Origin of the sequence: Actinoplanes regularis (genome assembly GCF_900188005.1) — a bacterium.
Classification (GTDB): Bacteria; Actinomycetota; Actinomycetes; order Mycobacteriales; family Micromonosporaceae; genus Actinoplanes; species Actinoplanes regularis.
Genome location: NZ_FZNR01000033.1, coordinates 1 through 57,671, shown reverse-complemented (window position 1 = coordinate 57,671; position 57,671 = coordinate 1). Strand labels below are relative to the sequence as shown.

Genomic DNA, 57,671 nt, shown 5'->3' with positions numbered 1-57,671 from the left:
GCGCGGCGGCCTGGAGGACACCGCGGGCCTGGCGTTCCCCGACGTCCCGCTGCCCGAGGCGATGGTCCTCCACGTCGCGCAGGGAAAGGCGATCGTGCAGCGCAACGCGGACGCCGCGGAGGTCTTCACGCAGGCCATCCTCATCGGGTTCGGTTCCGGGCTCGCCAACCCGTACCTGCAGGCCGGGCTCGCTCGAGCGTTCGAGGATCTGCGCTGGAGCACCAGTGAGAGGTCGAGATACCAGCCGCTGATCGATCAGGTCCTGCTGGATCGCAGAGGCAGCCGGGAGACGCACGCCAGGGCACGCCGATGATCGCCTGGGTGCTGGTCATTCTGCTGTCCTCGGCGTTGTGCGCGGTCGTGATCTATTACACCTGGCGGTCCCGCGGCGGTAGCTCGCTGCAGGCGTTGACCGCCTGCGGATCCGCGGCGACGGCGGTGTTCGGTATGGGCGTCGCCCTCCTCAACCTGTTCCTTTGACCACTCGCGACGAGGCCCAGCCGCGGGCCAGCGCCGCCAGTGTTGCAAGACAACGGGATCCGTACGCCCGGGATGTCGCCTGGGTCGCACCGTGATTGTCAAGGGGTCTGCTCAGTTTGCCCTCCCGCGCTCCGATTTTTGCCGGTGCCAACGGCGGGAAGGAGGCGGAAAGTGCGGACTGCGTTGGTCGTTCTGTACACGGCAGCCGGCTTGATCGCCGTGCTGTACGCGGTGGTGACGTATCGGCGGCGGCTCCAGACGCCTCTGGCCCTTCCGCTGAGTCTCATCATGGCCGGCGCGGCGGAATGGTCGCTGGCTCAGGCCTGCTGCCTCGCGGCCCCGACGCCCGTACTGGCGCTGATCTTCAATTATGCGATGTTCCCCGGCGTGGCAATGGTTGTCGCGGGTTCCTTCTGGCGCAGCATGCTCCTCTCGGAAGTCCGGAAGCTGCGGCCCGCGCTTCTGCTGATCCAGCCGGTGCTGCTGATGGCCGTCCTCGCCACCGATCCGTGGCACCACACCTTCTACAGCAAGGTCGACACGGCCGTCGACTACGGGATCACCGTGTACCCCAGCGCCGCCTACTGGGTGCACACCCTGTACTGCTACGGCCTCCTGACGGCCGGCGCGGTGCTGGTGGTCCGGGCGCTGCGCCGGGCGGTCCGTGGCCAGCGGCGGGTGTACTGGTGGTTCCTGGCCGGTGGCGTCGCGCCGACGGCGGGCAACCTGGTGACGGTCTTTCTCCACGTGAACATCCAGCGGCTCGATGTGACCCCGTTGCTGTTCCTGGTCACCGGGGTCGTGTGGTGGTGGACCGACCGCTCCGGGGTGAACTCCGAGCCGGTGCCGGTCACCTATGCGCAGGTCATCTCGGCGCTCAGTGACGCCGTGATGGTGCTGGATCCGAACGGCCGGTTCCTCGACGTCAACCCGGCGGCCGCCAAGCTGCTCGCCGTCGTGAACCCGGCGTGCGGGGCCGTCATCGGCAAGCAGTGGCAGGACGTCGTCGACCCGCATTTCTCCGCCATGGTCGTCGACGCGGGGCAGAGCACCATCCACGGTGCCTCGGGGGACGTGTACGACTTCCGGGTCGTCCAGATCGAGGCGGCCGACGGCAGTTGCCCCGGCAGCGTCGTGGTGGTCCGGGACGTCACCGAGTTGGAGCGGCTGCGTGCCGAACTGACCGACCAGGCCGTGCGAGACGGTCTCACCGGGGTGTTCAACCGGCGGTACCTGACCACGGCGCTGGACGCGCGGGTCCGTGCCGCGGCCTCGGCCGGCGAGCCGCTGTCGATCGTGATGATCGATGTGGACCACTTCAAGGCCGTCAACGACCGGTACGGGCACGCGGTCGGCGACCAGGTGCTCGTCGACCTGGCCCGGCAGCTGACCGGGTCGGTCCGGGAGGGTGACCTGGTGGCCCGTTACGGCGGCGAGGAGTTCGTGGTCGTCCTGCCGGGTGTCGACGCACGGGCCGCGGCCGAGCGCGCCGACCGGTGGCGCCGGCAGTGCGCCACCACGGCGGTCGACACGCACCTCGGCACGCTGAACGTCACCTTCAGTGGCGGCGTGGCGCAACTGACCGCGACCGACTGCCCCGAAGACCTGCTGCGCCACGCCGACGAGGCGTTGTACCGGGCCAAACACGCGGGCCGCGATCAGATCCTGACGGCCGAACGCACGCTGCCCGTCCTGGGGTGACCGGGGCTCATGCTCGCTGGTAGGCCGTGAAGTCGACGGTCCTGCGCAGCTCGAACCCGAGTTTTTCGTAGAGCCGGATCGCGCCGGTGTTGGCCGCCCCGGTGTGCAGGAACGGCGTCTCACCCCGGGACCGGATCCCGGCCGCGACCGCCCGGATCAGCCGGGTCGCCAGGCCCCGGCCGCGGTGGGCCGGATCGGTGCAGACCGCGCTGATCTCGGTGAACCCGGGCGGGCGCAGCCGCTCCCCGGCCATCGCGATCAGGTCGCCCCGATGGCGCAGGCCGAGGTAGGTGCCGAGCTCGATGGTCCGCCGCAGGTACGGGCCGGGCTGGGTGCGGCCGATCAGGTCGAGGATCTCCGGCACGTCCTCCGCGGTCAGCACCACCGCCTCCGGGTCCGGCTCGGCTCGCAGCGCGACGTCGATGAGCTGGACGCCGGCGCCGCTGTGGGCCACCTGCCAGCCGGGCCCCGGCCGCTCGCCGAACCCGGCGAGCACCACCGGTTCGACCGGCGCGACCAGGGCGGCCAGGTCGTCCCAGGAGCGCGGGTCGTCCGGGTCGGCGAGCGCGTGGAACGGGGACACGTCGCTGTGGTACCGCGCCGCCCGGCCGTGCACCTGGGCGAACCGGGCGTGCTCACCGTGCAGGGAGTGCCAGGCCGGGCTGTCGAGCGCCCGGTCGGAGCCGAGGGAGGTGGTCACTTGCCCTCGATCGGCAGGCCCGGCGGGTTGATCTCGGACTTCTCCACCGCCTCGCCGGTCAGGCTCCAGCGCTGCAGGATCCTGGTGTAGTCGCCGGTGGCGATCAGCTTGTCGACCGCCGCGCCGAGCGCCTTCACCAGCCCGTTGCCCTTCTGCGTGGTCAGCGCGATCTTGCCCTGGAGGGAGGCTCCGGCGCCCGAGTAGGTGCCGACGATCGCCAGCTTGTCGTTCAGCGACACCTGGTAGGCGGCGCTCGGGTTCGGCCCGAGGTAGAGGTCGATCTGGCCGGAGCCGAGCGCCAGGTAGGTGGCCTGGTTGGTCTGGTAGTACTTGATGTCGACCGGCTTCAGGCCCTGCTTCTCGGCCTCCTTGCTCCATTCGACCAGGATCTTCTCCTGGTTCGTGCCGGAGCTCACCGCGACCTTTTTCCCGGCCACGTCCGCCGGGCCGGTCACCTTCCAGCCGCTTTCCTTCTTCGCCACGAAGGCCAGGTTGTCCAGGCGGTAGGTGGCGAAGTCGTACCTCTGCTTGCGCTCCTCGGTGACGGTGATGTTGGAGAGGCCGACGTTGTACTTACTGCTGTCCAGGCCGATGAAGAGGTTCTCCCACGAGGTGTTCTCGATGACCGGCTCGAGGCCGAGCAGGCCGGCGACCGCGTAGCCGACGTCCGGCTCGTTGCCGATCAGCGTCTTGTTGTCGGTCGCGGTGAAGGCCAGCGGTGGCGAGCCCGAGCCGGCCGCGCCGACGCCGATGGTGAGCTTGCCGGTCGCGCGGATGTCGGCGGGGACCAGGGCGGCGATCGTCTCGTCCTTGGCCGGGACGATCCGGTTCTGCTCGGGGCCGAGGTTGAGCGCCGAGCCCGCCGCCCCGGACGGCCCGGCCGCGGCGGCCGCCGGTTTCTCGTCCGGCGCGGCGCAGCCGGTCAGGCTCAGCGCCGCCGCGGCGAACAGGACAAATGCCAATTTTGTACGCACGGGGTCTCCCTGTTTCGTCAGATCAGGACTTTGGAGAGGAACGCCTGGGTCCGGTCGTGCCGGGGATGGTCGAGCACCTGCGCGGGCGGGCCCTGCTCGACGATCCGGCCCTCGTCCATGAAGATCACGGTGTCGGCGGCCTCCCGGGCGAAGCCGATCTCGTGCGTCACCACGATCATCGTGGTGCCGGCCGTGGCGAGGTCCCGCAGCACGTCGAGCACCTCACCGACCAGTTCCGGGTCGAGGGCGGAGGTGGGTTCGTCGAAGAGGATGAGCCGGGGTTCGAGAGCGAGGGCCCGGGCGATCGCGACCCGCTGCTGCTGACCGCCGGAGAGTTGCCGGGGGTAGGCGTCGGCCTTGTCGGCCAGGCCCACCCGGGCGAGCAGGGCGTGGGCTCGTTCGTACGTCTCGATCCTGGGTTTCCGGAGCGCCGAGATGGGCGCCTCCGCGACGTTCTCGACCGCCGTGAGGTGCGGGAACAGGTTGAAGTTCTGGAAGACGAAGCCGATCCGGGCGCGCTGCCGGAGGATCTGCCGCTCGCTGAGTTCGTGCAGCCGGTTGCCGCTCCGGCGGTAGCCGATCAGCTCGCCGTCGACGCGGACCAGGCCGCGGTCGACCTTTTCCAGGTGGTTGACGCAGCGCAGCAGGGTGGACTTGCCGGAGCCGGACGGGCCGAGGATCACGGTGACCGTGCCGGGGCGCACGGTCAGGTCGATGCCGCGCAGCACCTCGAGGGTGCCGAAGGACTTGTGCACACCGGTCAGCTCGATCATCTGCGGATCGCCGCCCTCAGTCGCTGGAACGGGGTGGGCGGCAGGGTGCGCAGGGCGCCGCGGGCGAAGTACCGCTCCACGTAGTACTGCAGGACGGAGAGGAGCGCGGTGAGGATGACGTACCAGACGGTGGCGACCATCAGCAGCGGGACGACCCGCCCGTTGCGGCCGTAGACCACCTGTACCTGGTAGAACAGCTCGCCGATCGCCAGCACGTACACGATGGACGTGCTCTTCAAGAGGTTGACCAGCAGGTTTGCCGCGTTCGGCAGGATCGCCCGCATCGCCTGCGGCAGCACGATCCGGAAGAACTGCCGGCGCCGGGGCAGACCGAGCGCGGCGGCCGCCTCGTGCTGGCCCTGGTCGACGCTGAGCAACCCGGACCGGATGATCTCGCCGGCGAACGCGGCCTCGTGCAGTGCGAGCCCGAGCAGGGCCGCGCCGAAGGAGCTGATCAGGCTCGTCGTGCTGAACGACCAGCCGGGCCCGAACGGCACGCCGATCTGGAGGCGGTCGTAGAGGTAGCCGAGGTTGGCCCAGAACAGCAGCTGGACCAGGAGCGGCACGGAGCGGAACACCCAGATGTAGGTCCAGCTCACCGCCGCCAGGACCGGGTTGCGGGACAGTCGCATCGCCGCGAGCGGGATGCCGCCGAGGAAGCCGAGCAGTGCGCCGGCCACGGTCAGCTCGATGGTCAGCAGCAACGCCCGCAGCACCGACTCCTCGAGGAAGTAGCCGGCGAACGTGGGCCAGTCCCAGCCGGGGTTGGTGGTCAGGCCGTGCGCGAACTGCGCGAGCAGGACCAGCACCAGGCCGGTTCCGGCCCAGCGCCAGGGATGCCGGGCGGGGACCACGGTGGTCTCCTCGCCGGCTGTTCCGGTGGATCGCGGTGGGGATAGGACGCTCACGTCGCTGACGGTAGGCACCCTCGCCACTTACCCACAAGTCCTATCGGTCGAATATGTTTTACGAGAAAGTTGCGGCCGACAGTATTGCCCCTATGTCCATCGGTGCGATAGGAATAGCGAGCATCGCCACGTACCCCTGCCTGGAGTTTTCCGTGACCACCTTGCTTGCCCCGGTCTCCGCGCCGGAGGGCACCGCCAAGCCCGCGCCGGCGCTCGCGCCGGGCGGCGGCCTGCGCCGCCGCATCGCCCTCCGGCTGCTGGCGCTGATCGCGTTGGGCCTGCTCTGGGAGGTCGCGGCCCGGGTGCTTAACAACCCGGCCTTCATCCCGTCGCCCGGTGCGGTCTGGCGCCAGCTGATCCTGACCTCGACGACCCACGACGGCGTACGCGGCTACAGCGGCCACCTGCTCATCGAGCACCTCGGCGTCAGCCTCCGGCGGATCGTGATCGGCTCGGCCATCGGCGTCGCCGGCGGCCTGCTGATCGGCGTCCTGCTCGGCACGATCGGCTGGCTGCGGGTGATCGCCGAGCCGGTGGTCACGTTCGTCCGTGCGCTGCCCCCGCTGGCCTACTTCAGCCTCTTCATCATCTGGTTCGGCATCGACGAGACCCCGAAGCTCTGGCTGCTCTCGATCGCCGCGCTGCCACCGGTCGCGGTCGCCACCGCCGCCGCGGTGCACGGAGCGCCGTCCGGCCTGGTCGAGGCGGCGCGGGCGCTCGGCGCCGGGCGCTGGCAGACGGTCCGCGACGTGGTGCTGCCCAGCGCGCTGCCGGAGATCTTCACCGGGGTCCGGCTGGCGGTCGGCGTCGCCTACTCGTCGGTGGTGGCTGCCGAGACGATCAACGGGGTGCCCGGGATCGGCGGCATGATCCGCGACGCCCAGCGCTACTCCCAGACCGACGTGGTCGTGCTCGGACTCTTCGCCATCGGCCTCTCCGGCCTGCTCATCGACGCCCTGCTGCGGATCGCCGAGGAGCGGCTGATCCCGTGGCGCGGCATTAGTTAAGGAAAATCCGCCATGAAGAGACTGCTCGTCGCCGTTTCCGCGCTCTCCCTGTTGCTCGTCGCCGCCTGTGGTGACGGCGCCGCCAGCGGGGGAGGCGATGCTTCCAAGAAGGCGATCCGGATCGCCTACCAGGCGTTCCCCAGCGGCGACCTGATCGTCAAGAACCAGGGCCTGCTGGAGAAGGCGTTGCCGGACTACAAGATCACCTGGACCAAGTTCGACTCCGGGGCCAGCGTCAACACCGCCTTCGTCGCCAACAGCGTCGACATCGCCGCGATCGGGTCCAGCCCGGTGGCGCGCGGGCTCTCCGCGCCGCTGAACATCGACTACCAGGTGGCGTTCGTGCTGGACGTGGCCGGGGACAACGAGGCGCTCGTGGCGCGCGACGGCGCAGGGATCACCGACGTCGCCGGGCTGCGCGGGAAGAAGGTCGGTACGCCGTTCGCGTCCACCGCGCACTACAGCCTGCTCGCCGCCCTCGACAAGGCCGGGGTGAAGGAGTCCGAGGTGAACATCGTCGACCTGGAGCCGCAGGACATCCAGGCCGCCTGGACCCGCGGTGACCTGGACGCGGCCTACAGCTGGCTGCCCTCGCTCGACGAGCTCAAGAAGACCGGCAAGGTGCTGATCAGCAGTCGCCAGCTGGCCACCGCCGGCAAGCCCACGCTCGACCTGGGCGTGGTCTCCACCCCGTTCGCCGCGGCCCACCCGGAGGCGGTCGACGCCTGGCGCAAGGCCGAGGCGCAGGCCCTGGAGATCATCGCCGGCGACCCGGCCGCCGCGTCCAAGGCGGTCGGCGCCGAGCTCAACCTCTCCGCGGACGACGCGCTCAAGCAGCTCCAGCAGGGCGTCTTCCTGAAGCCGGCGGAGATCTCCTCCGCCGAGTGGCTGGGCACCGAGAACAACGTCGGCAAGCTCGCCGAGAACCTGGTCAGCGCCGCGGAGTTCCTCAAGTCCCAGCAGAAGATCGACGCCGTCCCGTCGCTCGACGCGGTGCGCAAGGCGATCTATGTCAAGGGACTGCCCGGTGTCCTCAGCTGACGCGGTCGTGCTCGACGCGGTGACGCGCTCCTACGGCGACGTCACCGCCGTCGGGCCGGTCGACCTGACCGTCCCGTCCGGTGAGTTCCTGGTGCTCGTCGGGGCGTCCGGGTGCGGCAAGAGCACGCTGCTGCGCCTGATCGCCGGGTTCGAGCAGCCGACCCGGGGCACGGTGCGCGCGGCCGGGGTGGCCCCGGTGCCCGGCCGGGGCGCCGGCCTGGTCTTCCAGCAGCCACGGCTCTTCCCGTGGAAGACGGTCGGCGGCAACATCGCCCTCGCGTTGCGCTACGCCGGCCAGCCGGCCACCCCGGCCCGGGTGGACGAACTGCTCGCCCAGGTCGGGCTGGACGACGTGGCGCACCGGCGGACCTGGCAGATCTCCGGCGGTCAGCAGCAGCGGGTGGCGATCGCCCGCGCGCTCGCCGTCGACAACCCGCTCCTGCTGCTCGACGAGCCGTTCGCCGCGCTGGACGCCCTGACCCGGGAGCGGTTGCAGGCCGACCTCCGCCGGGTCAGCGCCGCGTCCGGCCGGACCTGCGTCTTCGTCACGCACAGCGTCGACGAGGCGGTGTACCTCGGGAGCCGGGTCGTGGTCCTGACGCCGCGTCCCGGCCGGATCGCCCTGGACCTGCCGATCGGCCTGCCCCGCACCGGTGTCTCCGACGACGAGCTGCGCGGCTCCCCGGAGTTCGCGGCCCTGCGCGCCGAGGTGGGTCAGGCCATCCGGGAGCGGGTCACTTCCTGATCCGGATCAGGTGGGGCAGGAGCGTCTCGACGGTGCGGGCGAACGCGTCGTGGTCGACGGGCTCGTCCCAGGCGGTCTGCAGGACCAGGCCCTGGTAGATGGCGACGAGGACCCGGGCCGCGGTGTCGTCACCGTTCAGGACGGTGGCGGCCGCGGCGCGCGGGCCGTCGATGCCGGCCTTGACCAGGGCGAGGATCTCGGGGGAGCGCAGCGCCTCGGCCCAGACCTGGACGCCGAGGCGGGCGTCGTCCCGGGCGGTGGGGTCGCCGACCGAGCGGAGCAGGCCGAGGAAGGCCGCCGCCGGATCCTCGGCGAGTCTCGTCCGGCGTTGCTCGTGCCAGTCGGCGACGATCGCGGCGATCATCTCGTCCTTGCCGGTGAAGTACCGGTAGACCAGGCCGGCGCTGACGCCCGACTCGCGGACGACGTCCTGCATGGACGTACGGTGAAAGCCGTCGCGGGCGAAGCACCGCGCCGCCGCCTCGAGGATCTGGCGCCGCCGCGCCTCCAGGTAGGCCTCGCTGACCTTGGGCATCTCAGAGGATCTCCGCCTGGGCGATGCGGTAGAAGCTCGCGGCGGGCTCGTGCCGGCCGAGGGGCTCCAGGTAGCGGTCGGCGGCCTCGCGCGCGGACTGGTCCAGGGCCAGCCGCAGGCCCCGCGCCGCGACATATCCGGGCAGCTCGGCGGGGGCGAAGCCGAACGTCCACGGCTCGCCGCCGTGGCGGACCGCGGCGTGCCACTCGGTCACGCCGGAGAAGTCGCCGGTGCCGTCGAGGGCGGCCCGGTCGACGTACGTGAAGATCAGCGTGCTGCCGCTCGCCGTGCTTGCCGCGATCAGCCGCATCGTCGCGTCGACCGCGGCGGCGGTCAGGTAGTTCGTCACGCCCTCCCAGATCACCACGGTCGGCTCCAGCGCGGCGAACCCCGCGGTCCGCAGCGCCGCCGCGAGATCACCGGTGACCAGATCGACCGGCACGAACCGGACGTGGCCCCGGCGGGACGGGTGGACGGTGGCGCGGACCAGGCGCCGCTTGGTGGCCTGGGTGGCCGGGTGGTCGACCTCGAAGACCCGGGCGGCGGCGATGCCGGGCAAGCGGTACGCCCGGCTGTCATACCCGGCGCCGAGCAGGATCACCTGGCGGGCGCCCCGGGCCAGCGCCTCGAGGGCCAGATCGTCGATCAGCCGGGTGCGGGCGACGGCGGACGCGCGCGGCCCGCCCGGCCAGCGCCGGTCGATGTACTCCTCGATCCGCCGGCCGGCGGCCGGCAGCGCGGCCAGGGCCGCGACCAGGCGGTGCGTCCCGGTCAGGAACCCTTTCGCATAGGGATCGGTGAAGACCCGGTGTCGCCGCCGGGCCGTCTCCAGCGCCCGGAACAGCGCCACGTGCTCGGCCGAGCGGCTGGTCTGATTCCGCATGCCCGAACAATAATGAATGAGCGTCCATTTTTCCAGCGGGGTCATCACGTCGGGCCCCGGGGTCGAATGACATGGATTCATACATTGCTAAATATCGATGTCCGGTGGTGTGGTTGGGCAACCTAACCGAATACCGGAGGTCGTTCATGAGACGACGTGCCATGGCGGCGTTCGCCGCCGTCATCCTCGCTTTGATCGCCTCGGAGCCGGCGGCCGCCGCCGTCGACGAGGCCGAGTCGGCCGCCTACGAGGTCTACGACGTGCGGACCGCCGCCCAGCGCAACGCGATCGCCCGTACCGGGGCGGCCATCGACAGCGTCGAGCACGCCGTCGTGCAGATCACCGCGACCCCGGCCGAGGTGCGCCGGCTGCAACGACAGGGTTTCACCGTCGAGCCGGTGAACCGGGTGCTGGACTTCCCGTCCGCCGACTCGGCCTACCACAACTACGCCGAGATGATCGCCGACGTGAACGCCATCGTCGCCAAGTACCCGGCGATCGCCGCCAAGCGGGTGATCGGCAAGAGCTACGAGGGCCGCGACATCGTGGCCGTGAAGGTCTCCGACAACGTGGCCACCGACGAGGCCGAGCCGGAGGTGCTCTACGACGCCAACCATCACGCCCGCGAGCACATCACGGTGGAGCAGGCGCTCTATGTGATGCACCAGTTCACCGACGGATACGCCACCGACAGCCGGATCAAGACCATCGTGGACAGCCGGGAGATCTGGATCGTCCCGTCGGTGAACCCGGACGGATCCGAGTACGACATCGCGACCGGCAGTTACCGCTCGTGGCGCAAGAACCGTCAGCCGAACTCCGGGTCCAGCGCGGTCGGCACCGACCTGAACCGCAACTACTCGTACAACTGGGGCTGCTGCGGCGGCTCGTCGGGCACCAAGTCGTCGGAGACGTACCGGGGGGCGTCAGCCTTCTCCGCCCCGGAGGCCCGGGTGGTCCGGGACTTCGTGGCCAGCCGGGTGGTCGGCGGGACACAGCAGATCAAGGCGGCGATGGACTTCCATTCGTACTCGGAGCTGGTGTTGTGGCCCTACGGCTACACCACCGCGAACACCGCGACCGGGATGACCGCCGACGACTACAACGCCCTGTCGACCCTGGGCCGGCAGATGGCCGCGACCAACAGCTACACCCCCGAGCAGTCCAGCGATCTCTACATCGCCGACGGTGTTCTGCTGGACTGGCTGTGGGGTACGTACAAGATCTTCGCGTACACCTTCGAGATGTACCCGAAGAGCTCCTCGGGCGGCGGCTTCTACCCGCCGGGCAGCGTGATCACCGCGCAGACCGCCCGGAACCGGGAGGCCGCGCTGCAGCTCGCCGAGATCGCCGACTGCCCCTACCGGGTGATCGGCAAGCAGAGCACCTACTGCTGAACGACCCGGTCGTGCAGGGCCTGCTCCAGCGCCACGTCGATCAGCTCGGCCGGGCCGGGCTTGGCGAAGTAGTAGCCCTGCGCGTACCGGTAGCCGAGGGCCTCGAGCCGGACGACCTGCTCCTTGGTCTCGACGCCCTCGGCCACCGCCCGCAGGCCCAGCGTCCGCGCGATCGTGCTCAGCGACGTCGCGATCGCCTCCTGCTCGGCGGTGCCGTTCAGCTCGTCGATGAAGGACTTGTCGACCTTGAGCGTGGTGACCGGGCAGGTACGCAGCAGCGTCAGCGACGACTGGCCGGTGCCGAAGTCGTCCAGGGCCACCCCGACCCCGAGCTCGCGCAGCTCCCGGACGGTGTTCAGGGCCACGCCGCCACCGAAGACGGCCGTCTCGGTGATCTCCAGAGTGATCTTGTCGGGGTCGAGACGGTAGCGGGCCATGGTCGAGGCCACCTGGTCCGGCAGGTCCGGGTCGAGCAGCTGCCGCGCCGACACGTTGATGTTGACCCGGGGAGCGGCCGTGCCGTAGGCCTGCCGCCACCTCGCCGCGTCCGCGCAGGCCGTCTCGATCACCCAGAGGCCGAGGTCCAGGATCATCCCGGTCTGCTCGGCGACCGGGATGAAGTCCGCCGGTGACACCGGCGGCCCGCCCTCCGGGTGCCAGCGCACCAGCGCCTCCACACCGGTGATCCGGCCACCGGGCAACTTCACGATCGGCTGGTAGACCAGCCGGAACTCGCCCCGGTCCAGGCCCCGGCGCAGCGCCGCGGCCAGGTCGGCGTCGTGCTGCGCGGTGCTGTCCAGCTGCGGGGTGTGCTCCTGCACCCGGTTGGCGCCGGAGCGCTTCGCGGTCTTGAGGGCCAGTTCGGCCCGGCGCAACAGGTCCGGGACCACCTCGTCGCGGCCGGCGGCCACCCCGACGGTGACCGTGACCAGCAGGTCGTGCCCGTCCACCCGCAGCGGCAGCCGGAACGCGCGGACCAGCCGCTCGCCCAGCGCCTCGTCCTCGCCGGGAAGCAGCAGGCCGAACTCGTCGCCGAGCAGCCGGGCGACGAACGCGTCCGCCCCGAACGTCTCGGTGATCCGGGCCGCGGCGGCGCGCAGCAACGCGTCGCCGCGCTCGTCACCGAGCCGGTCGTTGAGGGTGCCGAAGCCGTCCAGGTCGCAGACCGCGACCGTGGCCGGCGCGGTGCGCCGCTGCAGGGTGGCGGCGAACCTCCGCCGGTTCGGCAGCCCGGTCAGGTCGTCGTGGTTGACCTGTGCCTCCAGCCGCTCCATCAGGTCGGAGTTGTCCGAGACGGCGATCCGTAGCCGGACCACCGCCAGGATGATCAGCAGGAGTGAGCCGCCGGCCAGACGCGGGGGCAGGTAGCCGAGATCCAGGGTGACGTAGATCAGCATGCCGACGGTGATCGCGACCGCCACGTACGGCACCACGCTGATCCGCCGCCACCGCTGCAGCCATCGTGAGCGCGTCGGCCGGGCCGGACTACCGTCGGACCGGATCTGCGCGCGGGCGGCGAGGGCGAACATCAGCCCGAGCGGCACCATCAGGATCGCGGTGATGCTCAGGTGCGTCCACGCCCCGACCATCGGGTAGAGCAGCCAGGCGGCCGGGGGGAGCAGGCCGATCGGGGACAGAAACCACAGCGTCGGCCCGGGCACCGGTCCGGCGCCGGTCATACCGACCCGGATCACCGTGGCGACCGCGGCGACCACGGTGAACACCACCAGCCACATCAGCCCGGTGGCCAGGCCCGGCACCGGCGGCCCCGGCGACGGAAGCGCGGGCGCCACCGACCCGGGCGTCGGGGTGGACCACAGGAAGTGGGCGGTGAGCAGCGAGGCAGCCACGCCCACCACGGCGATGTCCAGGTAGATCGCGCGGTTCGCGCGCCAGGTGCGCGGCGGGTGCGGCAGGCGCAGCATCGCGAAGGCAGTGAGGGCCACCGCGCCGACATAGCAGACCGCGTTGAACGGGGTCATCGTCGTCGGGTGCCCGGCGAGCACGGTCCGGACGGCGTGGCTGACGGCGCCCAGGGCGAGCAGACCGGTCGCGCCGGCGAGCCGCTGCCAGAACAGCTGGGCGACACCCCGGGTTGATTCGGCGGCGACCAGGCACGCGTACACCGCGGTTGCGGCCGCGGCGACCCCGCTCGGCCAGAGCAGCCAGGCGGGCCCGTCACCGACGAGGACGCCGGCGACCCCGAGCAGCGCGCTCAACGCGGCCCAGACGCAGGCCAGCAACAGGATGCGCTGAGCCCTGCGGGCCGGTCCGTCCACTGCTCGCATGACTCACCGCCGATTCCGGTTCAGGTGAAGTCCCAGATCGGCGGCGAAACGGATGAACTGAGTCGTAGCAGAAAAGTGCGGGCGTGACGCGCGCCCATCGGCTGCGCGTCACGCCCGCACTCCCGCCCACCCGCACCGTCCGAGGGTGGCCGGGACGGTGTCAGCTGGAGAGGGACCACCAGACGGTGGTGTCCGGCGGCAGCACGACCTCGTCGGGGCTGCCCTCGATCGGCCCGCTGGCGAGCAGCAGCTCACCGGGCCGGCCGAGCGACACCGGCTGGTCGCTCATGTTGACCGTGCAGCGGAACACCGGCGCGCCGGCGACCTCGCGCTCGAAGGCCAGCACCCCGGCCGGGGCGGTCACCCAGCGCAGGTTGTCGACGGGCTGCATGGCCGGGGCGGCGCGGCGCACGGCCAGCGCCCGGCGGTACAGCTCCAGCGTCGAGTCCGGCGTCCCGGTCTGCGCGGCCACGCTCAGCCCGGCCCACGAGGCCGGCTGCGGGAGCCAGCTGGCGCTGCCCTCCGGGCCGAAGCCGTACGGGGCCTCGTCGCCGCTCCACGGGATCGGCACCCGGCATCCGTCGCGGTAGCCGTCCTGGCCCTCGGCACGGTGGAACGCCGGGTCCTGGCGCACCTCCGCCGGCAGGTCCAGGACCTCCGGCAGGCCCAGCTCCTCACCCTGGTAGAGGTAGGCCGAGCCGGGCAGCGCCAGCATCAGCGTGCTGGCAGCCCGGGCCCGCCGCAGGGCGGCGGCGTCGTCGACCGCGACCGCCTTGCGGCCGGCGACCTCACCGTCGGCGCTCTGCATCAGCCGGGTGGTGTGCCGGACCACGTCGTGGTTGGAGAGCGTCCAGGTGGTCGGCGCCCCGACCGCGCTCATCGCGGCGAGGGAGTCGTCGATCATCTGGCGCTGCTCGTGCGCGTTCCACGCGGTGCCCAGGTAGCTGAAGTTGAACGCCTGGTGCAGCTCGTCGGGGCGGACGTAGTGCGAGACCCGGGACAGGCTGGGCGCCCAGGCCTCGGCGACCGCGATCCGCTCGCCGGGGTACTCGTCGAGGATCTGCCGCCAGGAGCGGTAGATCTCGTGCACGCCGTCCCGATCGAAGCACGGGCTCTCGCCGACGCCCAGCAGGTGCCACTCGGCCTCCGAGCCGACGTCCGGCAGGCCGTCCGCCTTCACCAGGCCGTGGGCCACGTCGATCCGGAAACCGTCGACCCCCAGGTCGAGCCAGAACCGCAGGACCGTCTTGAACTCGTCCCGGACCGCCGGGTGCTCCCAGTTGAAGTCGGGCTGCTCCGGGGCGAACAGGTGCAGGTACCACTCGCCGTCCTCGACCCGGGTCCAGGCCGGACCGCCGAAGATCGACGGCCAGTCGTTCGGCGGCAGCTCGCCGTTCTCGCCCTTGCCGGGGCGGAAGTGGTAGCGCTCGCGGAACATCGAACCGGGGCCCTCGGCGAGCGCCTTCTGGAACCACTCGTGCTGGTCGGAGGAGTGGTTCGGCACCAGGTCGACGATGACGCGCAGACCGAGCGCGTGCGCGCCGGCGATCAGCTCGGAGGCGTCGGCGACGGTCCCGAAGATCGGGTCGACCGTCCGGTAGTCCGAGACGTCGTAGCCCGCGTCGGCCTGCGGCGACGCGTAGAACGGGGAGAGCCAGACCGCGTCCACGCCCAGATCCTTGAGGTACGGCAGGCGGCTGGTGATGCCAGGCAGGTCGCCGATGCCGTCGCCGTTCAGGTCGGCGAAGCTGCGCGGGTAGATCTGATAGATGACCGCGTTGCGCCACCAGGATGCCGGCGGCGCCTCAACGGTGGGCGGTGCGATCAGTTGGTCGGTCATGGCGAGGAACGGTAGCAGGCAACTAACACGTGTTACATAGTTTGTCGGTTGCTTTCTTGCTGCAAGTTCTTGCAGTACGGCGTTATGCCGGTTTTGCGGTGGATTCCCGGATGATCAGCGACGTGCCGAGGGTCTGGTGCGGATGCTGATCCTCGCCCCGGATCGCCGAGATCAGGAAGTCCGCGGCCATCCGGCCCTTGGTCACGATCGGCTGGCGCACGGTGGTCAGCCCCGGCCGCAGCCAGGCGGACTCGGCGAGGTCGTCGAAGCCGGTCACCGAGACGTCCCCGGGCACGCCGGCGCCGAGCTCCCGCAGGGCGTCGACCGCGCCGTAGGCGAGCACGTCGGAGAGGGCCAGGATCGCCGTCGGTGTCGCCGGGCCGGACATCAGCTCCTTGGTCGCCCGGTAGCCCTCGGCACGGGTCGCCGGAACCTCGGCCAGCGGTACGTCGTCCATGGTCAGCCCGGCATCGGCGAAAGCGTCCCGGATGCCGGCCAGGCGGCGCGCGAGCGGGCCCTGGTAACCGCGGGCGGCGGGTCCGGGCCCCGGGCCGATGGAGAGCACCGCGAGCCGACGGTGCCCGAGTTCCAGCAGGTGACGGGCCGCCTCGTGGGCCCCGCCCCGGTCGTCGACCTCGACGTGCGGCGCGCCCTTGTGCCGGTCCGAGTCGATCAGCACGAACGGGATCCCGCGGCGGTCCAGTTAGGCGACCTCGCCCCGGTCGATCTCCAGGCCGCAGACGATGAACCCGTCCACCGCCGCGTACGGGATCGCCTTGAGCACGGAATCCTGCAGCGGCGGGGTCAGCAGCAGCGTGTAACCCTCCTGGTCGCAGATCTGGCCGACGCCCATCAGGAACCGGGCGTGGTACGGGTTCTCCAGGATCTGCGCCAGCCGCTGCGGCAGCAGGACCCCGATCGAGTTGGTGGTCCCGGCCTGCAGCATCCGCCCGAGCGTGTTCGGCGTGTAGCCGAGCTCCTCCGCGACCGCCAGGATCCGCTCCCGGGTCGCGGTCGAGATCCGCTGCGGATTGTTGAAGGCGAACGACACCGCCGACCGCGACACCCCGGCCGCCGCCGCCACATCACTGGAGGTGGTTTTGCCCGGCTTTAGGACGCGGGTCGAAGTGATCTTTGCGCTGTCCGTGAAAGATTTGCCGGTTCTTGCGCTGGCCCTATTTGACGGCATGCACGCTCCCCCGGGTCGGCGCCTACCATAACTCGTTCCACCTCCTGACATGACAACACCCGGACGGCCCGACGACGGCGGGCAAGGACGTGCCCGGCGGGGCGGGGTCGGCCTGCCGGAGCTCGGCTGGTCGACGCCTGCGACGATGCGGCGCGTGATCGACACCCGCGCGGCGCTCGCCGAGTTCATCCGGCAGATCGACGAACTCGACGACTGCGACGACCTGGAGAAGACACGCGTCGCGCTGACCGGCTGCGGCGACAGCACCCTGGTGGCCGAGCTGACCGCCGCGCTGCACCGCTTCCTCGACGAGAAGAACTTCTACGGCCGCGACCTGATCGCCGGGGTGCTGGCCGGCATCGATGGCCTCGAGGCGCTGCCGGTGCTGCTACGCGCGTCCGCCCGCGACCTCGGCGACGACCAGGACTCGCTGAGCGCGGAGATCGTCGACCTGCTGCACGGCAACCGCGCCGCGGCCCGGCCGGCCGTGCTGGCGCTGGCCGTGGATCCGGATTCCACGCTGCGCCGGACCGGCCTGTGGGCGCTCGGCTTCGTCAGCGAGCCGCAGGACACCGACCTGCTGCTCGCCGCGGCGGCCGATAGCGACCCGCGGATCCGGGCCATGGCGTACGGCGCCCTGCCCACCGCCGATGACCGCGCGTTCCAGGCGCTGCTTGCCGGGCTGCGCGACATCGACCCGGACGTGCGCGTGACCGCGGTGTCCCAGCTCGGCTACACGCGCCGCTACGACGCGGTCCCACACCTGATCGCGCTGGCCGATGACCTCACGGACCGGGTGCGCCGCTGGGTGGTGTTCGCACTCGGCCGGATCGGCAGCCCGGACGCCGCGCCCGTACTGCTGCGCCTGCGTGCCGACCCGCTCGTACGCGAGGACGCCACCGCGGCACTCGGCGCGGTCGGCGGACCGGCCGCGCTCGCCGTACTGCGCACGCTTGCGACAGATCCGGATCCGAGGGTACGCATCGACGCCGCCACCGCACTGCCCCAGGCCGGCGTCGGCGACCCCGAGGTACGCCTCCTGCTCGTCGCGCTGGCGGCCGACCCGGTCCCTGAGGTACGCGCCGCGCTGGTCAGCGGCCTTGCGGCGGTTGACGTGCCGGGCTCCTCCGACGAGCTGGTGCTGGCGCTCGCCGAGGATCCCGAATTCGACGTCCGTAGCCGGATCGTTGTCAACGTCCGCCTGCTCGCCCCGGCCCTGGCCCCTTCGATCCTGCGCCGCTACCTCGACGACCCGGACCTACGACCCATCGCCGAACGCCAACTGAAGCGCCTGGAAAGCTAGCGCGACGCGGCCTCTCGTATTGACGACAGCAAGAGGCCACGACCCGCGCGGTTGTACTCGACCGGCAAAGCCACACCGGGCGGGTCGGAGCCCGCCCAGCCCCGATCGTGCCGAGGTGAGTGCGCTCGAGCGCGTCGCCGGAAGGGGCGCCTGGTTCGGAATCAGGCCGCGGTGACCGGGACGCGGACGACCGCGTCGAAGAGGTAGCCGAGGGTGTTGTGGCGGGCTACGTCCGGCTGGGTGTTGCCGTGTACGTCGGTGGCCCGGGCCAGCAGTTCGTAGGTGCCGGTCGAGGGGCGCCAGTCCAGCTCCCAGCGCTGCCAGGCGCCCTCGTGGGAGCGGCCGCTGAAGCGGGCGTGCCGCCACGTCGCGCCGCCGTCGGTGCTCACCTCGACCCTGCGGATCGGGCCGCCGCCTGACCAGGAGCGCCCGGTCAGTCGCACCCGCCGGCCGGCGGCGAAGACCGTTCCGGGATCCAGCTCGAACGCGCTCTTGATCACCTGCTTGTCGAAGGGGAGCCCCTCGGGCGGGAACTCCGAGCCGAAGAGCCGGTAGAACTGGGTGTTCCACGGGGAGAAGAGCGGCTCGGTGGAGACCTCGATCTTCCCGACCCACTTGATCGAGGCGATGCCGACCCAGCGGGGTACGACCAGGCGGACCGGGAAGCCGTGGTCCGGCGGCAGCGGCTCACCGTTCATCTCGTAGGCCAGCAGCACGTCGTCGAGCGCCTTGGCCAGCGGCATCGGACGCCGGACCGGGCCCAGGTCGACACCGCCGGTGACGTAGTTCGGATCGAGCCCGGAGGCCTGCACGTCGACCGCGTCACGGCGCACCCCGACCCGGCGGAGCACCGTGGACAGCCGCACCCCGCGCCAGCGGGCGACGCCGACGGCGCCCAGGCCCCAGGCCGTACCGGAAACCGTCTGGCCCTGCTGGGACGTGTAGTAGCCGCGGCCGTTGCCGGCGCACTCGACGGTGACCGCGTGGGTCTCCGCCGGAAGGCGGCGAAGGTCGGCGAGAGTGAGGTGCGCGGCCTCGCCGCGCAGCCCGGCGCCGGAGATCTCCAGGTTCCAGCTGTCGGCGTCCAGGCGCGGCGTGCTGGTGTGATTGCGGACGAAGAACCGGTCCACCGGTACGAAATAGCCCTGGTCCTTCAGCGCCGACCACCGGGTCTCGGCGTTGGTGCCGAGCACCCGGAAGAGCTCGGGCGGCAGCGGCTTGACGATCGGTGAGTCGGCCGCGTGTGCCGGACTCGGCGCCAGGCCGGCGGCCCCGACGGCGGCGGCCAGGGTGAACAGGTGCCGCCGGGAGAAACCGCGGGCCTGGCCGGCTACCCACTGACGCAGCCGGGTCTCGTCATATGCAGCCTCATCGATCATGCGGCGCATCCTACCGAGCCCATGGGATATATGGGTAGTCTCTCGGGCATGGACTTCCACTGGTTTCTTCCCACCAACGGCGACAGCCGGGACATCGTGGGCGGCGGTCACGGCACGCCGGCCGGCTCGGCGGGCGCGGTCCGTCCACTGACCATCGGCTACCTCGGCCAGATCGCGCGCAGCGCCGAGCAGTTGGGGTTCGTCGGCGCGCTCACCCCGACCGGGGCCTGGTGCGAGGACGCGTGGCTCACCACCGCGATGCTGACCGAGGTCACCGAGCGGCTGAAGTTCCTGGTCGCGTTCCGCCCCGGGCTGATCTCGCCGACCCTGGCGGCGCAGATGTCCTCGACGTTCCAGCGGCTCTCCGGCGGGCGGCTGCTGCTCAACGTGGTGACCGGCGGGGAGTCCAGCGAGCAGCGGCAGTTCGGCGACTTCCTGGACAAGGACGCGCGTTACGCGCGGACCGCCGAGTTCCTCAAGATCGTGCGGGCGCTGCTGCGTGGCGAGACCGTCACCCACCAGGGCGAACATCTGCGGGTGGAGAACGCGCGCCTGTCCCGGGTTCCCGACGTGCAGCCGACCATCTACTTCGGCGGCTCGTCGAAGGCGGCCGGCCCGGTCGCCGCCGAGCACGCCGACGTCTACCTGACCTGGGGCGAGCCGCCCGCCCAGGTGGCCGAGAAGCTGGCCTGGATCCGCACGCTCAGGCCGGACATGAGGTTCGGCATCCGTCTGCACGTGATCACCCGGGACACCTCCGAGGCCGCCTGGGACGAGGCGGCCCGCCTGCTGCGGAACGTCTCCGAACAGGATATCGCCGGAGTGCAGGCCGGGCTGCGCACCAGCGAGTCCGAGGGCCAGCGCCGGATGCTCGACCTGCACGGCGGCACCCGGGACGGCCTGGTCGTCTCGCCGAACCTGTGGGCCGGGGTCGGCCTGGTCCGTGGCGGCGCCGGGACCGCCCTGGTCGGCAGCCACATCGAGGTCGCCGACCGGATCGAGGAGTACGCGTCGCTCGGCATCTCCGAGTTCATCCTCTCCGGCTATCCGCACCTGGAGGAGGCGTACTGGTTCGGCGAGGGCGTCCTGCCCGAACTGCGCCGCCGCGGCCTCTGGCAGCACCCGGCGGGGGAGCGGAACACCACGCCGGCCGCGATCCCGTTCGCCGGCGTCCCCGCCCCCGCCAGCCCGTCCTGACCCCGATCCTGTCGATCTGCCAGCTGGCCCTGGCCGGGGCCGAGGCCGGGCTGCGGGTCGAGTCGAGCGTGGTGGCGCACCTCGAGGGGCCGGGCCCGGGCCTTGCCGAGGGGTTCCACGAGCTCAACCGCAAACGCTCCGAGCCCCTGGATCTCGCCGTGGTGCTGGGCGAGATCCAGGAGCACGTCGCGGGGCTCGTCGCGCTGGACGATCGGCTGCCCGCGGTGGGTTTCCCGGTGCGGGCCCGACCGGTCAGGCCTTGTCGGCGGGCTCCGACAGCTTGGTGCGGTCGACCGCCTCCCAGTCCGGCCGGCTCTGCGGCTGCGCCGGGATCCCGGCGCCGTCCGGCGCCGAGGCCTGCGGACGGCCGGGCCACCAGAACCGGTCACCGAGGACCGTGGCCAAAGCCGGCACCAGCACGGTACGGACGAGCAGCGTGTCCAGCAGCACCCCGATCATCACGATCACGCCGATCTGGGTCAGCGTGATCACCGGCAGCACGCCGAGCACCGCGAAGACCGCCGCCAGCAGGATCCCGGCGCTCGTGATCACCGCGCCGGTGACCGCGACCGCGTGCACCATGCCGTCCCGGGTCCCGCGAACGGCCGCCTCCTCCCGGGCCCTGGTGACCAGGAAGATGTTGTAGTCCACCCCGAGCGCGACCAGGAACAGGAACGAGAAGAGCGGCACCTGGTTGTCCAGCGCGTGGTCGAAGAGGAACGACCCGGCGCCGAGTGCCGCCGCGTAACTCACGATCACCGTGATGATCAGCAGCACCGGCGCGACCAGCGCGCGCAGCAGGACGACCAGCACGAGCAGCACCACCAGCAGGATCACCGGGGCGATCACCAGCAGGTCGTGCCGGGTCGCGTCGCGGGTGTCCAGACTGGTCGCCACGCTGCCACCGACCAGCGCCTGCCCGTCGAGCCCGTCGCGCAGCGCGCGGATCGTGTCGAAGGCCGCGGTGGTGTCCGGCGCCGCGTCCAGGATCACCTGGATGCTCGCCTGGGTGGCGTTCTGCTCGGCGATCCGGGCCTGAGCCACCCCGGGCGTGCCGGAGATCGTGGAGAGCACGGCCCGCGCCCGGTCCGGGCTGGTCAGCACGACGGTCGGGCTGGCCGCACCGGCCGGGAAGTACTTCGAGAGGGTCTCCAGCCCGGCGACCGACTCGGACCGGACCCGGAACTGCTCGGTCTGCGAGAGCCCGAGCCGGGTGCCGAGGCCGCCGGCGGAGAGCACCCCGAGGATGATCACCGAGACCAGGGTGACCGCGACCGGCTTGCGGGCCACCGCCCGGCCGACCCGCGCCCAGATCCCCTTGACCGCCTCGGCGCCGGCCTGGCCGGCCCGCGGCACGAACGGCCAGAACAGGCCACGGCCGCAGACGACGAGCGCGGCCGGGAGCACCAGCAGCGCGAAGAGGGCGGCGACCGCGATGCCGGCGGCGGCCGTGGCCCCGAGCGACACGTTGCTCTCCAGGCTGGCCAGCAGCAGGGTGAGCAGGCTGAGGATGACCGTGCCGGCGCTGGCCGCGATGGCCGGCCCGGCCCCGCGCAACGCTCGCCGCATCGCGACGAACCGGTCCTCGTGCCGGTGCAGCTCCTCCCGGTAGCGGGAGATCAGCAGCAGCGCGTAGTCGGTGCCCGCGCCGAAGACCAGCACGGTGACGATGCCCGTGGTGGAGCCGCTCACCGGCAGGCTGGTGTGCTGCGAGATCAGCGCGACCAGGCCGGTGGTGACCCGGTCCGCGAGCCCCACCACGAACAGCGGGACCAGCCAGAGCACCGGGCTGCGGTAGGTGATCAGGAGCAGCAGCGCGACCACCACGACGGTGACCATCAGCAGCCGGGTGTTCGCCCCGGTGAAGCTGTCGGCCAGGTCGGCGGTGAACCCGGCGCCGCCGGTGACCTGCGCGGTCACGCCGGCCGGCAGGTCCGCCCGGACCGCGGCGCGCAGGTCGGCGACGGCCTTGATGGTCTCCTCGGGCGCGACGCCGGCCGGCATCGGCACCGAGACGATCGCGGCCTTGCGGTCCTCGCTGACGATCGGCCGGCCCAGCGGCGTGACCGTGGCCAGGTCGGCGTCGGTGAGCGACGCGCCGCCCTTGGCGACCACGACCAGGGCCGCGTTGGTCCGGCCGGAGGGCAGCTGCTTCTGCAGCTGTGCGACCCGGGTGGACTCGGCGGACGACGGCAGCGAGGCGTTCGGGTCGTTGGTGACCGTGGTCGCCCCGGAGAGGCCGATCACCAGACCGCCGGACACCAGGGCCAGGAGCAGTGTTGCCCATGCCCGCTTCATGAAGCCTCCAGGATAAAGAATCTCGACAATCGAGATTCTCTACTCTGCCGCGAAGATCTGCAACACTGACCCCCGTGGAGGAAACGGAAGCCCCTGTAGAGGAGACGGTGGAGCGCCAGCGACTGCGCTCCCGCCTCGTCGACCTGCTCAACTCGTACGCCAGTGAGGCCAACCACATCGGGCACGCTTTCGCCGGCCGCAACCATCTGCACGGCCCCGACCTGCACGCCCTGCTCGCGGTGATGCACGCCGAGCGCGCCGGAGCGCCGCTGAGCCCGGGCCGGCTGGGCGAGGCGATGGGGCTCTCCTCCGGCGCCACCACCGCGATGATCGACCGGCTGGAGCGCGACGGGCACCTGCGCCGGGTTCGGGAGAGCACCGACCGGCGGGTCGTGCACCTGCGCTACGCCGAGTCCGGGATGTCGCTCGCCCAGGCGTTCTTCACCCCGCTCGCGCCGCGCACCGACGCGGTGATGGAGCAGTTCGGGGTGGCGGAGCTCCAGGTCGTCGAGCGTTTCGTGCAGGGCATGGTCGGTGCGCTGACCAGCTACCGCGACGAGCTGCGTGACCGGGGTCAGCGCAACTCACCGTGACGGCCTGCGCACACGGGGTAACGCAACTGGGTCGCAACGTGCGAACCGCCAAGAACGGCGCGATGGTCGCCGATCAGCAGCGACGTGCGAACCGAGCCTTTGCTGTCCCAAGCCGACGACCTGCTCGCCCGTGGGCGTGCGGAGAACGCCGCCCACCTGCTCGCACCGATCGTCGGCCGGCAGCCCGAGAACGTCGAGGCCTGGCACCGGATGGCCCGGGCCCACCTGGCCCTCGGCGACGCGGAGGCCGGTCTGCGCGCCGCGAAGGCCGCCTGGCACTTCGACCCGCAGGGCCCGGAGACGCTCTACTGGCTCAGCCGGGCCGCCACCGAGCTGGGCCGGCACCGGGAGGCGATCGACGCCGCCGTGGCCGCCTGCCAGGAGGACCCGGGTAACCCCCGGCTGCACAACCGGCTCGCCGAGGCGCAACTCGCGGCCGGTCGGGTCGGGGAGGCCCTCGACGGTCTGAAGATCGCCGTCGAGCTGGGCGAGCACTACGCGGACCTGCACGTCACGTACGGCCGGGCGCTCTTCGCGGCGGGCCGGCCGCTCAGCGCCCGCGAGTCGGTCAGCCGGGCGCTCTGCCTCGACCCGGGGCACGGCGGCGCACACCGGACGCTGGCTCTGTTCGAGATCGCGATGGAGTCCGTGGTGGACGCGCCGTCGCTCGCCCAGGCCGCCGACGACTTCGCCAAGTCGATGCGGGTCGGCCCGAACGGCCGGGTCGACGAGCGGGCGGTTCTCGCCCGGGACGCCCTCGGCTACGCCGCCCGGGTCACCCTGACCTGGTGCCTGATCGCCCTGCTGGTCCTCGGCGTCCTCAGCGCCACCTCGATCGTCTCGGTCCCGGCCGGGCTGCACCTGGCGCTGCTCTGCCTCGGCGCCCTCGCCGCCTTCGGTGCGGTCACCTTCCGCCGCTCAGCGGCCTACCGCCTCTGACCTGCCGGCAATTTCAACGGCCGGCGAGCTGGCGGCGGCTGCGGGCAAGGGCCGCTCGGTCCGGCAATTTCAACGGCCGGCGAGCTGGCGGAGGATGCGGGCAAGGGCCGCTCGGTCGGACTCGTCGAGGGTGGCGAAGAGGCGTTCGCCGGCGGCGGAGCGGGCGGCCCGGATCTCCGCGCCCGTGGTGCGCCCCTGTTCGGTGAGGGCGACCAGGGTGGCGCGCCGGTCGGCCGGGTCCGGGCGGCGCTCGGCGAGGCCGCGTCGCTCCAGGTCGTCGACGACCTCGGTGGCCGAGCGTGCGGCGATCCGCAGGCGCTCGGCGAGGGCGCTGAGCCGCATCTCGCCGTCGGTCATCAGCGCGCTGAGCGCGCGGAACTGCGACGGGGCGATGCCCCAGGGCTCCATCTCCCGCTTGGCGTGCTCGCGCATCCGGCGGCTGACCGCCCAGAACGCCTCGTGCAGCGACTCCGTCTCCACCGGGAACTCCGGCTCTTCCTTCACGGGAACAAGATAACAGCGATTACCGTTGCTCCCTCATGTTGAGGTAACCTCAGCTTATTGGAGGCCGGGAGGCTTCCCCCGTACGAGGAAAGGTTCTGCTCTTGGCTCAAGGTCAAGGACGGGGCGCGGGACGAACCGTGACCCCAGCGGAGCGGGCGCAGGCCCGATCCGTCTCGATGCGCCGCATCGGCGCGCTCTTCATCGGTCACCGCCGGTCTCTCGCACTGGTCGTGGCGATCATCGTGGTGGCGTCCGTGCTCGGCATGGCGTCGCCGTTCCTGCTCCGCGAGATCATCGACGTCGCCCTGCCGCAGGGCGACCTGCGCCTGCTGGTCCGGCTCGTGCTCGGCATGATCGTGGTCGCCGCGATCACGTCCGTGCTCGGCGTGGTGCAGACGTGGATCTCCACCACCGTCGGCCAGCGGGTCATGCACCGGCTGCGGGTCGACGTCTTCAGCCACCTGCAGCGGCAGTCGGTCGGCTTCTTCACCCGCACCCGCACCGGAGAGGTGCAGTCGCGGATCACCAACGACATCGGCGGCATGCAGTCCGTGGTCACCTCGACCGCGACCAGCATCGCCGCCAACCTGACCACCGTGGTCGCCACCATCGTCGCGATGATCGCGCTGACCTGGCAACTCACCCTGATCTCGCTGCTCGTGCTGCCACCGGCGATCTACCTGACCCGCCGGGTGGCCCGGATGCGCCAGAAGATCACCACGGAGCGCCAGCGCGAGCTGGCCGAGCTCAACGTGATCATCGAAGAGGGGCTGTCGATCAACGGCATCCAGCTCAGCAAGACGATGGGCGCCGGCGCCGCGCAGATCGCCCGCTTCGCCGGCTCGTCGAACCGGCTGATCGACCTGGAGCTGCGCTCCGAACTGGCCGGACGCTGGCGGATGGCCGCGATGAACGTCATCTTCGCGGTGATCCCGGCGACGATCTACCTGGCCGCGGGGCTGCCGTTCGCGGCCGGCGCGATGAGCATCGGGACCCTGGTGGCGTTCACCGCGCTGCAGGGCAACCTGTTCCGGCCGCTGATGAGCCTGCTCGACGTGAGCGTGACGATGACCAGTTCGCTGGCGCTGTTCGCGCGGATCTTCGAATACCTCGACCTGCCGGTCGAGATCGCCGACCCGGCCAGGCCGGTCCGTCTGCCCGAGGTCCGCGGCCACTTGCGGTTCGACAACGTCTCTTTCGCGTACGACGACAGGTCGTCCGCGCTCGCCGACGTGAACCTGGACGTGCCCGCCGGCGGCTCGCTCGCGCTGGTCGGCGAGACCGGCTCGGGCAAGAGCACGATCGCCGCCCTGATCGCCCGCCTCCACGACCCGACCGCGGGCCACGTGACGATCGACGGCGTCGACCTGCGCGACCTGGCCCTGACCGACCTGTCGACCATCGTGGGCGTGGTCAGCCAGGAGACCTACCTGCTGCACACCACGATCAGGGAGAACCTGCGGTACGCCAAGCCGGACGCCACCGACGACGAACTGGTCGCCGCGGCGCGGGCCGCCCAGATCCACGACCTGATCGCCGACCTGCCCGACGGCTACGACACCATGGTCGGCTCGCGCGGCCACCGTTTCTCCGGCGGGGAGAAGCAGCGGATCGCGATCGCCCGCACCCTGCTGCGCGACCCGCGCATCCTGGTCCTCGACGAGGCCACGAGCGCCCTCGACAACGAGACCGAGCGCGCCGTCCAGCAGGCCTTCGACGAGCTGTCCCGGGGCCGCACCACGGTCACCATCGCCCACCGCCTCTCCACGGTCCGCGACGCCGACCAGATCGTGGTGATCGACCACGGCCGCATCCTGGAGTCCGGTGATCACGAGACCCTGCTCGAAGCCGGCGGCCGCTACGCCACCCTCGCGCTGGCGGGCCGATCGGTCTCATGACCGGCGGGTTCGCAGGCGGTCGATCGTGTGCGCGCCGAACAGCGAGTCCCACGGCTCCTCGGCGTACTCCTCGAGCTCCACGTCGGTGAAGACGACCTCCGGATCCCGCGCGTGGACGGCCGCCCACAGCGCCCGCACCGGGTCCTCGGGCAGGACCAGGCCCAGCTCGGCGACGACGGCGGCCTGCTCCTCGGCCAGATCCGGGTACTCCTCCCGGACGCCGGCGGCGAAACGGTCGTGAGCGCGGCGCATCTCGTGGAGGTCGCCGCCACCGGAGAAGCCGAGCAGGTCGTGCCAGTTCGGCGCGGCGACCAGGAGCGCCAAGGCGGTCTCCAGGTCGGGGCCGATGACGCCGGCGCTGCCTTCCGAATCCGCGTACCAGATCTGACCTCCGGGTTTCGTCCGGAAGAACCGGCCGCCGGCGCCGCAGTGAGCGATTAGCTCCAGATCGGCGCCGGACGACAGGCGTGCGGTCGGCCCGGCGGCCGAGTCCACGTCCAGCGCGTCGAAGTCGGCGAGGAAACGCAGGATGGTGGCGGACTCGGCCGAGGCGAGCAACCGTTCGAGCAGGTCGGACACGCGGTGACGTTAGTCGGCGCGGGCCACGACCGCCCAGACCCGGTGCGGGACGGTGAGTTCGGCCGACGGGATCAGGGCGGTCAGCTCGGCCGAGAAGCGCTCGACGGTGGGGGCCGGGAGGCTGGCCGCGACGCCCGCGCTGGCACGGATGCGGCCCACCCAGTCCTCGCGGCTGTAGGGGACGTCGACGTCGAACGAGAACGTCTCCACGTCCCGGAAACCGGCCACGCGCAGGTCGGTCAGCCAGCGCGGATACATCCCGGTGCCGCCGGCCAGCCGCCACGACGGGTTGTGGGCCAGGATCAGCCGTTCGGTCGTCTCGACCACGGTGCCGGGCAGCGGGAGCCAATCGAAGTGGGCGATCACGATCCGGCCGCCCGGGCGCAGCAGGCGGCGGACCTCGGCGGCGGCCTCGTCCGCGCGGAACCAGTGCCAGCACTGGCCCGCGCTGACCACGTCGAAGGCGGCGTCCGGCAGGCCGGTCCGTTCGGCGGTCCCCTGGAGGTAGGTGATGCCCGGGCTCGAGCGCCGGGCCTGTTCCAGCAGCTCCTCGGAGGGATCGAGGCCGGTCACGATCGCGCCGCGTGCGGCGAACAGGCGGGCCAGGCTTCCGGTTCCGGTGCCGAGATCCAGGACGGTTCGGCCGGTGACGTCGCCGAGACGGTCCATCAGGGCGGGTGGGAAGCCGGCCCGGTGCCGGGCGTAGTCCTGCGCCGTCCGTCCGAAGTCCACGGTGCTCAAGCCGCCACCTCCGCTGCGCTCCGGCGTCCGACTGATTTGCTCGCAAGATCGCTCGTGCTGCTACGGCTTCTGACCGTTCTGCCTGCAAGCTTGCTCATGCCGTGACCTCCGCTGCGCTCCGGCGCTTGACCGATTTGTTCGCAAGATCGCTCATGCGTTGCGCTCCACGGCCGTTGCCCAGCCCGGAAGGTCGGCGGCCTCCCGCGCGCCCGGCCCCACATAGTCCGCGGACGGCCGAATGATCTTGCCGAGGCGCTTCTGCTCCAGGATGTGGGCGCTCCACCCGGCCGTACGGGCGCAGGTGAACAGCGAGGCGAACAGCTCGGCCGGAACGCCCGCGAAGTCCAGGACCACCGCGGCCCAGAATTCGACGTTCGTCTCCAGGACCCGGTCCGGCTTGCGTTCCCGCAGCTCGGCCAGGGCCGCCAGCTCCAGCTCGCGGGCCACCTCGAAGCGCGGCGCACCCAACTCGAACGCCGCGTCGCGCAGGATCCGGGCGCGCGGGTCCTCGGCCCGGTAGACCGCGTGACCGAAACCCATCAGCCGCTGGCCGCCGTCGAGAACACGGCGCACGTACGCCCGCGCGTCGCCGGACCGCTCCACCGCCTCGATCATGCCGAGCACCCGGGCCGGCGCGCCGCCGTGCAGCGGGCCGGAGAGCGCCGAGATCGCCGCCGACATGCAGGCCGGGACGTCGGCGCCGGTGCTGGCGACTACCCGGGCGGTGAACGTGGACGCGTTCATGCCGTGCTCGGCGGCGCAGACCCAGTACCGGTCGAGGGCCGTGACGTGTCGCGGATCCGGTTCGCCCTGCCAGCGGATCATGAAGCGCTCGGTGGCGTTGCGGCCGGCGTCGACCAGACGCTGCGGCACGGCGGCCCGCCGCGGCCCGCGGGCGGCCTGGGCGACGAAGGAAAGGATCATCACCGAGGTGCGGGCGAGGTCGTCGCGCGCCTGGACGTCGTCGATGTCGATCAGCTGCCGCAGACCCCAGTGCGGTGCCAGCATCGACACGGCGGCCTGCGCGTCGACCCGGACGTCCCCGGAGTGCACCGGGATCGGGAACGGCTCGGCGGGTGGCAGCGCGCGGTCGAAGGCGCCGTCGGCGAGCAGGGCCCAGACGTCGGCGAAGGAGACGTGGCCGGCCAGGGAGCGGATGTCGACACCGCGGTAGCGGAGCGAGCCGCCGTCGCGGTCGGGTTCGGCGATCTCGGTGTCGAACGCGACGACACCGGCGAGTCCTGGATTGACAGTCAACATGTCTTCACGATTCGACTTGATCGACGGCCGGTCAATGTTGATTCAGTCAATATGAGAGGATGCGCACATGCGGCTCCTCACCACCGAGCAGGTCGCCGAGCGGCTCGGCGTCAAACCCGCGACGGTCTACGCGTACGTGAGCCGGGGCCTGCTGCCCAGCCGCCGGAACGCGGCCGGGAAGGGCAGCCTGTTCGACAAGGCCGACGTGGACGCCCTGATCGCCGGCCGGAAACGGGCCACCCCGAACATCCAGACCGGCATCACCCTGATCCGTGACGGCGGGCTGTTCTATCGCGGTCACGATGCCGTCGAGCTGGCCCGGACCCGGACGTACGAGGAGGTTGCCGGGCTGCTCTGGACCAGTGAGCCGCAGGCGTCGCCGTTCCGGGTCGACGCCGGACTGCGGGAGCTCGCCGAGCGGGTCGGTGCGCTGCTTCCGGCGTCAGCGCGGCTCGCCGACCGGCTACGGGTCACGGTCGCGACGATCGCCGCCGCGGATCCGTTGCGCTTCGACACCAGCCCGGTGGCGGTCGTGACGACCGGGCGCACGCTGATCGGCACGATGGTGGCGGCGCTTCCGGTGCGAGGGCAGCCCCCGGCATCTTCCGGGGGCGTCTCGAGGTCGTTCGGGAGCGCTTCAGTGCCTTCCGGCGCTGAGCCGGTCCCTTCCGAGGCCGACCTGGCGCCTTCCGGGGGCGAGGTGGCGCCTCCCGGGGTTGGGGCGGCGGCCTCTGGGGTTGGGGCGGCGGTTTTCGGGGCTGCGCCTGTGTCTTCCGGGGGCGAGGTGGCGCCTTCCGAGGCTGGGCCGGTGTCGCTCGCCGAGCTGCTGTGGCCGCGTCTTACCCAACGGCCGATGTCTGAAAAGGATCGGCGGATGCTGGAGGTTGCTCTGATTCTGCTGGCCGACCATGACATCGCCGCGTCGACGCTGGCCGCGCGGGTCGCAGCCTCGACCCGCGCGCATCCCTACGCGGTGATCAGCGCCGGGCTCGCCGCTCTTGACGGGCCGCTGCACGGGGCCGCGAGTGAACACGTTTACCCGCTGCTTGCCCGGGCGGTCGACGGTGCGGATCCGGTCGCGATCGTCTCCGAGCACCTCCGCTCCGGCGGCGGGATTCCTGGCTTCGGTCATCCGCTCTACCCGTCCGGCGATCCGCGGGCGACGGTCCTGCTCGACCTGCTCGGCGATCATCCGGTACGCGAGGCGGCGGCCGGGCTGGCGGACGCCGTACGTACCAGATCGGGAATTCTGCCCAATATCGACCTCGCGCTCGCGGCCCTCACCCTGGGGCACGACATGCCGGCGGATGCCGGCGAGGCGATCTTCGCCGTCGCCCGCACCGCGGGCTGGCTCGCGCACGCCCTCGAGGAGTACGCGAACCGTCCGGCCCGCTTCCGCCCGACCGGCCAGTACTCGGGTCTTCCGCCGGCGCCGCTTTGACCCGCCTGACCGGTCGGTGCTTCGGTCTTCTGTCGGTGTTGCTTTGACCGGCTTGCTTCCGCTCGACCGGCCAGTACTCGGGTCTTCCGCCGGCGCCGCTTTGACCCGCCTGACCGGTCGGTGCTTCGGTCTTCTGTCGGTGTTGCTTTGACCGGCTTGCTTCCGCTCGACCGGCCAGCGCTCCGGTCTTCCGCCGACGCCGCCTTGACCGGCCCACTTCGCCCGACCGGCCACGCTTTGATGCGATCTTGGCTAGTTGTAGTTGGTATTTGGGCGTGGGTCGCCAAGATCTATACGGATGGGGGGTGAACTGGCGGAGGTGTGGGGGCGAGGTGTTAGGCGGGGGACTGGTAGCGGTCGAAGAAGACGACCTCGTCCAGGGGGCGGCGCTTGGGCTGCGACCAGCGGCCCTTGGCCGGGTAGCCGAGCGGGATGAGCGCCATGGTCAGGGCGTCGTCCGGCAGGCCGAGGAGCTGCCGGACGTCCTGCTCGTGCCCGATGTGCAGGGTGGTCAAAGTCGAACCCAGGCCGTACGCCCGGGCCGCCAGCATCAGCTGCTGGACCGCCCCGTAGATCGATGACCCGAGGCGCGGGTTGGTGGATTTCGCGGCGCCGAGCATGACCGGGACGATCCAGACCGGAGCCTCCTCGAGGTGTGCGGCCAGGTGGTCGGCGGCGAGGAAGCTGCGCTTGCTCATCGGGCCGCCGTCCGGGGCGTTCAGGATCTCGTCGCGGCGGGAGCCGTAGTGGCGGTTCCAGCCCTCGCGGTACCAGTCGGCGATCGGCTTCTTGAGCTCCGGGTCGCGGACCACGATCCAGGCCCAGCCCTGGTAGTTGCCGCCGGACGGGCCGCGGACCGCGGCGTCCAGGATCGCGCGGATGATGTCGTCGGCGATCGGCTCGGTGGAGAGGTAGCGGCGGGCCGGGGTGGAGTGCAGGGCCTCCAGCAGGTTCAGGTCCTGCGGCTCGGGACTGATCATGAGAAGAGCCTAACGCTCGGGGACGGGAACCCAGCGAGTCGTCCGGGCGGTGTGGGCGTCGCCGCCGGGGCGGTCAGCGGGTTGTTTCAGGCGCTGCGGGCAGGGCGGTCAGCGGGTTGTCCGGGTGGCGGGATGTGGTGCTGCCGGGGCTGGTCAGCGGGTTCTTCGAGTCGCGAGGGCAGGGCGGTCAGCGGGTTGTCCGGGTGGCGGGATGTGGTGCTGCCGGGGCTGGTCAGCGGGTCCTTCGAGTCGCGAGGCCAGGGCGGTCAGCGGGTTGTCCAGGCGGTGAGGGCGGTGCCGTCGGGGCTAGTCAGCAGGTCGTCCGGGTGGTGAGGGAGGGGCTGGTCAGTGGGGTTCTTCGAGGGGTGAGGGTGAGGCCGTCAGCGGGTTGTCCAGGCGGCGAGGACGGTGCCGGCGGGGTCGGTCAGCAGGATTTGTGCGCCGCTGGTGACGGCGTGGGCGAACGGGACCTGCCAGCTCCGGGTCACGCCGGTGTGCAGTGTGAACGCGACGGGCGGGTTCGCGCGGCCGGTGAGCGGGGCGATGTCAGGCCCGGTGGCGGGGTGGAGGCGGAGCAGCGCCGGGCCGAACTCGTAGGTGCCGCCTAACACCTGGACGGTCACTTTGACCGCGTATCGATCGGTGGCGATCAGTGACTCGGTGATCGTGACCCGGGCGGACAGCTCGGCGGTGCGGAAGTCCACACCGGAGCCGATCGGGCGCGCGCCGCTGTCCGGAAGCGTCGGTGAGTTGCGACCGGGCCCCTTCGGAAGGCCGCCGGCGGCCAGGGGCGCGGTGGCGGCCAGGGAGGCGGCGGCCGGGAAAGTGGTGGTGGGGGAAGAACTGGCAGGGAAAGTGGTGGCGGGGGAGGAGGCGGCCGGGGAAGTGATGGCTGGGGAGGAGGTGGCCGGGAGAGCGGTGGCGAGGGAGAAGGCGGCCGGGAAAGAGGTGGCAGGGAAAGAGGTGGCTGGGGAAAAGATGGGTGGGGCGGCATCGGTGGCAGGCGCTTTCGGTGGTCCCGACCCGCAACCGGCCATGGATCCCCCGATCAGCGCGACGATCAGCAAAGCTGCTCTGCGCATACCCTCCATCAAAGCGCGACGATCCGGTTCCGCAACTCCAGATCCCCGGACCCTCGGCCGGAAGAACGTCACTGACCAGCGATTATCGTCGATCGATGTCGACATTCCGACTTTCTGGAACGTCCGTTCGAGGGATGTACGGAATCCGGGCGGCGCCCCCTCTCGCCACCCGGATCCCGACTCTCAGGCCGCGACCTCGGCGAGCATCGGCCGGACCAGTCCGGCGAACTCGTCAGGCCGCTCGATCTGCGGCATATGACCGGTCTCCCGGAACATGTGAGACCTGGCGTGCGGGAACGCGGCCCGGGCCGCGGCCAGGTGGGTGCTCGGCAGGATCCGGTCCCGGTCTCCCCACGTGATCATGGTCGGCTTGTTCAGGCCCGCCAGCGTGGCCAGCAGCGTTGACCGCCATCCCGGCGCCACCCCGCCGAATCCGCCCAGTTCCCTGGCGATCTCCAGGTAGACCGGCGCGAAATCCGGCTGGCGGGCGATCCGGACGGCCATCTCGACCCGTTCCGGCGTGACCAGCGCGCGGTCCCGGAAGAGGGTTCGCTCCACCCGCGGCGCGGTCCGCTTGTCGATGTTGCGGAGCATGGTGCGGCCGAGCCCGGGCACCGCGAGGATGCGCAGGGCCCAGGTCACCTCCTTGCCGAAGCCCGCGCTGTTGACCAGGGTCAGCGTCGCCACCCGGTCGGGCGCCGCGGCCAGCATGGTCATCGAGACCGCGCCGCCGAGCGAGTTGCCCATCAAATGCACCGGCCGGGTCTCGCCGAGCGCGTCCAGCGTCGCCCACACCCCGTCCGCGAGGACCGGGAGCGTGGTCGGTGTGGGCATCCGCTGGGACAGCCCGAAACCGGGCATGTCGATGCTGATCACCCGGTACCCGTCCTGGAACCGGGAGTGCTGCGGCTCCCAGTCCTCCAGGCTGCGGCCGATGCCGTGCAGCAGCACGACCGGCGGGGCGGCCGGATCGCCGGTCTCGTGGAAACGGATGCGCGAACCCCGTACGTCCAAGTGATTCACTGCCCCGCACCCACCTTCTGCCGCCCGGCGGCCCGGACCGAGGCGGCCGTCAGCGACCGGATGATGTTCGCGGAGCCGACCGGCATCAGCCGTTGCAGCAGGTCCGGGCCTTTCGCGTTGGCCGCGATGAGCAGGCGCGCCTTGCGTTTCGTGACGGCCTTGAGGATCTGCTCGGCGGCCCTGTCCGCGGGGAAGCTGAGCAGCGCGTCGAAGAGCTTGCGGTTCGGCTCGACCTCCGACTCCGGCACGCCGGAGCCGATCAGCGCACTCTCCGCGATCCGGGTACGGATGCCGCCCGGGTGGACCGTGGTGACCCCGACCCCGTTCTCGGCCAGTTCGCCGCGGAGCGACTCGCTCAGCCCGCGCAGCGCGAACTTGCTCGCGCAGTACGCGCTCTGCCCGGGCGGCGCGATCAGCCCGAACAGGCTGGACACGTTGACCAGGTGGCTGCCCGGGCTCGCGACCAGGGCCGGCAGCAGGGCGTGCGTCAGGAGCATCGGAGCGCGGAAGTTCACGTTCATGACCTGCTCGAACTGCTCCACACTGACCTGATCGAAGCGTCCACCCAGCGCGATCCCCGCGTTGTTGATCAGGAGCCCGATCGTGGATGGCAGTCGCGTCGCGACGTCCTCGACGGCCGCGCGGTCGGCGAGGTCGGCCACGATCGTCTGGACGGTGAGTCCGGGGTGGTCGGTGCGGATCCGGGCGGCGACCGGGTTCAGCCGGTACTCGTCGACGTCGACCAGGACCAGGTCGCTGCCGCGCTGCGCCAGGCCGTAGGCGAGCTGTTCGCCGATTCCGCTGGCCGCGCCGGTGAGAACGGCGGTGCGGCCGGCGAACCGGTAGGGATCGAGACGGGTCATCGGACCACCTCTGTGTCGGGGACGGGAGCGGTACGCCGGGCGAAGGTCATGTCCCGGGTGACGTCGGCACGTGGGGTGGAGACCACGTCCCGCAGGTAGTTCTGCCGTACCAGCCACGGGTCGCGGTCGCCCTGCCGTGGAAACGCGTCCAGGGCACGCTGGACGTATCCGGCGGAGAGGTCGAGCAGCGGGCGGCCGGCGCTGGACGGCTGGGTGGGGGTCGCGACGGCGAGACCGTTGCGCTCCAGGTGGTCGAGCAGCTTGAGCACGTAGCGGTGGGAGAGGTCGGCCCGCAGGGTCCAGGAGGCGTTCACATACCCGATGCAGTACGCGAGGTTCGGCACCCCGGAGAGCATCAGCCCGCGGTACGTCGCCTGCTGTCCGATCTCGATCGGTGTGCCGTCCAGACTGATCCGGATGCCGCCGACCGGCAGCAGCGACAGCCCGGTTGCCGACACCACGATGTCCGCCTCCAGCACCCGGCCGGACTCGAGCCGGATGCCCTCCGGGACGAACGCGTCGACGCGGTCGGTCACCACGGACGCCCGGCCGGAGGCGATGCTGTGGAACAGGTCGCCGTCCGGGATCACGCAGAGCCGCTGGTCCCACGGCTCGTAGCGCGGCTTGAAGTGCTCCTCGACGTAGCCCGGGTTCTTCAGGAACCGGTCGGCCGTGCCCTGCAGGAACCTGCGGACCTGCTTCGGCCGCTTCCGGGCGAGCTGGTAGAAAAGCTGGCTGAGCAGGATGTTCTTGGCGCGGGCGACCCGGTTCGCGGCGTTCGGCGGCAGGACCCGGCGGGCCAGGTCAGCGATCACGTCGCGGCTCGGGAGCGGGGCGATGTACGTCGGGGACCGCTGCAGCATCGTCACGTGCTCCGCCTCGGCCGCCATCGCCGGGACCAGGGTGACCGCGGTCGCCCCGCTGCCGATGACGACGACCCGCCGGCCGGTGTGGTCCAGGTCGGCCGGCCAGAACTGCGGGTGCACCAGCTTGCCGCGGAACTCGTCGAGGCCCGGGAAATCCGGCTGGTAGCCCTCGGTGTAGCTGTAGTAGCCGGCACAGGCGTACAGGAATCGGGCGGTGCAGACCTCGCCGTTCTCGGCCCGCAGCGTCCAGCGGGCCTCGGCCGACGACCAGTCCGCGCTGACCACCCGCGTCCCGAAACGGATGTGCCGGGTGATCCCGGCCTCGTCGGCGGTGTCCTGGATGTAGCGGCGGATCTTGTCGCCGGAGGCCATGGACTCCGGCTCCCGCCACGGCCGGAACGGGTAGCTGAGCGTGAACATGTCCGAATCGGATCGGACCCCGGGGTAGCGGAACAGGTCCCAGGTGCCGCCGATCGCGTCCCGTGCCTCGAGGATCGCGTAGGTGTCGCCGGGCCGCTGCTTCTGCAGCCGCCAGGCGGCCCCGATCCCGGACAGTCCAGCCCCGATGATCACCACGTCAAAGTCGCTCATGCGGACACCGCCGGGAACCACGGGGGAGTGCCGGCACCGGTGATCCGGACCCGGCCCCACAGATCGGGCTCGCTCAGCCGCACCCGGGTCTCCGGTGCCCCCGGCATCGTGACGGTCGCCTCGCGCAGCCCACGGCTGACGCGTTCGCGCAGGTCACCGACCGGGTCGATGCGCCCGGCCCAGCGGAACCGCCCCTCGATCGGCTCGAAGCGCGCGGACATCCGCACCTCGACCGCGACCGGGCCGTCGTCCAGCCGCAGCGTCGCCGGCCCCCGGTACTCTTCCTCGTCGGTCACTGCATCGACCATCCTTCCTGAAGAGCCGCCAGCCCGCCGGGCGTGTCGGCCGCTCGGCTGATGCCGGCGACACCGGCCCAGAGGAACGTCGTCAGGTACTCGCAGAGCGCCTCCCGGCTGATCGGCTGCTGCTGCCGCAGCCACCAGTCGCCGACCGACTGGACGTAGCCGACCACCCCGTAGGCCCAGGGCAGTGCGGCGCCGGAGTCCAGCCCGTGGGCGCGCAGCCGGTCGCCGAAGATCCGCGCCAGACCGCTGGCCACCGTGTCCACCACGTCGGCGACGACGTCCCGGTGCCGGGCGATGTCCGGCTGGTGCACCACGAACCGGTACAGATTCAGGTCGCCCTCTATGTGTGCCAGATAGACGTCGATAGCTGTCGCGATCGCGGCCCGCTCCTCGCGAACCTCCGCGACCGCCGGGATCATCGCGTCGAGGACCAGCATCCCGGCCTGCTGCCCGACCGCGAGCCAGAGCTCCGACTTGTCGGCGAAGTAGCGGTAGAGCACCGGCTTGCTGACGCCGGCGTGCGCCGCGATCGCCTCCATGCCGATCTCCGGCCCGTGCTGCCGGATCGCCTCGATCGCCGCGGCGGTGAGCTCCGCGCGTCGCTGCTCGCGGTGGCCGTCCCAGCGACCGCGGCGGCCATCGGTATTGACGGGGCGAGTGACCGAGTTCATAGTACTAGAAGTAACTGTTACCGCCGGTAACGTCAAGCTTTACCAAGTGCCAACTAGGGCTTTCGTAGGCATTTGTCTGATATCTGCGGTTTTGGAGGACGCCATGACGACAGTGACCCCATCCGACCGGGAGCGCACCGCCACCCGGCTGCTCCGCTCCTCCGCCGAGCACTCCTACGACCCGGAGATCGAGATCGACTGGGACGCCCCGTTCGTCGAGGGCAAGTACTTCGTCCCCATCCACCGCTCCAGCCTCTACGGCACCCCCCTCTGGGACCGGCTCACCGAGGAGCAGCGGATCGAGCTCACCAAACACGAGGTCGCCAGCATCGCCGGCCTCGGCGTCTGGTTCGAGACGATCCTGATGCAGATGCTCGTCCGCGGATACCTCAACCAGGACCCCACCACCGCGCACGCCCAGTACGCACTGACCGAGGTCGCCGACGAGTGCCGCCACTCGGTGATGTTCGGCAAGATGATCGCCTGGCTCGGCACCCCGGTCTACCGCCCGACCGGCATCGACCAGTTCCTCGGCCGGTGGATCGGGCACACCGCGACCGGCCCGCGGATGTTCGCCGCCATCCTGATCGCCGAGGAGATCCTGGACACGCTGCAGCGCGAGGCGATGGCCGACGAGAACGTGCAGCCTCTGGTCCGGACGGTCTCCCGCATCCACGTGGTCGAGGAAGCGCGGCACGTGCGCTTCGCCCGCGAGGAACTGGCCCGCCAGATCCGGCTCGCCGGTAGGTCCCGGCTCGCCTTCGACCGCCTGGTCATCGCCCGCGCGGCCTACCTGACCGGGACCCGGCTCATCGACCCGCGCGTCTACGAGTCGGTCGGCATCAGCCCGCAGGAGGGGATCCGGGCCGCCCGTGCCAACCCCCACCACCAGGAGACGATGCGCTGGGCCGGCGAACGGATCGTCGCCTTCCTCGCCGACCTGGACCTGATCGGCCGCGGCCGCGCCGCCAAATCCCTCTGGGAGGCGAGCGGCCTCCTGCAACGCTGACGACCGTCCCCGGCCGCGCTGATCATCGAGGCGCGCTGTGCGCCGCCGTCCCCTAAATTCAAGATCATGACGACGACGTACGGCCGGAGCGCGCTCGTTCACGCCTACCTGGCCGCGGCGCGCAATCGCTTCGGCGGCTACTACCCCGAGACGGTCGCCTACAACGACGCGCTGCAGGCCCACCACCAGGCGATGCTCGACGGACTCGAGCGGCTCTTCGACCTGCGGCTGAGTCGCCAGGGAATGTCCGACCTGACCGGCAGGGTGTTGTTCATGCTCTTCCAGTCGACTGCGAGCTCCCTGCACCGGCAGGCCACGCCGTTCAGCGACTTCCTGGAGGCCGGGCTGCTCGTCAGGAAACTGGAGCAGGCCGGTGACGCGGGCGCCCGGGTGATGGCGGCCGCCGAACGGATCGAAGCGCGAGTCCGGGAGAACCGAGAGGACCACCTGGAGATGCTCGACACGCTCCTCGGCATCATCCTCGGCGACCGCGCCGACCGGACATTCACCGCCGCCGACCTGCGCGCTCTCGGCGTCGACCCCGAGCCGCCGAGCACCGACGACTACGAGCTCTACGACGCCTGACCTCCCTGGTACCAGGTTCTCGTTCTCGGCTTCGCCCTGGGCGGCTCGGACGGCCGGGTCGACTCGTGCGGCCGATAGCGGGGGTGTTCCTCGACCGGCACCACTTTGTCGAGATCGATCGGCCACTGACCTATGGTCGCTACATCTCGGGTCAGGTCGATTTGCCCGACGAAGCGAGCTGAAGCTGAAAATCAGGCAGCCCATTCCGAGCATCGGCCCGCCGCCATATTCGTCACCGGATTTGCCGGGCGCATCGATCCCGCCGTTCGTTTCACCGCCGAGCAGCGAGTTTCCGCCGTTGCCCACGGTCTGCTGTGTTGAGGTTCGGGCGCCCTTCTCGGATCTACTTCGGACACCCGTTTGCGCGACCATGGAAAAGTTGCGGGCATCTATGGGTTCCGGATCTTTGGATCCGGTCGACGGGAGGGCCCTGTATGCGTCTGAGAAAGCTGCCCACTGCCCTGATCGCCGTGGGGATGGCTGCCGCACTCGCCGTGGTGGCACCCGATGCGGCGTCCGCGGCGCTTCGTTCCGGAGCACCTTCCGGCCAGCTGGCGAAGAAGTCCTCCAGTATCACTCTGATCACCGGTGACCGGCTGATCGTCTCAGCGGACGGCCAGGTCGGCATCGAACGCGCACCCGGACGGACGGGAACGCGGTTCGTCAGCCGCAAGGCCGGCGGGCACCATTACGTGATACCGGTGGATGCGCTGCCGCTGGTCAGGAGCGGTCGGCTCGACCAGCGGTTGTTCGACCTGACCGCCCTGCGCGAGTACGGCTACACCGGCGAGGCCGAGTTGCCGTTGCTCCTCGCGTACCCCCGGTCCGGAAACCGCAAGGGACCGGCGGCCGCCAAGGCGGCGACAGACGCGACGGCCCATGCCGCCCGCGATCTGAGCGGGGTGGGCATGCTCGCGGTGCGCGCGGAGCGCACCGAGCGAGCCGAGCTCTGGAAATCGCTGACCACGGGTACGGCGGAAGCGCGCGCTCTTCGCCCGGGCGTCGAGCGGATCCACCTGGACGGCAAGCGCAAACTCGACCTGGACGTCAGCGTGCCGCAGATCGGTGCGCCGGCTGCCTGGCAGACGGGTCTGGACGGTACCGGCGTGACGGTGGCGATCCTCGACTCCGGCATCGACGCCACCCACCCGGACTTCGCCGGGAAGATCGTGGCGAACGAGAACTTCACCGCCGACCCGAACACCGACGACGTCGTCGGCCACGGTACGCACGTCGCGTCGATCATCGCCGGAAGCGGCGCGAAATCCGGTGGCAAGTACAAGGGCGTGGCGCCCGGTGCGAAGCTGGCGATCGGCAAGGTGTGCGAGACCGAGTTCTGTGATGAGTCGGCGATCCTGGCCGGCATGCAGTGGGCGGCGAAGACCGCTCCCGTAATCAACATCAGCTTGGGCGGTGGTGACTCGCCGAGCATCGACCCGCTGGAGCAGGCCGTCAACGACCTCACCGCGGCACACGGGTCCCTCTTCGTGATCGCGGCCGGCAACTCCGGCGGCACCGCGACGGTCGGCTCGCCGGGCAGCGCCGACTCGGCGCTCACCGTCGGTGCGGTGGATGACAAGGACCAACTGGCCGACTTCTCCAGTCGCGGCCCTCGGGTCGGCGACGACGCGATCAAGCCGGACATCACCGCGCCGGGCGTGGACATCGTTGCCGCGGGGGCGACGAACGGCCAGATCGGCACTCCGGCCGCGGACGGCTATGTGAGCCTCTCCGGAACCTCGATGGCCACCCCGCACGTTGCCGGCGCGGCGGCGATCGTCACTCAGCGGCACCCCGGATGGTCCGCGAAGCAGCGCAAGACCCTGTTGATGGGCGCGGCGAAGCCGGCTGAGGGTGTGAACGTCTTCGGTCAGGGCGCGGGTCGTGTCGATGTGGCCCGCGTCGTGCGCCAGGAAGTGTCCGTGGACGAGGGCAGCCTCAGCTTCGGCCGCCAGATGTGGCCGCACGACGACGACGTACCGGTCACCAGAACCGCCACCTACCGCAACGGCGGCACCGGACCGATCACCCTGTCGTTGTCGCTGATCGGCGACTCCGGCACGTTCTCGCTCGCGGCGACCAGCGTCACCGTGCCGGCCGGCGGCACTGCCACGACCACGGTCACGGCGGACACCGGCGGAGACGGCACCGACGGCTTCAAGACCGGGCGGCTGGTCGCGACCGGCCCTGGCGACGTCCGGGTGGAGACCCCGATCGCGGTGAACCGTGAGGTGGAGAGCTACGACGTCACGCTGGCGCACCTGGGCCGGGACGGAAAGGCGGCCGAGCATTTCACGTCCCTGAGCCGACTGGGCATCCCCGATACCTACGACGTCTTCGGCTCCGAGACGACCGACAGGGTGCGGCTGCCCAAGGGGGAGTACGGCCTGTTCACCTGGATCTTCGGTGAGGCCGACACGACGATGCTGGTCCAGTCGAAGCTCGTGGTCGACGGCCCGACGACCGTGCGGTTGGACGCTGGCCATGGCAAGCCGGTGAAAATCACCGTGCCCCGCAAGGACGCGACGCCGGCCCTGGTCGCGGTCAACGCCGACTGGGTCGGCGACGACTCCGGGGTCAGCGCCGGTGCGCTGTCCGAAAGTGGTGACGACCTGTTCGTGGGGCAGGTCGGCCCGCGCGCCAGGCAGGCGGACTTCTTCGGATCGGTCAGCGCGGCCTTCGCGAAGTTCGATGAGGCCGGGCAGACATTCCAGGACACCCCCTTCATCTACGAGCTCGCCTACCTGAAGACGGGCACGTTCTACACCGGTTTCACCAAGAACGTCCGGGCCGGGGAGCTGGCCACCGTGAAGTCCAGATTCGCTCGGGATGCCGAGGGCGTCTCCGGCGTCAAGCTGAACTGGCCCGATCTGGGACACGGTATCGGCGGTTGGGTCGTGGGCATCCCGTTCCGGCTGCCGTCGGAGCGCACCGAGTGGCTGAGCGCCGAGGGCGGGACTACCTGGTCGGGCGAGTTCGACCAGCAGGTGCAACGTGACCCGGAGAGCTTCCCCGAACTGCTCAGCATCGCTTTCTCGCCCAACAAGCGGTACCAGGCGGGCACCACCTACCGGGAAGCCTGGAACCGTGCGGTGTTCGCCCCTTCCGTTGCCGATGACATCGATGCGGCGGTGCGCAACGAGAACGTGATCGTGGCCGGCGTCCCGCTGTTCGGCGACGGCCTCGGGCAGTGGGGCCAGGCACGCACCGAGACCGCGCGGACCGCGCTCTACGCCGGGGGCACGCTGATCGGCGAGGAACCGTCCAGCTACGCCGAGTTCGAGGTGCCGCCGGGGAACGCGAAGTACCGGCTGGAGCAGTCCGCCACCCGTGGCGCACCGTTCCGCCTGTCGACATCGGTCAGTTCCTCCTGGACGTTCCGTTCGGCATCGGCCGGCGAAACTCCGGTCCGACTGCCGTTGTCCACGGTGCGATTCAGCCCGCGCCTGGACGAGAGGAACACGGCACCGGCCGGCAAGGCGTTCGTCATCCCGGTCACCGTGGATCGGCTGGCCGATTCAGCGGCCAAGCCGAACCGCACGCTGACCGTCGAGTTCTCCACCGACGACGGGCGAACGTGGCAGTCGGCGAAGGTGTATGGAACGGGCGACCGGCGACTGGTGCAGGTGACCAATCCCGCCGGCACCGGGTATGTGTCGCTGCGCGCCAACGCCACTGACACCGCGGGCAATACCGCCGCGGTGACGGTACTGCGGGCGTATGCGGTCGGGTAAAGACTGAACAAGGCGGGGCGGTCGGCCGATGGTCGACCGCCCCGGTCCTTGCGGCGCGGTCTCGCGCGAGACCGGCACGGCAGGTCGGCGAGAGCCTGGCCAATCGCGCTGCTGCTGCGGGGTGTGACCGAAGTCGCCCGAGGAGTGGGATGGGCGCCCGGCAACGGCGGCAACAGGCCGTGACCAGGGGATGATCAATCACTCACAAGCCCGCTCAGCGGGGAAGTGAGTCGGCGTTATCACCCCGGAAACATTTACCTACCGTTCCCGAAACCAGGTCTTAGGACCCTAGCAGCGGATACGGCGGCACAGGATGGAGACCGGATGACCGAGGGCGCACTGGCCGGCTTCACCGTGGCGATCACCGCGGAGCGACGCCGCGATGAGATGACCGCGCTGCTGGAGCGGCGTGGCGCGCGGGTGGTGAGCGCGTCCGCGATCACCATCGTGCCGTTGATCGACGACGCGGCGCTGCGCTCGGCCACCGAGGCCTGCATCGGTCTGGAGCCGCATCTGGTGGTGGCGACCACCGGGTTCGGGTTCCGTGGCTGGCTGGAGGCGGCCGAGGGCTGGGGTCTGGGCGACACGCTGCGGGCCTCGCTGCGCGGGGCGAAGATCATCGCTCGGGGACCGAAGCCGTGCGGGGCGATCCGGGCGGCCGGGCTGACCGAGGACTGGGCGGCCAAGACCGAGGCCTCCGAGGAGGTGCTCGAACGGCTGCTGTCCGACGGTGTGTCGGGGCAGCGGATCGTGGTGCAGGAGCACGGCGAGCCGCAGACCGAGTTCGTCGACGCGTTGCGTTCGGCCGGTGCCGCGGTGGTCGAGGTTCCGGTGTACCGCTGGACGCTGCCGCCCGACATCACCCCGGTGCGCCGGCTCGCCGAGCAGGTCAGCGCCGGTCTGATCGACGCGGTGACGTTCACCAGCGCGCCCGCGGTCAAGGCGTTCCTGCACATCGCCGGCGACGCCGGGGTGGAGGTCGAGGGCGCGTTCCGCGGCGGCACGCTGGCCGCCTGTGTCGGGCCGGTGACCGCGGCACCCCTGCTCGAGCGGGACATCCCGGTGGTGATGCCGGAACGCTTCCGGCTCGGTGCGCTGATCAAGACGGTCACCGACGAGCTGCCCCGGCGGGCGGTCCGGCTCCAGGTGGCCGGTTCGACTTTGGAGGTACGCGGGCACGCCGTGCTGATCGACGGAGTGGCGCACGCGCTCGCGCCGGCCGCGATGGCGATCCTGTCGTCGCTGGCCCGCCGCCCGGGCGCGGTGGTCTCGAAGGACCAGCTCGCGGAGGCGCTGCCGCGGGGCAACGACGGGCATGCCGTCGACGTCGCGGTGGCCCGGCTGCGCGCCGCCCTCGGCTCCGGCAAGCACATCGAGACGGTCATCAAGCGCGGCTTCCGCCTCCGGGTCGACGACGCCGCCTGACCGGACGCGCCGCGGGACGCCTTCCCGCACCTCACGGTGGAGCCTGACGTAGGCGCCGGGCCACTGCCGCACCGGACGCGCCGCGGGACGCTCTCCCGCACCTCACGGCGGAGCCCGATGTAGGCGCCGGGCCGCCGTTCCTTCCCGGCGACGAGGCCGGGGCTCCTCCGACGTACCCGATGAGCTGCCGGGCCGTACGGGAAAAGTCGACCGCAACCCTGAGCGGAGATCGCCGTGCACAGATACCCGACCCTGATCGCCGTGGCCCACGGGACCCGGTCCGCCAACGGGCGCCGCCAGTTGCAGGAGCTCGCCGCCGCCGTCGCCCGCCGCCGGCCCGGCCTGGACGTACGGCTCTGCTACGTCGACGTCCAGGAGCCGAAGGTCGCCGCGATCGTCCCGTCCACGCCGCACGCCGTCGTCGTTCCGCTGCTGCTCTCCGCCGGCTACCACGTGCGGGTCGACATCGCCGAGGCCGTCGCGGGCACGAACGTCCCGGTGACCGCGCCGCTCGGGCCCGACCCGGTGCTCCTGGAGAGCCTGACCCGCAACCTGCCGGCCGCCGACGCGGTGGTGCTGGCCGCCGCGGGCTCGTCGGACCCGGGCTGGCGGGCCGACGTGGAGAGTTTCGCGGCGGCGCTGCCAGGCCGCGCTCGTGTCGGTTACGTCTCCGGCACCGGCCCGCGCGTCCCGGACGTGGTCGCGCGACTGCGCGCCGACGGCGCGAAGCGGGTCGCGATCGCCGCGTACCTGCTGGCCGACGGCCTGTTCTACCGGTCGCTGGGCAACGCCGGCGCGGACTCGGTGACCCCGCCGCTGTGCCGTGATGTTGCGGTCGCCGACCTGGTTCTGGGTCGTTTCGATTCCGCTCTTCTCACAACCGCCGGTAGCCGGTTGTAGTCACAACGAGTGCGGTCCGCTTGTAGGGATTTCCGAACAACAGCGTCACCGCAAGTGGTCTCCCGGGTTAACGCCGGGCCGACAGAGTCCTTCTCGTGGCGGTGCAGACCAGCCAGAAGGGACCGACCGGAATGACTCAGAAACTTGTCGTCATCGGCAACGGCATGGCGGGAGCCCGCACGGTCGAGGAGATCCTCGCCCGCAACGGGGACTTCTCCGTGACGATGTTCGGTGACGAGCCGTATGGCAACTACAACCGGATCATGTTGTCCAACCTGCTCGCCGGGGTGGAGACGGAGGAGGGCATCTTCCTCAACGATCTCGCCTGGTACCAGGAGAACGGCATCACGCTGAACGCCGGGGTCAAGGTCGAGCGGATCGACTCCGAGGCCAGGACCGTGCACGACAGCAACGGCGTGGCCACCCCGTACGACAAGTTGATCATCGCGACCGGCAGCTACTCGTGGACGCCGCCGATGAAGAACGTGCACAACCCGAAGCGCGGCTACCACCAGGGTGTCTTCGCGTTCCGGACGCTCGACGACACGCGCGGCATGATCCGCTATGCCCGGGACCACGAGCGGGCGGTGGTGATCGGCGGCGGCCTGCTCGGCCTGGAGGCGGCCCGCGGCCTGCAGAACCACGTCAGCCACGTGACCCTGCTGCACGCCATGGGCCACCTGATGGAGCGCCAGCTCGACGAGAAGGCCGGCCAGATGCTGCAGGCCAGCGTCGAGGGCAAGCTCGGCATCGAGGTGATCACCAACGCGATGACCACCGAGATTCTCGGCAAGGACCGGGTCACCGGGGTCAAGCTGGCCGACGGCCGGGTCATCGAGTGCGACGTGGTGGTGATCGCCGCCGGCATCCGGCCGAACACCGAGATGGTGGCGAACAGCGGACTGCCGGTCGAGCGCGGGATCGTGGTCGACGACCAGATGCGGGTGGAGGGTCAGCGGGACATCTACTCGGTCGGTGAGTGCGCCCAGCACCGCGGCAGCCTGTACGGCCTGGTCGCGCCGCTGTGGGACCAGGCGAAGGTGCTCGCGGACCACATCACCGGCACGACCGGGGTCGCCTACACCGGCTCGAAGCTGTCGACGAAGCTCAAGGTGGCCGGCATCGACGTCGCCTCGATGGGCCTGATCGCCCCGGAGCGCGACGAGGACGAGGTGATCGTCTACAACGAGCCGAAGAAGGGCATCTACAAGCAGCTGATCATCCGGGACGACGTGCTGGTCGGCGCCACCCTGGTCGGCGACAACAGCAAGGCTGCCTCCCTGATCCAGGCCTTCGACCGGGGCACCGCCCTGCCCGAGGAGCGCGCCGAGCTGATCTTCGACATCGGCGGCCCGGCGGGTGAGGTGGCGCCGGCCGAGATGGCCGACGACGCGCAGGTCTGCAACTGCAACGGCGTCAGCAAGGGCGCCATCTGCGGGGCGGTCTCGGCCGGCTGCAAGACGGTCAGCGGCGTGATGGACAAGACCCGCGCCGGCAAGGGCTGCGGCACCTGCAAGCCTCTGGTGCAGCGGATCGTCGAGTGGGCGAACGGCGGCGCGGCCGAGGAGGACCCGGCCGCCTCCTGGTACGTCCCCGGCGTCCCGATGCCCAAGCCCGAGCTGATGGCCGCGATCCGCAAGTACGAGCTCAAGAGCGTCTCGTCGGTCTTCGACAAGCTGGTCCCCGGCGGCCAGCACGACGCGAAGAGCAAGATGGGCCTCGCCTCGCTGCTCAAGATGATGTGGGCCGACCAGTACGTCGACGAGCGCGACGCCCGCTTCATCAACGACCGGGTGCACGGCAACATCCAGAAGGACGGCACCTTCTCGGTGGTTCCGCAGATGAAGGGCGGTGTCACCACCCCGTCCGAGCTCAAGCGGATCGCCGAGGTGGCCGAGAAGTACCAGGTCCCGATGGTCAAGCTGACCGGCGGTCAGCGTATCGACCTGCTCGGCATCCCCAAGGAGAAGCTGCCCGCGATCTGGGCCGACCTGGACATGCCGTCCGGCTACGCGTACGCCAAGAGCTTCCGCACCGTGAAGACCTGTGTCGGCTCGGACTTCTGCCGGTTCGGCGTCGGTGACTCCACCGCGCTGGGCATCGCGATCGAGGAGCGGTTCCAGGGCCTGGAGGGCCCCGGCAAGATGAAGCTCGCGGTCACCGGCTGCCCGCGCAACTGCGCCGAGGCGTACGTCAAGGACCTGGGTGTCGTCGCCATCGACGGCGGTAGGTGGGAGATCTACGTCGGCGGCGCGGCCGGCGCCCACATCCGCAAGGGCGACCTGCTCACCACGGTCGGCTCCGCCGAGGAGGTGATCCGGCTGACCGGCCGGTTCCTCCAGTACTACCGCGAGAACGCGAACTGGCTGGAGCGGACCTACTCGTTCGTCCCGCGGATCGGCATCGACCGGATCCGGGAGATCGTCGTCGACGACTCGGACGGCATCGCCGCGGCCCTCGACGCCGCCGTCGAAGAGGCCGTGCAGTCCTACAAGGACCCCTGGAAGGAGCGGGCCGTTCCGGCCACGCCCGGCCAGTTCCGTACCTCCCTTCCCCTGACCGTCCTCCCTCAGGTTCCGGTGCGCTCATGAAGACTCTCGCCCTGACGGCTCTCGGCCCGATCACCGACATCCCGCCCGGCGAGGGACGCACCTACGCCGTGGACGGCGAAATGATCGCGGTCTTCCACCTGCGCGACGGCTCGCTGCGCGCGGTGTCGGCGGTCTGCCCGCACAAGGGCGGCCCGCTGGCGGACGGGCAGATCGACAACAAGGTCGTCGTCTGCCCCTTGCACCTGTACGCATGGGACCTCGCCACCGGGTGCTCCCAGTCCGGCCAGCCCTCGATCAACGTCTACCCCGTGCGGGAAGACGAGGGTCGTATCCTCCTGGGAGAGTGATCATGACTGCTGCTGTTGTCACCGAACGCCCGGCCGCGGCCTCCGTAAGGGGCCACTGGATCGACGACTGGAGGCCCGAGGACCCGACGTTCTGGGCGAACGGCGGAGCCAGGATCGCCAGGCGCAATCTGATCTTCTCGATCTTCTCCGAGCACATCGGCTTCTCGGTGTGGTCGCTGTGGTCGGTGATGGTGCTCTTCCTCGGCCCGCAGTACGGCTTCGACCCGGCGCAGAAGTTCCTGCTCACGGCCGTGCCGACGCTGGTCGGGGCGGGGCTGCGGATCCCGTACACGTTCGCGGTGGCCCGCTTCGGCGGCCGCAACTGGACCATCGTGAGCGCGTCGCTGCTGCTCATCCCGTCGATCCTGGCGGCCTTCATGATCAAGCCGGGTGTCGAGTACTCGACGCTGCTGATCCTGGCCGCGACCGCCGGCGTCGGCGGCGGTAACTTCGCCTCCTCGATGGCGAACATCAACGCCTTCTTCCCGAACCGCTACAAGGGCTGGGCGCTCGGCATCAACGCCGGCGGCGGCAACATCGGCGTCGCCGCGGTGCAACTGGTCGGTCTCTTCGTGCTCGCCGTCTTCGGCGCCGGTCACCCCGGGATCGTGGCCGGGATCTACATCCCGCTGATCGTGCTCGCCACGCTCGGGTCGGCGATCTGGATGGACAACCTGACCCAGGCCCGCAACGAGAAGCGGGGCATGCGTGACGCCGTCCGCGAGTCGCACACCTGGGTCATGTCGCTGCTCTACATCGGCACGTTCGGCTCGTTCATCGGCTTCGGGTTCGCGTTCGGGCAGGTGCTGCAGGTGCAGTTCGCCACGCAGTTCAACACCCCGATCAAGGCGGCGTACCTGACCTTCCTCGGGCCGCTGCTGGGCTCGCTGATCCGGCCGGTGGGTGGGGCGCTGGCCGACCGGCTGGGCGGCGCGAAGGTCACCTTCGTCAACTTCATCGCGATGGCGGTGGGCGCGTCGATCGTGCTGGTCGCGGCGCAGCAGCGGTCCCTGCCGCTGTACATCGCCGGGTTCATCAGCCTGTTCGTGCTGAGCGGGCTGGGCAACGGGTCGACGTACAAGATGATTCCGGCGATCTTCAAGGCGAAGTACGCGACCGACGAGCACCAGGCGCGGCGGATCGCCGGTGCGGTGATCGGCATCGCAGGCGCGATCGGGGCGGTCGGCGGGGTGCTGGTCAACCTGGCCTTCCGGCAGTCCTTCCTGACCTACAAGGACGCGGACGCGGCGTACCTCGCGTTCATCGCGTTCTACGCCCTCTGCGTGCTGGTCACCTGGTTCGTCTATCTGCGGCCCGGCGCCCGCCGGACGATCGCGGTCTGACCCCCGGGCCGTCGTCGTTTTCCTGCTCGACGTTCGACGATTTCGGAATGAATTACGAAAATGATCGTCCGATCGAGTTCCGTCGCATCTCGAAATGCACTCCGGGGTCACCTGATCGTGTTTGTGTGTCGCCAAGCCGAAAGATCCACGACACATATGATCATCTTGTCCGAAATTACCTTCACAGATGAGAAGAAGATCCCATGAGCAAGGTGATGCGCGAGTTCGCGATGACCGGTCTGGCGGTCGCCGCGGGTCTGGTCATCGGCGCCGGCCCGGCTGCCGCGTCGTCCGGTTCCCCCGCGGCCCCGCGGGCGACGACTCAGGCTCCGGCTGCCGCGCAGGCGAACGGCAAGGCCACGACGGCGGACTTCAGTGAGCGGATCGTCGGCTTCTATCGCAGCGCGCGGGCGTGCCGCAAGATCGGCAAGGGCGGGGAGTTCCGCCACCGGTGGGACGACTTCGACTGCTACCCGATCCGCCACGGCCTCCGGCGCGGCAACTGGGTGCTGAAGGCGTACTACGACCTCGACGGCGGCGAGGACTACAGCGGCAATTCGTACGGCGGCCCGCAGGCCGGCCCGTACGGCGGCGCTCCGCAGGCCGGCCCGTACGGCGGCGCTCCGCAGAACGACCCGTACGGCGGCGCTCCGCAGAACGACCCGTACGGCCCGCAGTCCAGCCCGTACGCAAATCCCTACGGTGGCGGGTCGGGCAACCTGGGTCAAGGCCCCTGGGCGATCAACTGAGCAAGGCATTCCCTGGCCGAGGGCCGCATCCGTAAGGGTGCGGCCCTCGGTCGTTTCCAGCTATTCCGGTTACCCCTTTCTTTGCCGTACGAACGCGTTATGTCGTGGCCTGAATCGGGGGATTACGCGTCGTTCCGGCAACAATGCCGACTGAATGGGTATGCGCTTATCGGACATTCGGCCGAGGGTCCTGACGGTCGGAGAGGCGACAGCGTGCGGGTGGGGGTCCACGAGTTCCATTCCCATCTGGCAAGATCCGCCGCATGCTCGAACCGGGATGCTCATGACGCTGATCCTCCGGCGTGCGGCGGCGGCACGGGGACTGCTCGCCGCGGCGGCCGCGGTCCTGATCGCCGCCGCGCTCCTGTTGACGGGACTGACCGCGTACGCCAGCGCCTCGGCAGGCGAAGGCGTACGCGCCGCGGTCACGGCCGCCGACCCGGACGAACGCTCCGTGCTGGTGCGGGGCGCCCTCGGCAACGATCCGCAGGCCCGCGACAGGGCGATCCGGGACGCGTACGCCCCGGCGAAGGTGGAGGCCGCCCGGTTCGGCTTCGGCTGGGCCGTCAAGGGCGCCGGCGGCAACGCCGTCCCGGACTCCGACGGTGTCGTCTACGCCTCCCTCATCCAGCTCGACGACCTGCGCGACCACGCCGAACTGGTGTCCGGCGCGTGGCCGGCCTCCGCCAAGGAGGTCACGCTCGCCCAGCCGGCCGCCGCCGCCCTCGGGCTGACCAGCGGCAAGACGATGCGGCTGGAGGACCGGCGAACCGGGCACGTGGTGGCCCGGAAGGTCAGCGGAGTGTGGCGGCCCCGGGCCGAGAACGACCCGTACTGGCTGCTCGTCCCGGACGTCACCGCCGGGCATCTGGCGCAGACCGCGACATACGGCCCGATCGTCAGCGAGGACCCGGCCTTCTTCGCCGGGGCGTCGGGCGGCTGGCTGGTCGAGGCGGACCTCGCGAACCCGACCCTCGGCTCGATCCGGCGTACCGCCGAGATCGCGGCCGCGACCCGCGAGGACCTGAAACGCTCCTCCGGCCTCGGGTCCTCGGCGACGGTGACCACCGGCCTGCCGGACCTGGCCGACCGCCTCAACCGCGCCGACCTGGTCCGCCGCTCCACCCTGGTCACCCCGATCCTGCTGATCGTCGTTCTCGGCGGCTACGCGCTGTCGCTGGTCGCCGTGCTGCTCGCCGAGTCCCGCAAGAGCGAGACCGCGCTGCTGCGCGCCCGCGGCGCGTCCCGCCGGCAGCTCGCCGGAATCGCCGCGATCGAAGCGTTCGCCCTGGTCCTGCCGGCCGCGCTGATCGGCGCGCCGGCGGCCGTCAGCCTGCTTCGCCTGAAGTACGCCGCGGTGACGCTCGATGCCGGCGTCTGGCTGGTCTCGGCACTCGTCGCGGTCGGCGGAGTGCTCGCCCTCACCGCCCCCGCGCTGCGCCGCGGCGGCACCTACGTCGCCGAGACCACCGGCCGCAAACGCCTGCCGATGCTCCGCCGCGCCGGCCTGGACCTGGTCGTGGTCGCCCTGGCCGCGCTCTCCTGGCTGCAACTGCGGCAGTACTCGGCCCCCACCGGCGCGGGCGGCCTCGGCATCGACCCGCTGCTCGCCGCCGCACCCACCCTCGGCGTGCTGACCGGCGCGGTCCTCGCCATCCGGCTGCTGCCACCGGTCGCCAGGCTGGTCGCCGCCCGGCTGAACCGGGGCCGCGCGCGGGCCGCGCTGCTCGGCACCTGGCAGGCCGGCCGCCGCGCGCACGCCGGCCCGATGGTGATGCTCGCCCTCGCGGTCGCCGCCGCCACCGTCTCCTGGTGCCTGGCCGCCACCGCCCAGCAGTCCCGCGTCGACCAGGCGGTTCAGCAGGTCGGCGCCGACCTGCGGCTGGTCGAGGCCGGCGGCTCGGCCCCGGCCGCACGGGCCGGACAACTCGCCGCCCTGCCCGGGGTCCGCGCCGTGCTCCCGGCCTGGCGTGACTACGTGCCGTTGACCGCGGGCGCCGACCCGGCCGAACTGGTCGTCCTGGACACGGCGGCCGCCGCCGGAGTGGTCCAGGCCCGCGACGACGCCACCGGCGGGCCGCCCACTGAGCTGCTCGGGAAGCTCGCCGCCGCGGTCGGCTCCGGCCCGGCCACCGGGACCCTGCAACACGGCTGGATCAGCAGCACCGGGCCGGTACGCACCACCGCGGTCTTCGCCGACGGCCGCCGCGTCGACCTGGGCGAAACCGACGCCGGAGAGCCCCGGGCGGTCGCCGCCGGCGGTCCCGGTCTGCTCGGCTTCCTGGTCGAGTCGGCGAGCCCGGCGCCCGTCCGCTGGCGGATCACCGGCCAGACCGGCGAATGGCGGGCGGACGGGCAGACCGGAATCTCGGTCAACGCCGCGGCCGACGGCTACTTCGAGGTCACCGGCAGACTCGCGGTGACCGGCAAGGAGCCCCCGCCCCCGGTCCCGGTGGTGCTCACCGGAGCGGCCCGGGCCGCGCTCGGCGACATCACCTCGCTCACGGTCGGCGGCCATTCGATCCAGGTCAAGGTGGTCGCCACGGTCGACCGGGTGCCCGGCACCACCGGCGCCGCCGCGATCCTGGCCGACCGGACCGCGCTCGACAGCCGGCTCTTCTGGGACCTCGCCGTCCTCCACGAGACCAGCGAGTGGTGGATCAGTGGCAACCCCTCCGGCCTGGCCGACCTCACCGGTCTGCGTGTCCTCGACCGCCGGGAGCTCGCCTCCGGTGGCGACCCGTTCGGAGCGGCCGCCCGGTTCGCGCTCTTCGGCGCGGCGCTGGGCGCGATGCTGCTCGCCGTGGCCGGCATCGCCGCCGACGCCCGGGCCACCGCCCGGCACCGCTCGGTCGAGCTCGCCGTGCTGCACACCCTGGGCGCCGGACCACGGCTGCTGGCCCGGTCCCTGATGGTCGAACAGGCGCTGCTGGCCGGGCTCGGCGCCCTCGCCGGACTCGGGGTCGGACTGCTGGTCGCGGCCGCGATGGCGCCGCTGCTGGTGCTGACCCCGGCGGCCGGCCGCCCGGTGCCGGAGGCGCTGCTGGAGATCCTCTGGGGACGAACCGTGGGCAGCGCCGCGCTGCTGGTCGTGGTCGCCCTCGGGGTCAGCGCGATCACCGCGGTCTCCGCCACCCGCCGCCTGCCGGCGGCCCGCCTGCGACTGGGGGAAGACCAATGAGCGTGGTGCGGCGGGTTCGTGCTTTTGCGGGCCAGCTTGCTCTGCTCGCGCTGCTTGCGGGGCTGACCGCGTTTCTGGTCTCCGGCCCGGCCCGGCTGGCGAACGGCCGCACCGACGACGGCCTGCGCGGCGACATCGGCAAGCTCGCGTCCAGCAACCGCGACCTCACCTTCTCCGGGCGGCCTGTCGACGGCGAGGTCAGTGCCGCGGCCCAGGCCGACCGGTTGGCGACGCTCCGGGCGGACCTGCCCGCGCCGTTGCCCGGACTGGTCGGCGCCGCCTGGTACCTGGCCGAGAGTGACCCGTTGTCGGTCATCCCGGCCGGTACCACCGCCGGGCCCTGCCCCAACCTGGCCAAGCTCCGCTTCGAACCCGACACCGCCCAGGCCGTCACGATGGTCCAGGGACGGGCCGCGCGGTCGGGAGGGACACCCGAGGTGATCGTCGGGCAGGACCTGGCGCAGGCGTTCGGCCTCGAGGTCGGTGACACCTTCGGGCTGAGCGGCCGCTGGGGCGAGACCCGAACCCGCGTCGCCGGCGTGTTCACCCCAGTGAACCCGGCCGACCCGATCTGGGACGACCAGAGGCTGGCCACCGGGGCCTGCGGGGAGAGCGTCCGGAAGGAAGGGGTGATGCTCACCGACCAGGCCGGCGCGCTGGCGGCCGGGGCCGAGCTGCAGGACCTGACCGACCGGTGGCGCTACCGGCTGGACGAGCGGCGGATCACCGCCGACCGGGTGGACGCGCTGACCATGGCGGTGGCCGCGGCACGGCGTACCCCACCGGCCGGCACCACGCTCTGGAGCAGCCTGGACAGCACGCTCGCCGAGTTCGACCGGCAGGTCCGGGCCGTGCAGGCGCTGCTGGCCGTGGTGCAGGCCGGCATCCTGGCGACCGCGGCCGGGCTGATCCTGCTCGCCGCGCGGCTGATGGCCGACCGGCGACGGGCCGAGTTCGCGCTGCTGCGCGCGCGGGGCGGGGCGGTACGGTCGGTCGCCGGGCGTACCATCCGCGAAGCCCTCATCGTGGTCCCGGTCGCGGTCGCGGCGGGCTGGCTGGCCGGTGCCCTGCTCCCGGGCCGCGCGGACGACTTCGAGCCGCTGCTCGTCGGGATCGTCGCGCTGCTCGGGGTGCTCGCGGCCCCGGTCTACGCGGCGCTGGCCGCCCGGCATCCGTCGTTCACCGGGCACCGCTCCGACGAGGCCGCGCTCCGGCCGTCGGCGCGCCGGCTCACCGCCGAGGGGTTCCTGATCGTGCTCGCGGCCGGCGGCGTCTACCTGCTGCGTCGGCGCGGCCTGGACACCGGGGCGGGAGTGGACCCCTACCTGATCGCGGCGCCGGTGCTGCTCGCCCTGGCCGCCTCGGTCGTCGCGCTGCGGGTCGTGCCGTTCCCGCTGCGCTGGGCCGGGAGGCTGGCCGCCCGCGCCCGCGGCGCGATCGCCTTCCTCGGCCTGTCCGGCGCCGGCCGCGCGCCGCTGCACTCCGGCCCGCTGGCGGTGCTGGTCGTGGCGATCGCCACCGGCCTGTTCACCGGCACCGTCACCAGCACGGTCGACGGCGGCCGGGACCGCGCCGCGGACCTGGTCGTGCCGGCCGACGCGGTGATCAGCGGCTACTACTTCACCCCGGACACCGACCGGCGCGTCGCCGAGCTGCCGCACGTCAGCCGGGCCACGTCGATGCTGCTCGCACCGGGCGCCGAGATCCACGGCGACGCCGGCCCGATGATCCTGCAGGGCGAGGCGATGGTGCTGAACGCGACGACCGCCGGGCTGGAACTGCCGCCCGCGCTGACCGGTGCCGTGCCGGGCGGCGAGCGGGTGCCCGCGGCCGTCTCCAGGCACCTGGCCGGGCAGATCGGCGGCAACGGCACCGTCGAGGTGCAGGGACGGACGTACAAGTTCACGATCGCCGCGACCCTCGACAGCGTGCCGGGCCTCGACGCGGAGACCAGAGACTTCCTGGTGCTGCCGCAGCAGGCCATGCCGATCCCGGACTACCAGCCGCTCCGGCCGAACCGGATCCTGGTCGACGGGGACGGATTCGATGTGGGGCAGCTGCGGACGGTCGCCGACGCGGGGCAGCGGGAGCAGCTCAAGCAGACGACCGGTCGTACGGTCGAGGACTGGCAGCTGCCCGTGCCGGCCGTGGTGACCACGCACGCGGCCTACCGCGCCGCGCTGGAGCAGCGCGGTGTCGACGGGGCGCTGAGCTTCACCTTCACCGCCGGGATGAGCGCGGCCGCGCTGCTCGCACTGTCCTCCGTGGTGCTCGCGGTGCTGACCGGGGCACCCGCTCGGGGCCGTACGCTGTCCCGGCTGCGGACGATGGGCCTGTCGCCGGGGCAGGGGCGCCGGCTGCTGGTGTTCGAGCTGGTCCCGCTGATCGGGGTGGCGATCCTGGCCGGTGGACTGGCCGGGTTCGCACTGCCCTCGCTGATCGGGCCGGCGCTCGGGCTGGACGGGTTCACGGCCGGGGTGAGCGCCGGGATCAGTCTGGATCCGAGGCTCGCCGGCGGTGTCCTGGCCGTCGCGGTCCTCGCCGTGATCGCCGCGCTCGTCGTGGAGAACGTCGCCAACCGCCGCCTGCGCCTCGGCACGGTGCTGCGGCTTGGAGAGGAGTAGTCGTGCTGCTGTGGTCAGAGGAGCTGTCGTGACCGATCTCGCCGATCTGGAGAGGCGGGCGGCGGAACGTGCCGTCGCGCGTGCCGGTGGACAGGACCGGCTCAGCGGGCACATCGTCTGCGACGGTCTGGTCCGGATCTTCCGTACCGAGGGCACCGAGGTGATGGCCCTGCAGGGCCTCGACCTGGTGGTCGACCGGGGTGAGCTGCTCGCCGTCGTCGGGGCCTCCGGCTCCGGCAAGTCGACCATGCTCAACATCCTGTCCGGCCTCGACGAGCCGACCGCCGGCATCGCCAAGGTGGCCGGTTACGACCTGCTCGGCATGACCCCGAAGAAGCGCCTCGAATACCGGCGGCGGATCGTCGGCTTCGTCTGGCAGCAGACCGCGCGGAACCTGCTGCCGTACCTGACCGCCCGCGAGAACGTCGAGCTGCCCATGCGCCTGGCGGGTGGCCGTCGTCGCCGGAAGGCCGCGGAGCTGCTGGAGATGGTCGGGGTAGGTGACCGCGCCGACCGGCGTCCCGCCGAGATGAGCGGCGGCGAGCAGCAGCGCTGCGCGGTCGCGGTCGCCCTCGCCAACGACCCTGAGGTGATCTTCGCCGACGAGCCGACCGGTGAGCTGGACGAGGCCACCGCGGACGAGGTGTTCGGCGCGCTGCGCGCGGTCAACGCGGAGCTCGGGGTGACGGTCGTGGTGGTCACCCACGACAGGAACGTGGCGGGCCAGGTCCGGCGGGCGGTCGCGATCCGCGACGGGAAAACCGCTTCCGAGGTACGTCGTTCGGCCCGGCTCGCCGCGGACGGCACGCAGCAGCACGTCTCCGAGGAGTACGCGGTGCTGGACCGTGCCGGGCGGCTGCAGCTGCCGGCCGCGTTCGTCGAGGCCCTCAGCCTGCGCGACCGGGTCCGGCTGGACCTGGAGACCGACCGCGTCGAGGTCCGTCCCGGCACGATCCCGCCCTCGGCAACCGGCACGGCCGAGGCCAACCCCGGCTCCGCTTGGTCCGAGACGCTTTCCGCAACCGACACGATTGAGGCCGGCTCCGCTCCGTCCGCAACCGACGCAGTCGAGGGCCGTCCCGGCTTCGCTGCGTCCGAGCCGCCTTCCGCAACCGACACTTCCGTCTCCGGGGAGGACCGATGAGCGTCGTCGAGGTGTCCGGCCTCAGCCGCGCATACGGCGCTGGAGAGCGCGCCGTCCACGCCCTCTCCAGCGTCTCCTTCACTGCCGACAAGGGCGAGCTGGTCGCCGTCCGGGGCCGTTCCGGTGCCGGCAAGACCACCCTGCTGAACCTGATCGGGGGTCTGGACCGCCCGACCGCCGGCAGCATCACGGTCGCCGGCCGGAACGTCACCGGGGCGCCCGAGAGCGACCTGCTCGAACTGCGCCGGGACACGATCGGCTTCGTCTTCCAGTCGTTCGGCCTGATCCCGATCCTGTCCGCCGCCGAGAACGTCAGCATCCCGATGCGCCTCGCCGGCCGCGATCCCCGCGAGCGGGACGAGCGGGTCGCCGTCCTGCTCGAGCTCGTCGGGCTCGGTGGCCAGGCGAACCAGCGTCCGGGTGAGCTCTCCGGCGGCCAGCAGCAGCGGGTCGCGCTGGCCCGGGCGCTGGCAAACGACCCTGACCTGCTGATCGCCGACGAGCCGACCGGGCAGCTCGACTCGGACACCGGGCGCGCCATCATGGACCTGCTCCGTGCCGTGGTCGACGCCCGTGGCATGACCGCCCTGGTCGCCACCCACGACCCCAACCTCATCGACCGGGCCGACCGGGTCCTCACCCTCCGCGACGGCCGCCTCGTCGACTCGCTCTGACCCCACCCCGACGAGCCACCACCGGGCGAGCCGCGCCTCAGGGTTGTCCGAACGCCGCTGTTACCAGCCGGGCCGGTCAGGCTGGGTCTCCTGGTTGTCAGGGTGCTCGGGATACCACCACCGGGTCCAGCTGTGGAGTTTGGGCTGGGTCTCATGGTTGTCAGGGTGCTCGGGATACCACCACCGGGCCCAGCCGTGGAGCCTGGGCTGGGTCTGGTGGTGGTGTCGCGGCCGCTTTGACCACTGTGGGCGCCGGCTGGCAGGGTCTGGCGCGAGGCGGCGGGCACAGGTCCCGTGCCTGCCCGAGGTGGGCGCCGGATCGTGTGGCCGCTGTGAGAGGCCGGTTTGTGAGTTTCTGGTAGTTCGTCATCGCTCGATGGCGTGGTGTTCCGGCTGGTCATGAGGCTTGCCAGTACCCGGCGACGTAGGG

The 57,671-nt window shown here is 71.3% G+C and carries 48 protein-coding genes and 1 pseudogene (1 of these 49 running past the window's edge); 26 read left to right on the top strand and 23 right to left on the bottom strand.

From position 1 onward, the window contains the following. From CHC09_RS42055 to CHC09_RS42050, 3 genes are all read left to right on the top strand, one after another. Positions 1 to 313: the 3' portion of a FadR/GntR family transcriptional regulator gene (locus CHC09_RS42055; RefSeq protein WP_179277520.1), read on the top strand. The gene continues 581 nt to the left of window position 1, outside the view; 313 of the gene's 894 nt are visible here — the last part of the coding sequence; the start codon falls outside the window, past its left edge; it ends in the stop codon at positions 311 to 313. 8 nt (positions 314 to 321) lie between these two features. Then, positions 322 to 480, top strand: coding sequence for a hypothetical protein (locus CHC09_RS46965; RefSeq protein WP_179277519.1), 159 nt, complete (start codon positions 322 to 324; stop codon positions 478 to 480). Positions 481 to 651: 171 nt separating this feature from the next. Then, positions 652 to 2,181, top strand: coding sequence for a histidine kinase N-terminal 7TM domain-containing diguanylate cyclase (locus tag CHC09_RS42050; RefSeq protein ID WP_179277518.1), 1,530 nt, complete (start codon positions 652 to 654; stop codon positions 2,179 to 2,181). Positions 2,182 to 2,188: 7 nt separating this feature from the next. Here CHC09_RS42050 and CHC09_RS42045 read toward each other — a convergent pair whose 3' ends face one another. The 4 genes from CHC09_RS42045 to CHC09_RS42030 are packed head-to-tail and all read right to left on the bottom strand — an operon-like array spanning position 2,189 to position 5,536. After that, complete coding sequence (locus tag CHC09_RS42045; protein ID WP_089298859.1) at positions 2,189 to 2,881, bottom strand: GNAT family N-acetyltransferase; 693 nt, start codon at positions 2,879 to 2,881, stop codon at positions 2,189 to 2,191. After that, complete coding sequence (locus CHC09_RS42040; RefSeq protein WP_089298858.1) at positions 2,878 to 3,855, bottom strand: ABC transporter substrate-binding protein; 978 nt, start codon at positions 3,853 to 3,855, stop codon at positions 2,878 to 2,880. Before CHC09_RS42040 ends, CHC09_RS42045 begins: the two co-directional genes overlap by 4 nt. A gap of 17 nt (positions 3,856 to 3,872) precedes the next feature. Next, positions 3,873 to 4,628 (bottom strand): amino acid ABC transporter ATP-binding protein, encoded by a 756-nt coding sequence (locus CHC09_RS42035; RefSeq protein WP_089298857.1) that lies wholly within the window; start codon positions 4,626 to 4,628, stop codon positions 3,873 to 3,875. Beyond that, a complete protein-coding gene (locus CHC09_RS42030) occupies positions 4,625 to 5,536 on the bottom strand; it encodes an amino acid ABC transporter permease (RefSeq protein WP_089298880.1) in 912 nt (303 codons plus the stop codon). Before CHC09_RS42030 ends, CHC09_RS42035 begins: the two co-directional genes overlap by 4 nt. 152 nt (positions 5,537 to 5,688) lie before the next feature. Here CHC09_RS42030 and CHC09_RS42025 point away from each other — a divergent pair, with 152 nt between their 5' ends. From CHC09_RS42025 to CHC09_RS42015, 3 genes are read left to right on the top strand one after another with little or no spacing between them, the layout of a single operon-like run. After that, positions 5,689 to 6,543, top strand: coding sequence for an ABC transporter permease (locus CHC09_RS42025; RefSeq protein ID WP_239138864.1), 855 nt, complete (start codon positions 5,689 to 5,691; stop codon positions 6,541 to 6,543). A gap of 12 nt (positions 6,544 to 6,555) precedes the next feature. After that, a complete protein-coding gene (locus tag CHC09_RS42020) occupies positions 6,556 to 7,584 on the top strand; it encodes a taurine ABC transporter substrate-binding protein (protein WP_089298856.1) in 1,029 nt (342 codons plus the stop codon). Further along, entirely contained in the window at positions 7,571 to 8,329 is a 759-nt protein-coding gene (locus CHC09_RS42015; protein WP_089298855.1) for an ABC transporter ATP-binding protein, read from the top strand. Before CHC09_RS42020 ends, CHC09_RS42015 begins: the two co-directional genes overlap by 14 nt. Here CHC09_RS42015 and CHC09_RS42010 read toward each other — a convergent pair. Both CHC09_RS42010 and CHC09_RS42005 read right to left on the bottom strand, forming a co-directional pair. Next, positions 8,319 to 8,864 (bottom strand): TetR/AcrR family transcriptional regulator, encoded by a 546-nt coding sequence (locus tag CHC09_RS42010; RefSeq protein ID WP_089298854.1) that lies wholly within the window; start codon positions 8,862 to 8,864, stop codon positions 8,319 to 8,321. The two genes, CHC09_RS42015 and CHC09_RS42010, sit on opposite strands and share 11 nt — an antisense overlap. Before the next feature lies 1 nt (position 8,865). Beyond that, positions 8,866 to 9,747, bottom strand: a complete 882-nt coding sequence (locus CHC09_RS42005; protein WP_089298853.1) for a class I SAM-dependent methyltransferase — start codon at positions 9,745 to 9,747, stop codon at positions 8,866 to 8,868. Positions 9,748 to 9,893: 146 nt separating this feature from the next. On the opposite strand from CHC09_RS42005, the gene CHC09_RS42000 reads away from it, so the two are divergent. Continuing rightward, positions 9,894 to 11,144: a M14 family metallopeptidase gene (locus CHC09_RS42000; RefSeq protein ID WP_089298852.1), complete on the top strand. Its 1,251-nt coding sequence runs from the start codon at positions 9,894 to 9,896 to the stop codon at positions 11,142 to 11,144. Here the strand turns inward: CHC09_RS42000 and CHC09_RS41995 are convergent. From CHC09_RS41995 to CHC09_RS48205, 4 genes are all read right to left on the bottom strand, one after another. After that, a complete protein-coding gene (locus CHC09_RS41995; RefSeq protein ID WP_089298851.1) occupies positions 11,135 to 13,432 on the bottom strand; it encodes a putative bifunctional diguanylate cyclase/phosphodiesterase in 2,298 nt (765 codons plus the stop codon). The two genes, CHC09_RS42000 and CHC09_RS41995, sit on opposite strands and share 10 nt — an antisense overlap. Before the next feature lie 160 nt (positions 13,433 to 13,592). Next, positions 13,593 to 15,272, bottom strand: coding sequence for a glycoside hydrolase family 13 protein (locus tag CHC09_RS41990; protein WP_089298850.1), 1,680 nt, complete (start codon positions 15,270 to 15,272; stop codon positions 13,593 to 13,595). 82 nt (positions 15,273 to 15,354) lie between these two features. Continuing rightward, positions 15,355 to 15,960, bottom strand: a complete 606-nt coding sequence (locus CHC09_RS48210; RefSeq protein ID WP_275407971.1) for a substrate-binding domain-containing protein — start codon at positions 15,958 to 15,960, stop codon at positions 15,355 to 15,357. Between the two features lie 15 nt (positions 15,961 to 15,975). Further along, positions 15,976 to 16,461: a LacI family DNA-binding transcriptional regulator gene (locus CHC09_RS48205; RefSeq protein WP_275407970.1), complete on the bottom strand. Its 486-nt coding sequence runs from the start codon at positions 16,459 to 16,461 to the stop codon at positions 15,976 to 15,978. A gap of 49 nt (positions 16,462 to 16,510) precedes the next feature. Between CHC09_RS48205 and CHC09_RS41980 the strand changes: the two genes are divergently transcribed. Beyond that, positions 16,511 to 17,764, top strand: a complete 1,254-nt coding sequence (locus CHC09_RS41980; protein WP_143232889.1) for a HEAT repeat domain-containing protein — start codon at positions 16,511 to 16,513, stop codon at positions 17,762 to 17,764. Between the two features lie 161 nt (positions 17,765 to 17,925). Here the strand turns inward: CHC09_RS41980 and CHC09_RS41975 are convergent, their stop codons facing one another. After that, on the bottom strand, positions 17,926 to 19,143 hold the full coding sequence (locus CHC09_RS41975; protein ID WP_239138867.1) for a sulfite oxidase: 1,218 nt from the start codon (positions 19,141 to 19,143) through the stop codon (positions 17,926 to 17,928). 48 nt (positions 19,144 to 19,191) lie between these two features. On the opposite strand from CHC09_RS41975, the gene CHC09_RS41970 reads away from it, so the two are divergent. After that, positions 19,192 to 20,340: an LLM class flavin-dependent oxidoreductase gene (locus CHC09_RS41970; protein WP_239138868.1), complete on the top strand. Its 1,149-nt coding sequence runs from the start codon at positions 19,192 to 19,194 to the stop codon at positions 20,338 to 20,340. Positions 20,341 to 20,592: 252 nt separating this feature from the next. Here CHC09_RS41970 and CHC09_RS41965 read toward each other — a convergent pair whose 3' ends face one another. Continuing rightward, the gene (locus CHC09_RS41965; protein WP_089298846.1) at positions 20,593 to 22,638 is read right to left on the bottom strand and encodes an MMPL family transporter; all 2,046 of its coding nucleotides are present in this window, start codon (positions 22,636 to 22,638) and stop codon (positions 20,593 to 20,595) included. A gap of 74 nt (positions 22,639 to 22,712) precedes the next feature. Here CHC09_RS41965 and CHC09_RS41960 point away from each other — a divergent pair, with 74 nt between their 5' ends. Together CHC09_RS41960 and CHC09_RS41955 are read left to right on the top strand one after the other, a co-directional pair. Next, positions 22,713 to 23,231, top strand: a complete 519-nt coding sequence (locus CHC09_RS41960) for a MarR family winged helix-turn-helix transcriptional regulator (protein WP_089298845.1) — start codon at positions 22,713 to 22,715, stop codon at positions 23,229 to 23,231. Between the two features lie 84 nt (positions 23,232 to 23,315). Beyond that, the gene (locus CHC09_RS41955) at positions 23,316 to 24,170 is read left to right on the top strand and encodes a tetratricopeptide repeat protein (RefSeq protein ID WP_089298844.1); all 855 of its coding nucleotides are present in this window, start codon (positions 23,316 to 23,318) and stop codon (positions 24,168 to 24,170) included. Positions 24,171 to 24,239: 69 nt separating this feature from the next. On the opposite strand, the gene CHC09_RS41950 is transcribed toward CHC09_RS41955, so the two are convergent. After that, positions 24,240 to 24,650, bottom strand: coding sequence for a MarR family winged helix-turn-helix transcriptional regulator (locus tag CHC09_RS41950; protein WP_373872019.1), 411 nt, complete (start codon positions 24,648 to 24,650; stop codon positions 24,240 to 24,242). Positions 24,651 to 24,850: 200 nt separating this feature from the next. Here CHC09_RS41950 and CHC09_RS41945 point away from each other — a divergent pair, with 200 nt between their 5' ends. Continuing rightward, a complete protein-coding gene (locus CHC09_RS41945) occupies positions 24,851 to 26,572 on the top strand; it encodes an ABC transporter ATP-binding protein (protein WP_089298843.1) in 1,722 nt (573 codons plus the stop codon). Here CHC09_RS41945 and CHC09_RS41940 read toward each other — a convergent pair. The 3 genes from CHC09_RS41940 to CHC09_RS41930 form a co-directional block, all read right to left on the bottom strand. After that, positions 26,567 to 27,151: a hypothetical protein gene (locus CHC09_RS41940; protein ID WP_089298842.1), complete on the bottom strand. Its 585-nt coding sequence runs from the start codon at positions 27,149 to 27,151 to the stop codon at positions 26,567 to 26,569. The two genes, CHC09_RS41945 and CHC09_RS41940, sit on opposite strands and share 6 nt — an antisense overlap. Positions 27,152 to 27,160: 9 nt before the next feature. Further along, a complete protein-coding gene (locus CHC09_RS41935) occupies positions 27,161 to 27,883 on the bottom strand; it encodes a class I SAM-dependent methyltransferase (protein WP_239138869.1) in 723 nt (240 codons plus the stop codon). Between the two features lie 159 nt (positions 27,884 to 28,042). After that, positions 28,043 to 29,152 carry a citrate synthase 2 gene (locus CHC09_RS41930; protein ID WP_089298840.1) on the bottom strand — a complete coding sequence of 370 codons (1,110 nt, stop codon included), beginning with the start codon at positions 29,150 to 29,152 and terminating at the stop codon, positions 28,043 to 28,045. Between the two features lie 67 nt (positions 29,153 to 29,219). Here CHC09_RS41930 and CHC09_RS41925 point away from each other — a divergent pair, with 67 nt between their 5' ends. After that, positions 29,220 to 30,593 (top strand): citrate synthase, encoded by a 1,374-nt coding sequence (locus CHC09_RS41925; RefSeq protein WP_089298839.1) that lies wholly within the window; start codon positions 29,220 to 29,222, stop codon positions 30,591 to 30,593. A 335-nt stretch (positions 30,594 to 30,928) separates the two neighbouring features. Here the strand turns inward: CHC09_RS41925 and CHC09_RS41920 are convergent, their stop codons facing one another. The 7 genes from CHC09_RS41920 to CHC09_RS41890 form a co-directional block, all read right to left on the bottom strand. Further along, on the bottom strand, positions 30,929 to 31,573 hold the full coding sequence (locus tag CHC09_RS41920) for a nitroreductase family protein (protein WP_089298838.1): 645 nt from the start codon (positions 31,571 to 31,573) through the stop codon (positions 30,929 to 30,931). Positions 31,574 to 31,953: 380 nt separating this feature from the next. After that, positions 31,954 to 32,277 (bottom strand): hypothetical protein, encoded by a 324-nt coding sequence (locus CHC09_RS41915; protein WP_089298837.1) that lies wholly within the window; start codon positions 32,275 to 32,277, stop codon positions 31,954 to 31,956. Positions 32,278 to 32,838: 561 nt separating this feature from the next. Further along, positions 32,839 to 33,678 (bottom strand): alpha/beta fold hydrolase, encoded by an 840-nt coding sequence (locus CHC09_RS41910; RefSeq protein ID WP_089298836.1) that lies wholly within the window; start codon positions 33,676 to 33,678, stop codon positions 32,839 to 32,841. Further along, a complete protein-coding gene (locus tag CHC09_RS41905) occupies positions 33,675 to 34,541 on the bottom strand; it encodes an SDR family NAD(P)-dependent oxidoreductase (RefSeq protein WP_089298835.1) in 867 nt (288 codons plus the stop codon). The genes CHC09_RS41910 and CHC09_RS41905 overlap by 4 nt, the downstream gene beginning before the upstream one ends. Continuing rightward, the gene (locus tag CHC09_RS41900) at positions 34,538 to 35,998 is read right to left on the bottom strand and encodes a flavin-containing monooxygenase (RefSeq protein WP_089298877.1); all 1,461 of its coding nucleotides are present in this window, start codon (positions 35,996 to 35,998) and stop codon (positions 34,538 to 34,540) included. The genes CHC09_RS41905 and CHC09_RS41900 overlap by 4 nt, the downstream gene beginning before the upstream one ends. Further along, a complete protein-coding gene (locus CHC09_RS41895; protein WP_089298834.1) occupies positions 35,995 to 36,294 on the bottom strand; it encodes a DUF4873 domain-containing protein in 300 nt (99 codons plus the stop codon). The genes CHC09_RS41900 and CHC09_RS41895 overlap by 4 nt, the downstream gene beginning before the upstream one ends. Further along, on the bottom strand, positions 36,291 to 36,974 hold the full coding sequence (locus CHC09_RS41890) for a TetR/AcrR family transcriptional regulator (RefSeq protein WP_089298833.1): 684 nt from the start codon (positions 36,972 to 36,974) through the stop codon (positions 36,291 to 36,293). Before CHC09_RS41890 ends, CHC09_RS41895 begins: the two co-directional genes overlap by 4 nt. 103 nt (positions 36,975 to 37,077) lie before the next feature. On the opposite strand from CHC09_RS41890, the gene CHC09_RS41885 reads away from it, so the two are divergent. The 13 genes and pseudogenes from CHC09_RS41885 (at position 37,078) to CHC09_RS41825 (ending at position 57,241) form a co-directional block, all read left to right on the top strand. Continuing rightward, complete coding sequence (locus CHC09_RS41885; RefSeq protein ID WP_089298876.1) at positions 37,078 to 37,983, top strand: AurF N-oxygenase family protein; 906 nt, start codon at positions 37,078 to 37,080, stop codon at positions 37,981 to 37,983. A gap of 66 nt (positions 37,984 to 38,049) precedes the next feature. Then, complete coding sequence (locus tag CHC09_RS41880; RefSeq protein WP_089298832.1) at positions 38,050 to 38,568, top strand: hypothetical protein; 519 nt, start codon at positions 38,050 to 38,052, stop codon at positions 38,566 to 38,568. 317 nt (positions 38,569 to 38,885) lie between these two features. After that, positions 38,886 to 42,302, top strand: a complete 3,417-nt coding sequence (locus tag CHC09_RS41875; protein ID WP_143232888.1) for a S8 family serine peptidase — start codon at positions 38,886 to 38,888, stop codon at positions 42,300 to 42,302. Positions 42,303 to 42,626: 324 nt separating this feature from the next. Then, entirely contained in the window at positions 42,627 to 43,727 is a 1,101-nt protein-coding gene (locus CHC09_RS41870) for a uroporphyrinogen-III synthase (RefSeq protein ID WP_089298830.1), read from the top strand. A gap of 234 nt (positions 43,728 to 43,961) precedes the next feature. Continuing rightward, the gene (locus tag CHC09_RS41865) at positions 43,962 to 44,627 is read left to right on the top strand and encodes a sirohydrochlorin chelatase (protein ID WP_089298829.1); all 666 of its coding nucleotides are present in this window, start codon (positions 43,962 to 43,964) and stop codon (positions 44,625 to 44,627) included. Positions 44,628 to 44,758: 131 nt separating this feature from the next. Beyond that, entirely contained in the window at positions 44,759 to 47,218 is a 2,460-nt protein-coding gene (nirB, locus tag CHC09_RS41860) for a nitrite reductase large subunit NirB (protein WP_089298875.1), read from the top strand. Next, positions 47,215 to 47,526 carry a Rieske (2Fe-2S) protein gene (locus CHC09_RS41855; protein WP_089298828.1) on the top strand — a complete coding sequence of 104 codons (312 nt, stop codon included), beginning with the start codon at positions 47,215 to 47,217 and terminating at the stop codon, positions 47,524 to 47,526. The genes nirB and CHC09_RS41855 overlap by 4 nt, the downstream gene beginning before the upstream one ends. Before the next feature lie 2 nt (positions 47,527 to 47,528). Then, positions 47,529 to 48,869 carry a nitrate/nitrite transporter gene (locus tag CHC09_RS41850; RefSeq protein WP_089298874.1) on the top strand — a complete coding sequence of 447 codons (1,341 nt, stop codon included), beginning with the start codon at positions 47,529 to 47,531 and terminating at the stop codon, positions 48,867 to 48,869. Positions 48,870 to 49,072: 203 nt separating this feature from the next. Beyond that, complete coding sequence (locus CHC09_RS41845) at positions 49,073 to 49,618, top strand: single stranded DNA-binding domain-containing protein (protein ID WP_089298827.1); 546 nt, start codon at positions 49,073 to 49,075, stop codon at positions 49,616 to 49,618. Between the two features lie 283 nt (positions 49,619 to 49,901). Further along, positions 49,902 to 52,799: an FtsX-like permease family protein gene (locus CHC09_RS41840; protein ID WP_143232887.1), complete on the top strand. Its 2,898-nt coding sequence runs from the start codon at positions 49,902 to 49,904 to the stop codon at positions 52,797 to 52,799. Then, positions 52,796 to 55,423, top strand: a complete 2,628-nt coding sequence (locus CHC09_RS41835) for an FtsX-like permease family protein (protein ID WP_089298825.1) — start codon at positions 52,796 to 52,798, stop codon at positions 55,421 to 55,423. The genes CHC09_RS41840 and CHC09_RS41835 overlap by 4 nt, the downstream gene beginning before the upstream one ends. A 28-nt stretch (positions 55,424 to 55,451) precedes the next feature. Then, a pseudogene (locus CHC09_RS41830) lies at positions 55,452 to 56,372 on the top strand (ABC transporter ATP-binding protein); the annotation flags it as partial. Between the two features lie 191 nt (positions 56,373 to 56,563). Next, entirely contained in the window at positions 56,564 to 57,241 is a 678-nt protein-coding gene (locus CHC09_RS41825; protein ID WP_089298824.1) for an ABC transporter ATP-binding protein, read from the top strand. Positions 57,242 to 57,671 lie beyond the last annotated feature (430 nt).

Excerpts from the sequence above, each read along its gene's own strand:
- CHC09_RS41930 (WP_089298840.1), bottom strand. The coding sequence starts at position 29,152 with ATGTTGACTGTCAATCCAGGACTCGCCGGTGTCGTCGCGTTCGACACC.
- CHC09_RS42010 (WP_089298854.1), bottom strand. The coding sequence starts at position 8,864 with ATGCCCAAGGTCAGCGAGGCCTACCTGGAGGCGCGGCGGCGCCAGATC.
- CHC09_RS42020 (WP_089298856.1), top strand. The coding sequence starts at position 6,556 with ATGAAGAGACTGCTCGTCGCCGTTTCCGCGCTCTCCCTGTTGCTCGTC.
- CHC09_RS41870 (WP_089298830.1), top strand. The coding sequence starts at position 42,627 with ATGACCGAGGGCGCACTGGCCGGCTTCACCGTGGCGATCACCGCGGAG.
- CHC09_RS41825 (WP_089298824.1), top strand. The coding sequence starts at position 56,564 with ATGAGCGTCGTCGAGGTGTCCGGCCTCAGCCGCGCATACGGCGCTGGA.
- CHC09_RS42035 (WP_089298857.1), bottom strand. The coding sequence starts at position 4,628 with ATGATCGAGCTGACCGGTGTGCACAAGTCCTTCGGCACCCTCGAGGTG.
- nirB (WP_089298875.1), top strand. The coding sequence starts at position 44,759 with ATGACTCAGAAACTTGTCGTCATCGGCAACGGCATGGCGGGAGCCCGC.
- CHC09_RS41840 (WP_143232887.1), top strand. The coding sequence starts at position 49,902 with ATGACGCTGATCCTCCGGCGTGCGGCGGCGGCACGGGGACTGCTCGCC.
- CHC09_RS41880 (WP_089298832.1), top strand. The coding sequence starts at position 38,050 with ATGACGACGACGTACGGCCGGAGCGCGCTCGTTCACGCCTACCTGGCC.
- CHC09_RS41920 (WP_089298838.1), bottom strand. The coding sequence starts at position 31,573 with ATGATCAGTCCCGAGCCGCAGGACCTGAACCTGCTGGAGGCCCTGCAC.
- CHC09_RS41845 (WP_089298827.1), top strand. The coding sequence starts at position 49,073 with ATGAGCAAGGTGATGCGCGAGTTCGCGATGACCGGTCTGGCGGTCGCC.
- CHC09_RS41890 (WP_089298833.1), bottom strand. The coding sequence starts at position 36,974 with ATGAACTCGGTCACTCGCCCCGTCAATACCGATGGCCGCCGCGGTCGC.
- CHC09_RS41980 (WP_143232889.1), top strand. The coding sequence starts at position 16,511 with ATGACAACACCCGGACGGCCCGACGACGGCGGGCAAGGACGTGCCCGG.
- CHC09_RS41905 (WP_089298835.1), bottom strand. The coding sequence starts at position 34,541 with ATGACCCGTCTCGATCCCTACCGGTTCGCCGGCCGCACCGCCGTTCTC.
- CHC09_RS41945 (WP_089298843.1), top strand. The coding sequence starts at position 24,851 with ATGCGCCGCATCGGCGCGCTCTTCATCGGTCACCGCCGGTCTCTCGCA.
- CHC09_RS41965 (WP_089298846.1), bottom strand. The coding sequence starts at position 22,638 with ATGAAGCGGGCATGGGCAACACTGCTCCTGGCCCTGGTGTCCGGCGGT.
- CHC09_RS41855 (WP_089298828.1), top strand. The coding sequence starts at position 47,215 with ATGAAGACTCTCGCCCTGACGGCTCTCGGCCCGATCACCGACATCCCG.
- CHC09_RS41925 (WP_089298839.1), top strand. The coding sequence starts at position 29,220 with ATGCGGCTCCTCACCACCGAGCAGGTCGCCGAGCGGCTCGGCGTCAAA.
- CHC09_RS41975 (WP_239138867.1), bottom strand. The coding sequence starts at position 19,143 with ATGATCGATGAGGCTGCATATGACGAGACCCGGCTGCGTCAGTGGGTA.
- CHC09_RS41835 (WP_089298825.1), top strand. The coding sequence starts at position 52,796 with ATGAGCGTGGTGCGGCGGGTTCGTGCTTTTGCGGGCCAGCTTGCTCTG.
- CHC09_RS41990 (WP_089298850.1), bottom strand. The coding sequence starts at position 15,272 with ATGACCGACCAACTGATCGCACCGCCCACCGTTGAGGCGCCGCCGGCA.
- CHC09_RS41900 (WP_089298877.1), bottom strand. The coding sequence starts at position 35,998 with ATGAGCGACTTTGACGTGGTGATCATCGGGGCTGGACTGTCCGGGATC.
- CHC09_RS41850 (WP_089298874.1), top strand. The coding sequence starts at position 47,529 with ATGACTGCTGCTGTTGTCACCGAACGCCCGGCCGCGGCCTCCGTAAGG.
- CHC09_RS41970 (WP_239138868.1), top strand. The coding sequence starts at position 19,192 with ATGGACTTCCACTGGTTTCTTCCCACCAACGGCGACAGCCGGGACATC.
- CHC09_RS42005 (WP_089298853.1), bottom strand. The coding sequence starts at position 9,747 with ATGCGGAATCAGACCAGCCGCTCGGCCGAGCACGTGGCGCTGTTCCGG.
- CHC09_RS41885 (WP_089298876.1), top strand. The coding sequence starts at position 37,078 with ATGACGACAGTGACCCCATCCGACCGGGAGCGCACCGCCACCCGGCTG.
- CHC09_RS41995 (WP_089298851.1), bottom strand. The coding sequence starts at position 13,432 with ATGCGAGCAGTGGACGGACCGGCCCGCAGGGCTCAGCGCATCCTGTTG.
- CHC09_RS42000 (WP_089298852.1), top strand. The coding sequence starts at position 9,894 with ATGAGACGACGTGCCATGGCGGCGTTCGCCGCCGTCATCCTCGCTTTG.
- CHC09_RS48205 (WP_275407970.1), bottom strand. The coding sequence starts at position 16,461 with ATGCCGTCAAATAGGGCCAGCGCAAGAACCGGCAAATCTTTCACGGAC.